Source organism: Solidesulfovibrio magneticus RS-1, from assembly GCF_000010665.1.
GTDB lineage: Bacteria > Desulfobacterota > Desulfovibrionia > Desulfovibrionales > Desulfovibrionaceae > Solidesulfovibrio > Solidesulfovibrio magneticus.
Map to the genome: position 1 here is coordinate 1 of NC_012797.1, position 55,312 is coordinate 55,312.

Genomic DNA, 55,312 nt, shown 5'->3' on the forward strand with positions numbered 1-55,312 from the left:
CCACGGCACGGAGCAGACTCACACAGGGAGGCAAAAGCCCATGGGAATCATACTTGCCGTGTCCAATAACAAAGGGGGAGTCGGGAAATCCACCACCACGGCGAACCTGGCCCATGCCCTTTCCGCCCGCAAAAAACGTGTCCTGATCGTGGACGCCGACAGCCAATGCAACCTCACCAGCACCTTTCTGGGCAGCCCCTGGGGCGGCAACAGCCTGCTGGAGCTGCTCGACGGCGACGGTGTCCCGGCGGAAGCCTGCATCATCCCCGCCCCTGACTACGAACGCCTCCACGTGCTGCCCAACAAGACCGACAGCGCCGCCCTGGAGCCGGCCCTGGCCCGCCGCGAGGACTACGGCTGGTACATGCTGCGCGACCGACTGCGCCTCCACGCCGCCAAAACTTTCGATTTTACCCTCATCGACTGCCCGCCCAACCTCGGCCTGTTCTCCATCCAGGCCATGATCGCGTCCGATTTCATCCTCGTGCCTGTCGAGGCCGGCAGCCGCTACGCCATGGACGGCCTGGACCGCACCATCGAAACCATCGGCGGCATCGCCCAGGCCGACCCGGACAACCCCTCTGGTCGTTTCTTGCGCCTTCTCATCAACAAGGCCGACCGCCGCACCGCTGTCAGCAAGGTGACCATCGAACAGATCCAGCAGAGCTACCCCGGGAGAGTGTTTTCCACGATCATCCCGGTCAATACCGACATTCAGCAATCCGAAATGCTGAGCAAGACCGTTTTGCGCCACGCCTCGAAAAGCCCCGGCGCCCAGGCCTATAGGTCCCTGGCCACGGAACTGCTCGGCATCCTGTCGCAATAACTTCGGGAGCAGGCCATGGCCACGTCGATGACACAACTCCTGCGCAAGGCGGCGAAGAGCCGCATGGCCGGGCAGCCACCCGCGGCAGCCGCCGCTCCGGAGGGCCGTCGGGAGGTTTTTGCCGACGCCGCTCCCCATATCGAGCAGACAAATCTAGCAGATAAAGCACTTATAAAAACCAATCAGACAAACCCGACTGACGAAATCGACAGTTTGTTTCAACAGTTGAAGCCGACAGTTGAGCTCGTAAGAGTAGTTCAACCGCTGGCCCCAACAGCCGAGCAGACAAAGCAGGCAGACAAAATCAGCGGGCAGACAGACACGCCAAGCACACAAATAAAGCAGTATAAACCAACAAACAAATCCAGCATAGAAAGTCAGCAGCCAAAACAAGCGCTAAAAGTAGACAGCCAAAAAGAACAGACAAAGCAGACAGAAAAACCAAGCGGACTCGCCGCCCCGGCCATGCGGCTGCCGCCGCGCCTGCCCATCGCCACCATGGCCCAGAAAACCCTGGCCACCCATTTCCTGGAGACCGGCCCCGTGGTCACGACCTACGCCGTCATTGCTGCTGAAACCGGCGTTCCCCTGGGCACGGCGCGCACCATCATCGACAAGTTCGTCGCCGCCGGTTGGCTGCGCAAGGAGCAGTGGGGCGCCGGCCGCAATCGGGCCCTTTCCCTGGCCCCCACCGAGGCCTTGGCCGCTGTCACGCGTGATAGTCAAGCAGACAAAGTTTACATACAAAGCCAGCAGACAAAGCAACCATACAAACCAAGAGGACGAGATCAGCAGTCAAGTTCAGCTGTGGAATTCAACAGCGAAAACGCCCCTCTTAAGATAGAAAGAAAGAATCTTTCTATCTCCTCGGAGACGGTGCGCACATCCTGGCCCTGCCTGGCCCGGGCCGGTTTCGGATTGGCCCAGCTTGAACAGATCCACGACGCCCTGGCGCAGCTTGGCAAATCCGCCGACCGGATCATCCAGGGCCTGGACCACGCCGAATGGGAACTGGCCGAGGGGAAAATGCTGGACAAGGCAGGGCAGCCCGTGGCCGATCCCTGCGCCTGGGTTTTCCGCTCCCTGGCCAGCAAAGGCTATTATCGCCGCCCGGCCGGCTACGTCAGCGCCGAGGAGCAGGCCGAACTCGACGCGGCCAACGAAGCCAAGGCCCTGGCCCAAAGCCGCGAACAAGCCCGGCTAGCCCGATTCCGAGCCTGGGAGCAGGGGCTGAGCCGGGAAGCGCGGGAAAAAGCCCTGGAAGACCGGCGTGGACCGGAAGAGAGCTGGTTGAAAAATTTTTGGATCAAACTTGGAGAACCGACGTAGCATGAGACGGTCTGTTGCAGCAGGTTGAGACCACTGCACAATGTATTTGAGGTATCGGCATTTTGTCTTGTTGGTCTTTTTCGAGCGTTAAATAGGTCGTTGCTTGAGGTAAACCTCCGGTGTGACCTTGGCCCCCTTGACTTGGCTCATTGTGTAATGCCAAGAAACGCGATTATTCAAGTAAAGTAGATTGATATGAAGAAAATTGTCTTGTCCTCAGCTGTCGCAATTGTAGCGTTTATTTATTTCTTCCTGATTACTCAAACACTATTGTGGTATATGTTTGATGTCGATATAAATGACAACATTCCTACGGCAATAGATTATTTGCAATATTGGAAAGAAGTTTATAATTTTCGCGAGTGCGCTGACAAAACCGGATATTTTGGACACGAAGAGTTGCTCGCAACCATCATTAAATGGGGGATAGATTGCCAGGGTGCTTCACATGGCATACTTAATCCTATTTTTTATTCTTTTTTTTCATGGGGAAATTGGCAATATGATACGCCTATTTATAGCAATCTTGTCTTTACCGCCCTCGGGATCGGACTCTATAACCTGTTGGCAAGTCCGTCGTTGCGGCAGTTTGGTCGTGCTTTTTTAGTGTTTTTATCGCTCTATCCTATCTATTTGCTAAATTCTTATAATTCATTTCAATCAGTCCATATTCTGATCGCCTGCATCGTCTCCGGACTTGTTGCCAGACTCGTTGAAACTGACACGCCGAAGGTCAGGCGACGCTTATGGCTCGGACTGCTTGCGGCTGTGGGAGTGGGCGCGTTCTTGCGCAACAACTGGGCTTTGTTTCTACCCGCTCTGGTGGTGTTGCCCGATGTTTCGTCTAGGCGGCGTTGGGCGATCATCATTTGCTCACTGGCGGGCGCGGCGCTTCTTGGCTTTGCCTTCGACGCGACGCGCTCGCCATATCCTTATCCTGAATTTTCCGAGGATTTGCGGCCCTATGTCATGCCGGCTCTGGCCAAGGGCGATTTCTCGATCTTATGGAAACAAATCGGAATTAACCTTCAGACATTGATCGCTTTTGTAGGCAAGGGGGATTTCGATACGATCTATGGTTTGTTTCTGCTTGCAGCCGCCACGGCCTTGTGTCTCGGACTGCCCCCTTCCGGTAGGGGGCAGCGGCTTTCCCTGTTCGGGCTGAGCATCTTGGGCGTTTCCGTCGTCAGTGCCGCCGCCTTGTATTACGTGTTCCAGGTCATGCTGCTCAAGATTGTCCTTCAGGGGTTCCTCATCGTTGTACTGGCTTCGGTACGCTATATCGATAGCCGCCGCCTCGCATTCTTTCTGATTGTTAATATCCTGTTTTTGCCGTCTTTCCTGGAACGGTTCCGCAAGGTCGGAGAGGAATACCTGTACGCTCCGGAAAAGCGCTTGGCCATTGAGACGTTTCGCGCGCAAACCGCCTCTTATTTTCAGAATATTTCCTCGGATCGCTGGAAAAATACCGTACTCATATTTAGTTACACGCCGCAATTGCTTGGCTTGCCACCTTGCGTCAACGTCATGGACACGTGGGAAAGTTTTTTGCGGGAGCGCGACTATCGGGTGCGGACCGGATTTGCGTTGGTCATGGATCCAGCAATCGAGAAACGTCTGTTGGAGCAAAATAACTTGCGCCTGCTGACGACGACGGAGGTGGGGAGGCTTTATGCCGTGGATTGATTCGAGTCGTCTTGCCTGGAAACGATTGTGCGTTGGCGGGATGGCCTGCTTACTGCTCGGCATAGCTTTGGCGGCGTATGGTTGGCGTCCGTCCCGCATCTGGCGAACGGCTGATTGCCTCATGACCCGTCACGCGGCGCTTTGGCCGCACCATCGTTTTGAAGGGTTCTTCAAAACCACCACGGTGGAGCAGGCCGTCGCGATCCAGGCCATGGAAAATTGCGAACTGCGCCTTGGGGACGACCAAATCCCCTATGTCACGCCGCGCGATCCCGGTAAGCTTGCCTTGCTGCACGTAAGGATTCGCAAGGATTTCGACGAATACGTTTTCTTTCCACGCGTTTCCAAAAATTCGGAAGTGCTTGTTTGTGAGGACAATATCCTCAACGTCTTGTTCCGACTCAAGGGTGAGGAAGATTGGACCCCGATAGGGCGTCGCTATCTGCTGGATCTGTCGTGCTGCGAACATGGTGAGGAGCCCCGGCAATTTTCAGTCAATCTGGTCATTGTATTGCGCGGCCCGTGGGCACAGGTCTGGCTTCCCGGAGAGAAGGCGTTTTTCCGTTAATCTTAGAGCCTGTCTCACGAAGATTTTCAGCGCTAATCGGGCAAAGTGCCATCCTTCACTGGGTTGAAACGATTTTCAACCGACATACCCTCTTATCCGGCGTCTGCGCTCATATTGCTGGTAGCAGACGATTGTTTCCGATATAATCTCTTCTTTTGCCCTAGGTGGCCACCAAGATATGTCTATAGAGCTTGAGGATATTGTGCGTTAAGCACCATAGATCAAATTCACCACCTACTTTTTCAAGACCACGAAGCAGAAATTTTGCCAGATTACGACAGTCCTTTATTTGACCATAAGGAGCTTCTGCGATTTGACCTCGAAGTCGGTACAATGCTTTCCCGACCTTGGTCCTAAGCTTTCGTTCCATTCGCTCCTTCAGGCTCATGTCTTTGGGGATGCGCCCTCGGGGAGCCGCGACATTCTCACAGCGCTGCTTATGATCCTTCTTCACGGCAATATAAGGGTCGGCAGAACCAGGCTGATCCATGTATTCCAGGTTGGCTTGGCTGCAATAACCAGCATCGGCCAGAATCTTATCCGGCTCTTCCCCGATCTCGTAAAGATTTGCCTCGGCCAACTCAACCATTGGTTTCAACTGTCCAAAATCATTGCATTCACTAACCACGTCGCAGGCAATGATGACTTGGTCCTGGCTCACCACGGTCTGGGCGTTGTACCCCTGGATGAACCCCTTGCGCGTCTTCATTATCCGGCTTTCAGGGTCGGTCAGATTGGCCTTGGCCTCGCTGTCGACTTCCTGATTGATGGTCTTGGGTTTAGGTCCCCGCTTCTTTTTACCCGTCTTCTGCTCCTCACGTTCGCGAGCCTTCTGAGCGGCTTCCTGCTCCTTGGTCCGTTCCTGGGCCTGGGCCTCAAGTTCGGCTTTGGCCTTGCGAATCAGCGCCAAGCGCTCCTTCGCTGTTGCTACCTTGGGGAGGCCAACCCCTCAGCCTCGCGGATCAGGTGCGCCAGACAGGCCTGTCGCAGCCCCACCCATTGGCGATACACGGCGTAACCGTCGGCGACCAGAATGCCGGACCATCCCTGGACAAGCTCCTCGAACGCGGCTTTAGAGCGCCTGGGATGGATCATGAACAATGCGGCGCGGGAACTGGCCAGAACCCAAAGCCAGACCAGTTTGGCCTTGCGACGCCAAGAGGTCTCGTCAACATGTCCAACCGGCGCGCTCCTCGCGACCTTGGCGATGCTATCGTAATGTGGCTTGATGGCTTGAGAGACCCGATCAATGACTTTCTGAATCCCGCCTTGGCTGATGGGCAGGCCGAAGACGGACAAGAGGTAGTCCTGCACAGCGCGACGGCTGTCCCCATGGATGCCGCAAAGCTCGGCGATGTTGGCCGAAAGCCGGGGTCCAAAGCCCGTGCGTTTCTCTGGCGGGACCAGAGCTTTGATCATTCGGCCGCACCGAGAGCAACGTAACCGTCAAAAGAAGTCCTTCTTACGTCTCCTGAGTTTTCTGGCATGGAATGTCCCCAGGAGGGACGCCCATGGCAGCATCAGCAACGGAGCATAGATCAGAGAAGGCGGCGTATTGGGCTGGACATTTTGAGTCTTGGCGAGGCAGTGGTCTGAGCCAGGGGGCTTACTGCCGGCGGCATGACCTTTCCCCAAGTTCATGGGGCTATTGGCGGAAGCGTTTGGCGAGATCGGCCGACGAAGAGCCAGCGCCTTGCTTCGCAATCGTCCCTGTGTCGCTGTCCGCGTCGCCCCAGGCGGACATGGCAACCGCGCCTGAGCCGATGCTGGTGCACGTGGGCAACGCCTTTCGCATTGAGATCAGAGGCGACTTCGCCGCGCCGGTGCTGGAAAAGCTTGTCCGCACGCTGGCTCGGTTATGATGCTGCCGGCAAACGACGTTCGGGTTTACTTGGCCCTGGGGGCCACGGACATGCGCAAGGCCATCGACGGCCTGTCCATCCTGGTGTCACAGCAGCTTACGCTCGATCCGTTCGCCGGCCACTTGTTCGGATTTTGTAACCGCAGTCGGACTATCGTCAAGCTGCTCTACTGGGATCGCAATGGCTTTTGTCTCTGGCAAAAGCGCCTGGAGCGCCATGTGTTTCGCTGGCCAACTCACGAGGCCGAGGTGCTGTCCATCGACTCCAGGCAGCTCGCTTGGCTGCTCGACGGACTTGATCCTCTGGCCGTGAAAGGGCATTCCCGGCTAGAGTATTCGACGCTCTTTTGACCAGTATTATCTTGATTAAATTGAATAATACTGACATATTGCTCAGGCCGTGGACATCAATTCCCTTCCTGACGACCCCGCCGTTCTCAAGAGTGTCATTGCCGATCATCGGACGCAAATTGCCCAATTGGAGCAGCGCCTTCGGCTCCTGAACTTGATCATTTACGGTCCCAAATCCGAGAAAACCCCCCGTACCGGCCAGGAGCAGCAGCTTTCCCTCTTCGACGAAGCCGAACAGACTGTGGAGGAGCACAAGCCGCAGACTTTCGAGGAGGCCTGCGCTCCGGCGGGCACCCGCCGCAAACGCGGCCGTCGCCCCATCCCTGCGGATCTGCCCCGGGTGGAGATCATCCACGACCTGCCGGAATCGGAGAAGGCCTGCCCCTGCGGCGCTGAGCTGGTCCGCATCGGTGAGGAAGTCAGCGAAAAGCTCGACATCGTACCGGCCAAAATCCAGGTCATCCGCCACATCCGGCCAAAATACGCCTGCCGGACCTGCGAAGGTGTGGAGGACGATGGGCCGACGGTGAAAACCGCGCCCATGCCGCCCCAAATCATCCCCCAGGGCATCGTGACCACGGGCCTTTTGGCCCATGTCGCCGTGGCCAAGTATGCCGACGCGCTGCCCCTGTACCGCCAGGAGGATCAGTTCGCTCGCCTGGGGCTGTACATCTCTCGGGGAACCCTGGCCGGCTGGATGATCCGCGTGGCCAAGGCCTGCGAGCCGCTCATCGACATGATCATCGCTGAAATTCGTTCCGGGCCCATCGTCAACATGGACGAAACCACGGTCCAGGTGCTGCGCGAGCTGGACCGGGCCAACACCAGCAAGTCGTACATGTGGGTCGCCCAGGGCGGAACACCGGGAAAGCCGGTCGTCCTGTTTCGCTATCATCCGACCCGCGCCGGCAGCGTGGCTGCGGAAATTCTTGGCGACTTCAAAGGCTATCTCCAAACTGACGGCTACACAGGCCGTTGCAAAAAGCTGTTTCCGGCTATTCTCCCCCGCAGATGACGGCGATGGGCATGATTCCACAGCATCGTCCTTCGACCACCATGACGATGGCCAAATAGGCCATTGAGGGATGCTGATTGGGCCAAATGAGCGCAAGCCAGGCACTGGCCCAGCCCCTGGGGGTGCCATGGCCGGTCTTGACCCGCATCAGCAGGCCGAGATTGAAACCGGCCACATGGAGCAGATACCGTTTCTGGATGTTCTCCCGTCCCCGGAGCCAGACCCGGCGCATACCGCCAGACCGGTCCAGCGTATGCTCGAAGCTTCTTTCGACCAGTTCCGTCCGCTGTTTTCCCATGGCCTTCCCGACCATCGACGATATCCGGATTCGGTTGTTGTACACGGCGCGCCGCGCCTCATGATCGCCACGCCAGGAGTTCAGGCCGTTGCGCTTGGGTTCGGCGATTCTCGTCCGCCATGGCCCTCCGTCCAGGTCTTTGAGGACATCCCGGGAGAAATAGCCCTTGTCCGCGACCAGTTCCGCAGGATCGTCCGGGCATGGCGGTGTGGAAGTGACCCGTCGCAAACTTTCTTGAGCGGCTTTCAGCGTCTTTTGCAGAGTCGAAGTGTCCCCCTTGTCCGCTTCATGCACCTCGACCGCCACGACCGCGCCGGTGTCCAGGTCCACCGCGTGCTCCGGCTTGTACGCCAGATGCGTTCGGCCATCCTTCATCTTGGCGATCTTCGCCTCGGGATCGACCTGCGACTGCCAGTCCTTGTTCGAAAGCGTCTTGCCGACGCGCTTGCGGTCCATGCGAGCCAGATCCTCATCCGTCGGAGAGTCGATGCCGCTCTCCTTAGCCATGCGCAGGAGCATCTTGCGGTAGCTCTCACCCGTGTCCCGGCGCACGATGGTTTTGAGCGCCGCGTTGGCCTCCATGGTCGAAGCGTCCACGCCAATGCGGCCTCCAAGGACCAAGCCATCCTTGCTGAGCACCTTGAGAACCCAGGTGAAAACCTCTTGGTGGGTCGCCAGCGGCAGACGGGACCGTGTCCGACTGAGCGAGGAATGATCCGGCACAGACTCCTTGGGCGAAAGCTGGAGAAAATCCCGGAGGGAAAGCGAATCGGCGCAGCGCCACTCAATGCCGCGCTCGCTGTCGATGCCCTCGAAATACCCCACGAGGTGCATCCGAAAATACCGGCCAGGCGGAATGGAGGGACGCCCCTTGTCGGAATAGAAGGGCTTGCACAGCTTCTCGGCGAAACCATCGAAGGCGGCTTTCCGGAGAGTCTGCTGGAGACGATCGTAAAAAGCGTGCCCACGAGACCGAGGAATCTCATCCCAGGCCAGATACATCGTCCCCTGCTGATCACCCTGACGGCCAAGCCCCATCAGATCACCTCCGGAACCGCGATGGCTGGATTCTCGGTCACTTGGCGGAGTTTTTCAACACGCTGTACAGCGGCTACGAGGCTCTGGGCGAACGGGAAGGTCTGCGCCACCTCGGCTGCATGGCCCATGTCCGGCGCAAATTCGTCGAAGTCGAGAAGACTGCCGGCAAGAAGGCCAAAGGTGGCACGGCCCATGCCGTCTTCGATCTGATCGGTAAGCTCTACGGCGTGGAGCACCAAGCCGAAAAGCAGAAGCTCAATCCCGAGCAGATCAAGGCCTTGCGAGCCGAAAAGTCCAGGCCGATACTGGACAAGCTCAAGGCGCTGCTCGATGCTCGCGTTGCCAGCACGCCGCCCAAGAGTCTGCTTGGCAAGGCCATCGGCTATGCCATCAAACAGTGGGAGCGGTTGGTCGTCTATCTGGAAGACGGCCGACTGCGTCCGGACAACAACCTGGCCGAAAACGCTATCCGTCCCTTTGCCGTGGGCCGCAAAAACTGGCTGTTCTCAGGCCATCCGCGCGGAGCCGACGCCTCGGCCACCATCTACTCCCTCATCGAAACGGCCAAGGCCAACGGGCTGGAGACATACCGTTATCTGCGCCACCTCTTCGAGCACTTGCCGGCGGCAACCACTGACGCCCAACGCAAGGCCCTCCTGCCCCAGTACATCGATCCTCAAAGCCTTATCATGCCTGCCTGAGCTTATCCTGCTTCCTGCTCGCCCTGACAAGACGCGCCTTATTGAGCGCTTACAGAGCAACGGCCTTGGTAAAGGATGATGTGTTCCACATCGAGCCTGGGCTCGGGAATCTCGATGTGTTGATGGATGTAGTAGGGCTCGGGATCAATCAGGTCGGGGCAGCCGCATGCACACGGACCGGGATGAAGTTCCGTGATTTCCGTGGGCCGAAGACACTGCTGGCGGACACCGATGCGTTTTTTGCGGGGTTCGGTCTTGTTGGTCTTCTTCGCCCTGGGCTTGAAAGGGCTGTCTGATGACGGCGGCTTGTTGGAATTAGCGGAATTCTGATTGAGCTTGGCCTGAAGTGCTTCAATTTCGAGCCGGAGCTTCCGGTTCTCGACAGTCAGTTCATGGACGAAGCCCAGCATGGGCCACGGTGTGTGCCTGACCACTTCAGGCGTAATGAGCTTGGCAGACGCCATGGCGTGATCCATTTGAAAACAATGGGCATTTCATAGAAAATGTCCAGAGGGTGTGAGCGGGTACCTTCAGTCCAATCGTCAGCCTGTGGATCCCCACGCTCAAAGTCATGCATCCTCATCCAAACCAGCGCTTTTACGCCAAACACCCGAGGTAGGAGCCCAGTGCGGTAGTTACGCTCGCTAGGATCTGTGCGGGGGGCAATCCGAAAGGGTGGTCCCTACCGCGACCGGCGCAGGTGCACATGAATAGTTGTTGTCAGTGCCCTAGGAGTAATTTACACTCAACATAGTGACACGCCATGGTCTCGGCCGCCCTGCGCCAAGCCTTTTTACAGCCGGACGCAGTCCGCGCCAGCCAGACCTGGCGGCATGTCGCTGACCAGCTTCGCGGCAAATGGCCGAAACTTACCAGCTTCATGGACGAAACCGAGCACGACGGGCTGGCACATGACCTTCCCGGCCAGCACCAATCCGCTGGAAAGGCTGAACAAAGAGGTGAAGCGGCGAGCGGACGTGGTCGGCATCTTCCCCAACGAGGAGTCCATCATCCGGCTCATCGGGGCCATCTTGCTGGAGCAAAACGACGAGTGGCAGCTGCAAAGCCGCTACATGCAGGTCGAAGCCATGGCCGAACTCAACACCCAACCCAACGAGGCGCAGCCAGCCCAAATTCCACGTGAGGCACACTAACGTGCCGGGGCTTGAAATCCAGCTTGCGCAGCATGCGTACAGAGCACATGGGCATGGCGTCATGGACGTCGTGATCAAGGCTCATGGCCTCGAAACACTGTCGCAAAGTGGCCTCCGACGGAACACGACCAAGGCCCAGGGCTGTGGCGAAGAAATCGCTGTTCTTGAATTGCCGCACATGGTCGAAACCTACCTTTGCGGCGCACCTCGCGGGTGAAAGACGTCTGCTTAGACCTGCGAGGTCAATATGCTAAAATATTCATCTTTTTTAACAACAGACTGCACCGGAAAAATAAATTGAACTGAACTGCTTACGGATTTAGAATCAATATGACGGAGAATCTTAAGCTTAAACCGGGGCATGGACCGCTTCCCCAGTTGGGTGAAGACAGTGGCGCCATAGCGCGTGGATAGTTAAAATATATTTTGGCCAACTAGGTAAGAGTTATTGTTTCGATAGCGACGAAATCGATCCTGTTAAGTAATACAGGTGGTCATAGACTAGCACTTTGCCTAAGGGAGTAGATATGGATGCGGTATTTGTTGACCTTGAGCAGGACATTTATGACCGCCATGGTATTTATGCATTGTCAGCTGTATTAAAAAAACATGGGCTGAGTGTTGGATACCTTCCAGTAAATAAAGAAAACGCTGCATTGCGCCGACTGCAGGAAATGAGGCCCAAGTATATTTTATATTCAACATATTCGTCATATTTTCGAAAGTATGCTCGTTTTGATGCTAAAATAAAAAAAAATATGGATTGTTTTTCCGTTATAGGTGGTCCGTGTATTACGTTTAATCCTAATTTATTAAAAGATACAACCATTGATGCGGGTTGTATGGGTGAGGGCGAAACCGCTTTGCCGTTACTCTTGACAGGTAATAATAAAGAATCACGAAATATCTTTCTTCGCAAGGATCCATCGCCTGTTGAATTTGATCATTTCGTAGATCTAGATGCGATGCCTTTTCCGGACCGTGATATCATCTATAGCCATGACTATGTCCGACGAATGAACCCAAGTAAGACTTTTATTTCAGGACGCGGATGCCCTTTTTCTTGCACCTATTGCTTCAATCACCGGTATAATAAGCTATTTAAAAACAGTGGACATGTGCTTAGAAAAAAGAGTGTAGACTACATTTTGGAAGAAATTCGTCTTGTTAGGGGGAAATATCCTTTGAAGTTGGTCATTTTTATTGATGACACGTTTATTTTAAATAAAAAATGGTTGTTTGAATTCTGCGAACGGTTCCCTAGAGAATTAGGAGTCCCATATTCATGTAATATCCGTGCAAATTTAATGAATGAAGACGTCGCTAAAGCACTAAGTGAAAGCGGGTGTGTGATGGTGAATTGGAGCATAGAGTCTGGCAACGATTTCTTTCGCAATACCGTAATGAAACGCAATATGACGCGCGAACAAATTTTAAACACCGCGCATTTGCTTAATAAATATAAAATAAATCATAGGATTGGAAATGTGATAGGTCTGCCTGGTGAGAAATTAGAGCAAATATTCGAGACATTGGAGCTTAATATTGCTGCGAATCCAACTCTAGCCTTGGCTAATATTTTCGTACCGTTTCCGGGGTTGGAAATGACAAGATACGCTCAAGAAAATGGTTATTTTTCTGAAATTCCAGAAGAAAAATTGCCGTTGAACTACTTTTCAAAGTCTGTCATGAATATTCCTCCTGATGCAAATGAAACCATCCAAAAAATAATGTGTCTTTTCCCTGTTTTTTCGTCAGTTCCGGCTATATATAAAAGTCCAAATTTAAAAAAGATTGCTCTTGGACTGCCTAAGCCTGTCCTGCGTTTAATTTATGAAATTTTTTATGTAGCCATTTTTCGATCAATATACCGCATGCATGGGGGTATTTGCTATACAACAGTTACAGGATTTAGATACTTAAAAAGTCTTATACGATCTCTGCTAGTGGAATGACAGGGACACAAGCATGGCATTAGAAAGTCATGTCAAAGGCATCGCTTGGTTGTTTTATCAATCTTGCTGGAGGATAAGTTCATGGTGTTGGCGGATAAAAAAAGTTGTCAAAGATATGCCTCTCAAAGGTTATTGTTGATCTTGATTATCGTAAGTACAGTTTTTTTTTGTTTTTGGAGTGGCAAAGAAAACATATACAGACGAGACGATTTTGCTCTTGAAAAAGAAAGGACTGTTTTCGTAGGCGACTCGTTTGATTTTTTTTTGCACTTCATTTCGATTTCTCGAACAAGGATTCATGCGTCAGGGGATACTTTTTTGTTTAGACCTGGAACACACTTATCTATATACGTTCAGCATTTTTTAGTCAAAAACAAGCTTGTTGTTGGGTTGTCGAGTATATTCATTGCTTCAGTAATTTCCATTTTAATTTTTATAATACTACAGAGTGTTCTAGGCTTGCCTGCCTTTATATCGGCCTATGCCACTCTCTTATTTATCCTAGATCCACTTTCGATGGATATTATTTTGTGGCGGCAAATATCGCCGTACATGTGTGCCGTATTGTTTTTTTGTTTAGGAGTAGTGTATTGTGAATTTAGCAAAAAAAAATCAATATGGGTATTTTCTTTTATGCTTTTTTTGTCAACACTTTTCCATGAGTACGTTGCAATAACTGTGCTTTTTATGGTGGTATACTTAGTTGCTCTTAGATTTTTTCTAAATTTTAAAAACGATCATTCTTCCTCGTTTAAAAATTTTTTCCCAACAAAATTAATTTTTAGTATTCTTTTAGGTGTATTTTTTATCTGGGCTGGGCTTAATATTTTCGAATATTTTCATTATGGACACACTATAAAAAGCTTTGTAAGTGACAACGGATCTGATAAGTGGGGACTTTTAAATAGTAGGCTTGATTTTATTATAAATTCTGTTAAAAACATTTTTGTTTATGCTGGAGCTACTCTTGAAGCCGCATTTGCACCGCTAGCAGTGACAGTCTCTCCTTCTAATTCTCTTTCGTTTTCTTGGAAGTTTTCAAATCAACCATTCATGCTAAAAATTTTATTTTCAACGCTATCAATGCTTTTTTTTGTTATCAATTTAATTGCAGTTACCATTGACATCTTGCGAGAAAGACAACTGTCATTAAAAAATTTCATGCTGTTATATTGCATGCTTAGCCTTTTGGTTTGTATTATATTTCTCGTGCTAGGGCGTGGAATGCTTCGTGGCATAGATTATATCGAAGATGCCACGTATTATTATTTTTTTACATCTTTTTCTTGGTATATACTTGCAGCCTACTCTCTACAAGAGTTTTCGCGTTATATTAAAAAAAATTTCAATCAACTACGAGGGTTCGAAATTTTAAGTATTTTTAACCCTAGATATGGCCTATGTGTATATTTGGGTATTTATATTCAAACTTTGAGACTCATGGTGAATTCAATGTATAAATAATATGCCACGTATTCAAATTGTCAAGTTCAAGCAAGGTCAAGCTTTTAACCTAAAACGGAATCTACCATTTGCTTTATGATACAACAGATAAATTTGAATGGTAAAGAGCCATTCTGCCGGCTACTTAGACGTCACGACTTATTGGAAAGTTTGCTGTTCATAGTGACGTTTTTTTACGCCGTAGCTTTTAATTTGTGGCTTACCTTTTCTGGGAGGATATGTATTGGACATGACACTTGGCAGTATTTTTCTTTGCAATATTACTTCTTAGGAAATGCGGCATATTTCGGAGAAATACCTCAATGGCTTCCTCACCTTGGTCTCGGCACAGAAGGTTCGATGTGGTACGCAACCCAGGGTGGGTTTGTAACTAATATACTATTATTCATTGCACCTCTGTTAAAGAATATTGATTTTAGAGTCATTTTTAATACGGGCATTCTTTTTCAAGAGATCATCCTTATCGTTGGCAGTTGGCTACTTTGTAGACGTTTCCTCAAATCGCCAATCACTATTTTCATCGTTACAATATCTCTGCTCAATTCATCTGTTTGGGCCACACAATACTGGTTTAACTTCTCCTTCTTGCTGGCGCTGCCCTTGTCTTTGTATGTCGGGCATTGTTTTCTTGAAACAGCAAAATACCGATATCTGTTTCTTTTGTTTAGTCTAATAGCGTTGCAGACGCAAGGAAACCTTCCTTATTTTATTGTAGTATTCACGCTTATTATTACAGTTTACTTCATTCTCTATGCTTTCTTATACAAGAATGAGTTTTTTTGTTTTTTTAGTCTCGTTAAGGTGAACTGGCGGCTATTTGCTGCAACTGTTGGGGTCGTTTTGTTGCTGATTTTGGTTTACAAAACATCAAAATTAGGCATGCACTGGACGGCTGTCCCCTCCCGTGATGGCTCTGATGCGAGTGTCAGTCTTCATGAATATTTAACTTGGGGTAATGCCTTTCATCTTAGTGATTATCTTGCAGCCTTTGTGAGGACATCATTTAGTCTTGACTGGACATTCTATTTTGGATATCTCCCAATTATTGGTTTCTTTTTTGCTTTTAAGTCAAAACCGTCTCGAAGTGCTTTGCTGTTCTCTTCCGTGACCATATTTATTTTTTTGACAAGTCTTGGAGCATGTGTATCTACTGTTTTGTACTATTTGTGGCCATTCATGAGTATGTATAGACACCTGTCGCTAATTAATATCCTAAACAAAGTTTTTATATTGATTCTTGCAGGAATTGGTATTGACGGATTGCTTTTTAATCGTTTGTCAATCAACAAAACCGCTTGTCGTATAAAGCTTATTTGTGTTGGCATTGTTTCGCTGGTTATAAATATTTGTATTATTATAAATTTAACCCCAGAGTTGCTTGATAATTGGTCATGTCAAAATATTTTTGGTCTCGCCAAAGAATTCGCTAGCATATGGACGTCTGAACACTATATTTGTCACAACTTACTAAACGTATTGAAGGTATCGCCATTAATAATTGAGGGTGTTGTATTTTGTATGTGTACTCTTTTTTTGGTTTATATGGTTTTAACAAGCCAGCCAAAAAACAAACAATTATATATACTATTGACACTTTTTGTTTTTTGCCTTGACTCTTGTGGCTATAGAGTGAATCAATACAAAAAGTTCACTTTCATACCTGAGAAACATTTAAATAGTGCTTTTAGGCTTGAGAGTCCTTTTTTTGTTCGCCAATGGTGGATGGGGGAGGGAGGGGCTCCTTTGCTACCTCTCGGTGACAAAGAAAAATTAAGAAAAGAAATTTTTGAGACTATTCCGTTAAACTCTAGCAAAAAACAATGGATAAGTGAATTATTCTTGCAAAGCGAACTAATTAATAAGGATCTAAAAATAGTACACTATTCTAAATCATTGTATGATTTTTATAAACTTTATTTTTCTAAAAAAGAAAAAGACAGTGGCAAAACATTGTACGCATTATTGGCGGAAACCCCCCCCTTGTTGCGAGTAATAGGGGCTTCAATTGTTGACAGAATTCAATTCTATCAGAACCCGTTATTTCTTTATTCACTTGAAGATGTCTCTAAAAAACTTCAAGAAAAAAGATTTAGCGGCGAGGGCTTGTTTCTTTTTTCAAAAGACAAAAGTGAAACTTTGGCAGATGACCACATGAGAAGAATTGATATCGACTACGAGATCCTTAAATTTTCTGCAAATAATATTGTCATCCAATGTTCTTCGTCTGTGCCCAAAAATACCTATCTTTACTATGCGGATGGTTGGCATCCATGGTGGAAAGCAGATGTCAACGGCCATCCTGCAAAAATTTATCAGGCAAACATTGCTTTTAAAGCTGTTGCTCTTGATCCAGGAGTTAATGTTGTTTCTTTTAATTTCAATGCCCCAAACATGGACATAATTCATTTTATTTGGTTCGCAATGTCTTTTTTTTGGGTATTATATTTATTTTACTTGTGCAAGGACTTTGTCAGGTTTGGGGTCATTTTGCTTGTTTCAACTAAATACAAATTTAAATTCATTCTGCTTTTTATTGTTTTGTTGCTATGTGTTTCCAGTTTTTGTGTATATTTTGTTGATTGCGACGTGACGAGCGTATTTGAAGAGCTGCTATTTATTTTTCTTTTATTTTTGATTTTGAAAAAATCTGTAGCTTGTAATGAGACGTAGTCATCATAAGCAGTTTTATACAAAGAATTTTGTGCAGCGACGCCAAAAATTTGTAATCTTCAAAAGAACCCCTTCTTAGAGGCTGTCCCACGAAGATTTTCGGTGGCCAACCGAGCAAATTGCCATCCTTGTCCAGGGACGGGAGTTTTTACGAGGTTAGGAGCCTGTCCCACGAAGATTTTCAGCGCTAATCGGGCAAAGTGCCATCCTTCACTGGGTTGAAACGATTTTCAACCGACATACTCTCTTATCCGGCGTCTGCGCTCATATTGCTGGTAGCAGACGATTGTTTCCGATATAATCTCTTCTTTTGCCCTAGGTGACCACCAAGCTATGTCTATAGAGCTTGAGGATATTGTGCGTTAAGCACCATAGATCAAATTCACCACCTACTTTTTCAAGACCACGAAGCAGAAATTTTGCCAGATTACGACAGTCCTTTATTTGACCATAAGGAGCTTCTGCGATTTGACCTCGAAGTCGGTACAATGCTTTCCCGACCTTAGTCCTAAGCTTTCGTTCCATTCGCTCCTTCAGGCTCATGTCTTTGGGGATGCGCCCTCGGGGAGCCGCGACATTCTCACAGCGCTGCTTATGATCCTTCTTCACGGCAATATAAGGGTCGGCAGAACCAGGCTGATCCATGTATTCTAGGTTGGCTTGGCTGCAATAACCAGCATCGGCCAGAATCTTATCCGGCTCTTCCCCGATCTCGTAAAGATTTGCCTCGGCCAACTCAACCATTGGTTTCAACTGTCCAAAATCATTGCATTCACTAACCACGTCGCAGGCAATGATGACTTAGTCCTGGCTCACCACGGTCTGGGCGTTGTACCCCTGGATGAACCCCTTGCGCGTCTTCATTATCCGGCTTTCAGGGTCGGTCAGATTGGCCTTGGCCTCGCTGTCGACTTCCTGATTGATGGCCTTGGGTTTAGGTCCCCGCTTGTTTTTACCCGTCTTCTGCTCCTCACGTTCGCGAGCCTTCTGAGCGGCTTCCTGCTCCTTGGTCCGTTCCTGGGCCTGGGCCTCAAGTTCGGCTTTGGCCTTGCGAATCAGCGCCAAGCGCTCCTTCGCTGTTGCTACGTAACCGGTCAATCAGGCCCTTCTTACGCCGCTTGAGCTTTCTGTCATGGTTTATCCCACAGGAGGACGACCATGGCCACATCAGCAGCAGAGGGATGTTCCGAGAAGGCGGCATGTTGGACTGAACATATTGCGGCTTGGCACAAGAGCGGCCTGAGCCAAGGAGCATACTGCCGGCGGCATGGTCTTTCTCAGAGTTCCCTGAGCTATTGGCGGAAGCGTTTAGGGGCAACGGACGACGTGGGCGTCGCGTCTTTCGTGACCATCGTCCCCGTGCCGCTGCTCGCGTCGGCCCAAGCAGACATGGCAACCGCATCTGAGCCGCTGCTGGTACATGTAGGTGACGGCTTTCGCATCGAGATTAGAGGCGACTTCGCCGCGCCGGTGCTGGAAAAGCTTGTCCGCACGCTGACACGGCTATGATGTCGCCGGTAAGCGGCATCCGGGTTTATTTGGCTCTGGGAGCCACAGACATGCGTAAGTCTATCGACGGGCTGTCCATCCTGGTTTCACGGCAGCTGCAACTCGATCCGTTCGCCGGTCACCTTTTCGGCTTTTGCAACCGCAGCCGGACGATCATCAAGCTGCTCTACTGGGATCGCAACGGCTTTTGTCTGTGGCACAAGCGTCTGGAGCGGCATGTATTTCGCTGGCCAACCCGCGAGGCGGAGGTGCTTGCCATTGACTCCCGGCAACTGGCCTGGCTGCTTGATGGTCTCGATCCCCTAGCCGTGACGGGACACTCCCGCCTGGAGTATTCGACGCTCTTTTAGGCAGTATTGCCTTGATTAAATTGAATAATAATGAGAGATTGTTCGGGCCGTGGACATCAATTCCCTTCCTGACGACCCTGCCGTACTGAAAGCTCTCATTGTCGACATGGCCGCCAGCCAAGCTGACCAGCAGCAACATGTTGCCCAGCTTGAGCAGCGCCTTCGGCTCCTGAACCTGATCATCTACGGCCCGAAGTCCGAGAAAAAGCCCCGCACCGGCCAAGAGCAGCAGCTTTCCCTGTTCGATGAGGCCGAGCAGGCCGTGGAGGAGCAGAAACCGCAGACCTTCGAGGAGGCCTGCGCCCCGGCGAGCACCCGCCGCAAACGCGGCCGTCGCCCCATCCCTGCGGATCTGCCCCGGGTGGAGATCAGCCACGACCTGCCGGAATCGGAGAAGGTCTGCCCCTGCGGCGCTGAGCTGGTCTGCATCGGTGAGGAAGTCAGCGAAAAGCTCGACATCGTGCCGGCCAAAATCCAGGTCATCCGCCACATCCGGCCAAAATACGCCTGCCGGGCCTGCGAGGGCGTGGAAGCCGACGGACCGACGGTGAAAACCGTGTCCATGCCGCCCCAGATTATCATCCAAGGTATCGTCACCCCGGGCCTTTTGGCCCATGTCGCCGTGGCCAAGTATGCCGACGCGCTGCCCCTGTACCGCCAGGAGGATCAGTTCGCTCGCCTGGGGCTGGACATCTCTCGGGGAACCCTGGCTGGCTGGATGATCCGCGTGGCCAAGGCCTGCGAGCCGCTCATCGACATGATCATCGCTGAAATTCGTTCCGGGCCCATCGTCAACATGGACGAGACCACGGTCCAGGTGCTTGCCGAACCAGGCCGGGCCAACACCACGAAATCATTTATGTGGGTCGCCCGGGGCGGAACACCGGGAAAACTGGTCGTGCTCTTTCGCTATCATCCGAGCCGGGCCGGCAACGTGGCTGCGGAAATTCTGGGCGACTTCAAAGGCTATCTGCAGACCGACGGCTACAGCGGCTACGAGGCTCTGGGCGAACGGGAAGGTCTGCGCCACCTCGGCTGCATGGCCCATGTCCGGCGTAAATTCGTCGAAGTCGAGAAGACTGCCGGCAAGAAGGGCAAGGGCGGTACGGCCCATGCAGCCCTGGACCTGATCGGCAAGCTCTACGACGTGGAGCGCCAAGCCGAAAAGCAAAGGCTCAAGCCGGAGCAGATCACCGCCCTGCGGGCGGAAAAGTCCAGGCCGATCCTGGACAAGCTCAAGGCGCTGCTCGATGCCCGCGTCGCCAGCACGCCGCCTAAGAGTCTGCTTGGCAAGGCCATTGGCTATGCCATCAAACAGTGGGAGCGGTTGGTCGTCTACCTGGAAGACGGCCGGCTGCGGCCGGATAACAATCTGGCCGAGAACGCCATCCGTCCCTTTGCCGTGGGCCGCAAAAACTGGCTGTTCTCAGGTCACCCACGCGGAGCCGACGCCTCGGCCGCCATCTACTCCCTCATCGAAACGGCCAAGGCCAACGGGCTGGAGCCATACCGTTATCTGCGCCACCTCTTCGAGCACTTGCCGGCGGCAACAACTCATGCCCAACGCAAGGCCCTCCTGCCCCAACATCTCGATCCCTGCTCCCTGATCATCCCTGCCTGAGCTTCTGCCGCTTCCTGCTCGCCCTGACAAGACGCGCCTTATTGAGCGCTTACGTTGCTACCTTGGGGAGGCCATCGCCCGAGTCATCACCGAAACGCTTGTCTTCTTCTGCATCGGTGGCTTGCCACTCCGAGTCGCTTGCGGCGCTGAAACGAGGCGTCCAGGAAGCGTTATTCCGATTGGGCCATGCGCCAAAGTTCCATCAAACGGACAACTCCACGGCGGCCACCCATGACCTGACCAGCGGGAAGCGGGACTTCAATGCAGAATATTTGGATATAATGAATCATTTTGGAATGATACCCAGAACGATCGCCGTCGGTGAGAAGGAGCAGAACGGTGACGTTGAAACGACAGCCATGGCCGAAAACCAGGGTTGGAGTCACCAACGTTTTTTGCAGTATCTGGCTGAATTTGAACTGGAGGAAAGACGGCAAAGTCGCATCGAGCGTCTTCGCAAGGCGTCTGGACTCCCAAGCGATAAAACTTTGGCGAGCTTGGATAAGACTCAGACTCAAGTTGAAGCATTGCAGGAGCTTGAGAGCGAAGCATTTGCCACAGGCATCGCTTATCGTGTCAAAGAGCAGCTGCGATGGATTCGACGAGCCGAAACAAGCCAAGCGGCAAAATGGAGATCTACAAACTTTCTGAACTATGCCAGTGAGTTGATCGCTGGCGAGCCTCTGCTCAAACCAGTCGCCAAGGCCTTGAAGACATACAAGAAGCACCGTGACCGCATCCTCTTCCGTTGGTGCTCCTGGCACACCAACGCTCGCCTCGAAGGCCTAAACGGTCTCTTCCAGGCCGTTCGCGCCAGGGCCAGAGGCTACCGAAACGTCACGAACTTCATAACCATGATCTACCTGATCGCAGCCCCAATCGCCGACTTCCTTGCTCAATGAATTCCATTTGAAACGTCGAAGAACCAATCTTCGGCGATATCCACCTGGAATCGTTCGCCCACGTGCAGGCGCAGGGGAACACGGCCAGGACGAACGTCGAGCAAGGCGGAGGCCAGTTGCTGCGGGGCGACGGCCACGACGACCGGCACGGCATCCCGGTTGCCCTGCTCACGGGCAAGTCGACGCACCCAATGTCCCAAGGAGCTTGCCGAAACGCCCGCGCGACGGCAATACGCCGTCCGACTCAACCCGCTTTCACGCCACGCGGCCACCTGCTCCCGCCAGTACGTCAGCTTCGCCGTTGGCGTTCGACGCTTCCTGTAGCTCTCCGCCATCCTCGCCCCTCCTTGCTTGGGGCAATAATGCCAGATACAATGGGAACTCGGTAGAAGGGGCGGAATTTGCGCTTACCAATATTCCATGCTGGTAGACACCTACAACGGCAATAAATCTTCCGGGCCTCCGTGATTTCGCTGGACTTTTAGCCCTATAAACTCTACCCTTTTAATTTAGACGGGCTGGCTTGGTCATTTATAAAGATGTACGCTGTCATGTGGCTACGAATAATTGTAATTCTCGGCGTAATTTTTCTAGCCATTGGCATCCTTTGCTATTTACGCTAACAGTACCTTCTGGGAATCCAACTGCTGCAACAATGGTCTACCCCGCCCCCAATCGTCTCTATACTCGAATTTTTCTGGTGCTTTATGCTGGTTTGGTTTTAGCGATGGTGCCGACGCTCACGCTTAACTTAGCCGGAGGTTTCCACTGGGGGGGGGGCGGCCTGCTCTCGGCGTTCGGTGCATCGCTAGGCAGTTTTATCGCCTTTTTTGTCACCAGGTACGCATTTGGCGACATCCTGGAAAAATATTTCGCCAATGCCCTCGTAGATCGTACCCAACGGGATTTAGCTAAGAACAGTTGGCAGTGCGTCGCATTTTTGCGAGTCAATCCTGCCATTCCCACCGGCCCGTTGAATTATTTTCTTGGCCTTACCGCCGTCGATCCATGCGCATACCTTTTTTTCACAGCAGTATTCTCCACCCCGCCCAGTACCATCGTTGTCTGGATCGGGCTAGAAACCTATCCTCTTCTTTGCAAGGCTCATCAGCCGCACTTTGGCGCAGTATCCTTTTGATTTCGGCTGCGGTAACATTTTTTTTGTTGTACGCTGGATGACAAAAACACTTTTCAGCGTGAGGGCGGAGAAATATCGTGACGGTAACAATTTTAGCCTTGACTTTGAATGAAATCGTCGGTGTAAAAGCAATTTTGCCGCAGATTGACCCTGCGTGGTACAATCAACTCATTGTCGTTGACGGCGGATCAACTGACGGAACCATCGAATGGTGCCGTGAGAATGGCTACGAGGTCTATGTCCAAAAACGAAAGGGTATCCGCTTCGCCTATCTGGAAGTCATGTCACACATTACTGGTGATGTTATCCTTACACTCAGTCCCGACGGTAATTGCGAACCTACGGTTATCCCACTGATTCTCGAAAAAATGACTCATGGGTATGATCTAGTCATCGGCAGTCGCTATTTGGACGACGCCACCAGTAGCGACGACGATCTAGTTACAGGCTTTGGAAATTGGTTGTTCACGCGGACGGTCAACCTTCTGCACCACGCCAGCTACACCGATTGCATGGTTATTTACCGGGCCTTCACGAAACAGCTCGTATATGACTTGCAACTAGAACAGGAAGACTGCTATCTCCTCCCCGAAAAATTGTTTAAAACAGTAATCAGTTGGGAACCGTTGATGGCAGTGCGGGCAGCAAAAGCCAAAATGAAAATCTGTGAGGTGGCCGCCGGAGAACCGGAACGCCTTGGCGGCGAGCGCAAATTGCAGATTTTTCGCTGGGGAGCAGCGTATTATTTTCAGTTTTGGCGTGAACTTTGGTTCTGGAAACCTCGCTCTTCCAAGTGAACGATATTGGCCTCCCCATGCGGGTGGAGTCGTGTTCGACAACCGGTTGCGACACGACGTAGGGGTAATTATAAAATATCATGATCACTAAACGACCTACTTTGCCTTACGTTTCCGTCGTGCTGTCATTTTACAATGAAGAATGCGTATTGCCTGAATTGCTCCGGCGTCTCCGAGCGGTGTTTCGTGAGGAGATCGCGCGTGAATCGGTGCGCGGATATGAACTGATTTTCGTAGATGATGCCTCCACGGATAATTCAGCCGCTGTACTTAACGAAGAATACCGAATCCACGATGATGTCGTCATCGTGACCATGTCCCGAAACTTCGGTGTATCCGAATGTGTGTTGGCCGGTATGGAGCAGGCGAAGGGCGAACTGGTGGTCTATATGGATGCTGATCTCCAAGACCCTCCCGAGGTCATTCCGCGTCTGCTTGATGCCTGGCATGCTGATCCCGAGGTGGAGGTTGTCTATACCACCCGAAGAAGCCGAGCCGGGGAACATCCGCTCAAACTGTTGATCACCAAATGGGGTTACCGACTTATCAACAGCATTTCGAGCATTGCACTTCCCGTGGATTCCGGAGACTTTAAGTTGCTGTCACGGCGTGTGGTGGACGAGTTGTTGCACCTTGGCGAGGTCAAGCCCTATCTTCGCGCCTTGGTGAGTTGGGTGGGGTTCAAGCAGATTCCCGTTTACTATGACAGGGAGCCTCGCCTCGACGGCGCCGCCAAAACAAAATGCCCCGTCTTGAGCCGAAAGGTTATTTGGGGCTATTTCGACCGTGCGCTCATCTCTTTTTCTGACGCGCCCCTTAAACTTTGCCTTTTTCTAGGTTTTTCCGTCTCGTTTATGGCCCTACTCTATATTCTTGTCGTGCTTGTCCAGAAGGTCTTGGGCTGGTACGTCCCTGGTTGGCCGGCACTTATGGCAGCGATACTCCTGATTGGCGGCGTTCAACTGCTCATGATCGGCTTCATAGGCCTCTATATTAACATCATCTATCTTGAATCTCGACGACGGCCGCGCTACATTATTAACCGCGTTGACGCTAAAGATAATCGCGCGAAGCCTACTGATCATGGGCGTCGCAGACGGGACATTGCATGACACGAATCGATATCGTGCTTCTCAAGCCAGGAAGTCAGAAGCTGCTTTACGGCGACCTGTCCGATTTCGAACTGACGGCCATTGAGCCGCCTTTTTGGGCGGCGCTCCTAGCTGCGTATCTGCGGGGGAAAGGGTTCTCCGTGGCTCTGTTTGACGCCGAGGCCGAAGGCTGGACCCACGAGCAGGCTGCCGCCGCCCTGGCCGAGGCCGAGCCCCGTTTGGCGGTGCTTGTGGCCTCGGGCACCAATCCCTCGGCTTCCACCATGAACATGCAAGGTGCCGGCGCGCTGCTTGCTCGGGTCAAGGAACTTTCCCCGGACACGGCCACCATGCTCTCGGGATTGCATCCCAGCGCCCTACCTGAAAAGACACTCCTTGAGGAGAAACCGGATTTCGTCTGTCAAGGCGAGGGGTTTTATACCTTGCCACCCTTGCTCGAAGCCTTGGCCGGCTCCAGCGAAATCCCGGCCATCGACGGACTGTGGCGGTTGGCCTCGGACGGCAGCGTTGTGCCCGGTGTACGCCCCGCAGTGTTTGCTGATTTGGACGCCCTGCCCATGCCGGCCTGGGACCTCTTGCCTATGGACCGTTACCGGGCGCACAATTGGCATTGTTTTAACGACATTACCCGGCGTCAGCCTTACGCTGTCCTCTCCACCAGCCTAGGCTGCCCGTATCATTGCACATTCTGCTGCATCAACGCGTTGTTTGGCCGGCCCGGCTTACGGACGCGTTCCACGGCCTCCGTGCTGCAGGAAATTGACTGGTTGGTCTCCACGCATGGCGTGCGCAACATCAAGATCCTCGACGAGATGTTTGCTATCAACGAGAAGCGGGTGGTCGAGCTGTGCGACGCCATCGCCGAGCGAGGCTACGATCTTAACATCTGGGCCTATGCCCGGGTCAACACCGTCACCCCGCCGATGATCGAGTCCATGAAACGGGCCGGCGTCAACTGGCTCGCCTATGGTTTCGAGACGGCCAGCCGCCGTGTGCTCGCGGCCAACGCCAAGGGCTACGATCCCGCCAAGGTGGACGCCGTGGTGGACTTGACCCGCCGGGCTGGCATTTACATTTGCGCGAACTTCATTTTCGGCCTCCCCGAGGACGACTACGACAGCATGCAGGAAACTCTCGCCCGTATGCAGGAAATCAACGCCGAGTGGGCCAACATTTATTCCGCCATGGCCTTTCCCGGCTCGAAATTGTACGAGCAGGCCCTGGCCAAAGACTGGCCGCTGCCTGAGACTTGGCGAGGCTATTCCCAGTACGCGCCGGAATGTCGGCCGCTGCCCACCAACTATCTTACGGGCGGCCAGGTCCTTGCCTTCCGGGATTATGCCTTTGACGCCTACTATCGCAACCCGCGCTATCTCGACATGATCCGGCGCACCTTCGGCCTACCCACGGTGCGGCACGTCATGAAAATGTCGGCCAAGTCCCTGCGGCGCGATTTCGCCGAGCCCTACGGCGGCTTCAGAACCGACGAGGCCGCGTCGTGAGGGCGCTTGCGCCCCCGACGATGTATGCTCCGCGCCGCCCCACCGAGCAAACCACGGTGCGTCTTGGCGTAGGCGTTATTATCCTTGACGAGGCTGGCCGGCTTCTGCTGGAACGCCGGAGCGACTGCGGCTGGTGGGGCCTGCCAGGAGGGGCCGTGGATCCAGGGGAGAGCGTGGCCGAGGCAGCCATGCGCGAGGCCTTCGAGGAAACAGGACTCCGCCTTGAACTCACCGGCCTGCTCGGCGTCTATTCCGAGCCAGCGGGCCGCATAGTGATCTATCCCGACAATGGCGACGAGCGCCACCTCGTGGACGTTTTGGTTACAGCCCGCATCGCCTCCGGCGAGTTACGCTCCAGCCAGGAAAGCCTTGAACTGTGCTTTTTCGATCCAGTGGATTTGCCTGACGACATCGTGCCGCCGGCCAGACGGCCCCTGACGGACTTCCTTCTGGGATGCAACAACGTGCTCCGCTAAAGAGGAACCCTCATGATAATCAGCAGAACGCCTTATCGCATCTCCTTTTTTGGCGGCGGTACGGATTATCCTGGCTGGTACAAGGTCCATGGCGGCCAAGTCCTTTCTACGACCATCGACAAATATTGCTACATCACCCTGCGCTATCTTCCGCCTTTTTTTGAGCACAAGATTCGCGTTGTGTATTCAAAGATCGAATCGGTTTCCAATATTGACGATATCCGCCATCCCGCCGTGCGCGAGGTCCTCCGGCACTTGAATTTCGACCGGGGCCTGGAAATTCACCACGACGGCGACCTGCCGGCCCGCAGCGGCATGGGGTCGAGCTCCACCTTCACCGTGGGTCTGCTCAACGCCCTCTACGCTCTCAAGGGCGTCATGCGCAGCAAGCGCCAACTCGTCGAGGAGAGCATTTATATTGAGCAGGAAATGATCAAAGAGACCGTCGGGTCCCAGGATCAGACCGCCGCCGCCTGCGGCGGCCTCAACCACATCGTCTTTCATCCCAGCGGGGATATCGAGGTCCGGCCCGTGACCCTCACCCGGGATCGCCGCCAGGAACTCTCCGACCACCTCATGCTCTTTTACACCGGCATCATGCGCACGGCCTCCGACGTCGCCAAAAGCTACGTCGAAGACATCTGCCAGAAGGAAGCCCTGCTGCACCGCATGAGCGCCATGGTCGACGAAGGGGTGGACATCCTGCAAAGCACCCGATGCATCTGCCGTTTCGGCGAGCTCCTCGACGCCGCCTGGCAGGCCAAGCGTCGCCTGAGCTGCAAGGTCAGTAACGACGTGGTAGACAACCTTATGGCCCGGGCCAAGGATAACGGGGCCATCGGAGGCAAGATCGCCGGGGCCGGCGGCGGCGGCTTCATGCTGCTCTTTGTGCCACCCTCAGCACAAAAGCGCGTACGAAACGCCCTGGGCGAACTGCTGCACGTGCCGTTTCACATTGCTGCCGACGGCAGCCAGATCATTTTTTACGATCCCGCCGTGGACGATTTCCGCCATATCGAGGACGAACGCTCCAGGCGCGAAATCCAGTGTCTGCGGGAACTTGGAACCCTGAAGTCGGGGGGAGGCTTGTCGTGAAAAGCGAGACGATGCTCGCCCTGTACCGTTCCATGCTGCGCATCCGGCGCGTTCAGGAACGGATCGAGTCCTTGTATCTGCAAGACGCCATGAAGACTCCGGTGCATCTGTGCATCGGTCAGGAAGCCATCGCCGCCGGTATCTGCCTGGCTCTTGAACCCGACGACTCCATTCAGAGCAACCACCGCGGCCACGGCCACTATCTGGCCAAGGGCGGTGACCTCAAGGCCATGATCGCCGAGTTGCACTGCAAGGCCACGGGCTGCTCTGGCGGCTTCGGCGGCTCCATGCATCTGGTCGACGTCGCGGCAGGACACCTCGGCAGCTCCTCCATCGTAGGCGGCGGCATCCCCATTGGCACGGGCATAGGTCTGGCTATGCGGATGCGTCGCACCAGCCAGGTCAGCGTGGTCTTTTTCGGCGACGGCGCGGCCGACGAGGGCGTGCTGTACGAAAGCCTCAACTTCGCCATGCTCAAGCGTCTGTCCGTGATTTTCGTCCTGGAGGACAACCGCTGGGCCGTATGCTCCCCACGCGACTCGCGCCAGACCGGTGACAACGTCTTCCTGCGCGGGGCCGATCCAGACCGGCTCTTTACCGCCCGTCTGGACGGCAACGACGCCGAGATCGTCCACGAGACCGCCCGGGCGGCCGTGGCCCGGGGCCGATCGGGTGCCGGCCCGTCGCTTTTGGTGTGCGACACCTACCGCATCATGGGACACGCCGGCTGCAAGGCCCAGGAGCCTTCCGGCTATCGCGACGCCTGCGAAATCGACGCATGGTCCGATAAATGCCCGGTGGCCCTGTACCGGGCCAAGCTTGCCTCCCGAGGCATCCTGGACGAGCCCACCGAAGCGGCCATGGAAGCGACGATCGCGGCGGAAATCACCGAGGCCTTCGACTTTGCGGCCCAAAGCCCGCTGCCCCACGACGGCGACCTCCACAAGCATCTTTTCAGCGAGTAACGCACATGCCCTGGTCACAGATCAAACCGGATATGGACGAGCCCGATTACGGCCGTGACAACGGCCTGGACGGGCGCCGCGTCACCTACGCCGCCGCCACCCGTGAAGCCTTGGCACAGGCGCTCAGTCTCGACGAACGCGTCTTCGTCATGGGCCAAGGCGTCGACGACCCCAGCGGCATGTTCGGCGCTTCCCGCGGCCTGCACCTGGAATTCGGAAACGAACGCGTCTTTGACACGCCCCTGGCCGAAACGGCCCTGACCGGCGTGGCCGTGGGCGCGGCCCTGGCCGGCATGCGGCCCGTCTACATGCACAACCGCCCCGATTTCCTGTTCCTGGCCCTGGACCAACTGGCCAACCACGCCGCCAAATGGCGTTTCATGTTCGGTGGCGCGGCTCCGAGCGTCCCCCTGGTCATCTGGGCCTGCATCGGCCGGGGCTGGGGGTCGGCGGCCCAGCATTCCCAGGCCTTACAAGGCATCTTCCAGCATATCCCCGGCCTCAAGCTCGTCATGCCCTCCACCTGTCACGACGCCAAGGGCCTCATGTTGGCCGCCATCAAGGACGACAATCCCGTAGTTATCATCGACCACCGCTTCAATTTCAAAAACAAGGGCATCGTGCCCGAAGATCCCTATCTCGTGCCCCTCGGCAAGGGCATCGTCCGACGCCCGGGCCGTGACGTCACCGTAGCCGCCTTTTCCCATCTGGTCGCCGACGCCTACATGGCGGCCGAGGAACTGGCTCGCGAGGACGGCATCGAGGTCGAGGTCATCGACCCGCGCAGCATCCGCCCCCTGGACGAGGAGCTCATCCTCGGCTCTCTGGCCCGCACCGGCCGTCTGGTGGTGGCCGACACCGGCTGGAAAACCGGCGGCGTCACGGCCGAAGTGGCCGCCCTGGCCGCGGAAAAGGGCTTCGCCTCGCTGAAGGCCCCGGTGGCCCGGGTGGCCAGCCCCGATCTGCCCACCCCGGCCGGCTACACCCTGGAGGCCGCCTATTACGTGGGCAAGGACCAGATCAAGGACGCTGTGCGGCGCGTGGCCCGGGCCTAGCCGTCCAGCCCCGGAAAGGATGGAGCCATGCACAACGACGCCCGCGTGTTCATCGCCGGCGGCGGCAAGGCCGTTTGCCGGGCCATCCGGCGCGCCCTGGCCGCATCCGGCGTCAGCCAGGTGGCCGGAGCCGGCGACAACGAACCCGATTACGCCGATCAGGCCGCCGTGGAGCGGTTTTTCGCCGACTTCCACCCCGAATATGTCTTCATCGCCGGCGGCAAGGCCGGGGGCATCGGCTACAACCGCGCCCATCCGGCCACCCTGGGGCTGGACAACCTGCTTCTGGCCACCCACGTTATGGACGCGGCCCGCCGCCACGGAGTGAAAAAGCTGGTTAATCTGGCCAGCTCCTGCTGCTATCCCAAGGTCTGCCCACAGCCCATGGCCGAGGAGCACCTCATGACCGGCCCGCTGGAGCCCACCAACGAGGCCTACGCCCAGGCCAAGCTGGCCGGCATGGCCCTGGCCAAGGCCTACCGCCAGGAATACGGCCTGGACTACGTCACGGCCATTCCCACCAATTACTTCGGCCCCGGCGACGACTTCAGCCCCGAAAACTCCCACGTGGTCGGGGCGCTGCTCAGCCGTTTCCACGCCGCCAAGCACAACGGCGATCCCGAGGTCGTGGTCTGGGGCACGGGACGTCCTCGGCGCGAATTCCTGTACGTCGACGACGTGGCCTCGGCCTGTCTGGCCGTCATGGACGGCTACAGCGACGAGGCGCCCATCAACATCGCCGGCGGCGAGGATCTCTCCATCGCCGAACTGGCGGCCATGGCCGGGGAAGTCGTCGGCTACCAGGGCGCGCTGCGCTTTGCTGTCGACAAGCCCGACGGCATGATGCAAAAGCGCCTGGACGCCTCGAAACTGCTGGCCCTGGGCTGGTCGCCGGCCCATGACTTCAAAACGGCCCTGCGCCATACCTACCAATGGTTTTGCGGTCAGTCCGCCTGACCGCCCACGCCCAGAGGAACGCCATGTCCAAAATGAAAGTGCCCTTCGGCACCATTTCCATCCCCCCCCGGGCCAAGGAACTCATCAACGAGGCCCTCGAGATCAAGCGGGTGTCCTGCGGCCGTATGGTCCGCCAGTTCGAAGAAGGCTTTGCCAAGCTGCTCGGCATGCCCCACGCCGTAGCCGTGGCCACGGGCACCGACGCTGACGCCCTGGCCCTGGCCTTGCTGCACGACTTTGGGGCCACCCCGGAAAGCGAAGTCATCATTCCGGCCCTGTCGTTTGTGGCCACCGGCAACGCCGTGCTCCACGCCCGGCTGACCCCGAAGTTCGTGGACATCGACCGCAAGACCCTTAACATCGACGTCTCCAAGATCGAAGCGGCCATCACCGAACGCACCAAGGCCATCATGCCTGTGCACCTCATGGGCAAGCCGGCGGACATGGACCCCATCATGGACATCGCCGCCCGCTACAATCTCACCGTGGTGGAAGACGCCGCCGAAGCCCACGGCATGCTTTACAAAGGCAAGCCGGCAGGGGCCATCGGCCATCTCGGGGCCTTTAGTCTGTACGTCGCCCACATCATTTCCACCATCGAGGGCGGCATCATCACGTGCCGCAGCGAAGAGCACGCCGAGATCCTCATTTCCCTGCGCTCCCACGGACGGGGCTGCTCCTGCCCGTCCTGCGTGCTCTCCACCACTCAGAGCTACTGCGCCAAACGTTTCCGCGACGGCCAGGACATCCGCTTCACTTTCCCCCGGGTGGGCTATTCCTGCAAAATGAACGAACTGGAAGCCGCCGTGGGCCTAGCCAACATCGACGTCTACGAAGACATCGTGGCCACCCGGCACGCCAACCTCAAATACGTCCTGGACCGGTTCGAGCGCTTCGCCCCCTTCCTCTCCACCATCACCGAGGAGTCCTGGGAGAAGATCGGCCCCCACGCCATTCCCGTGGTGGTCAACGAAGCCGCCTCCTTTACCCGCGACGAGCTGGCTTCGTACCTGGAACAAAACGGCGTCGAGACCCGCACCCTTTTCGCCTCCATGCCCACCCAGTGCCCCGGCTTCGCCTACCTCGGCCACCAACTCGGCGAATTTCCGGTGGCCGAATACATGGGGCACAACGGTTTCCACATCGGCTGCCACCATGATCTCGGCATCGCCGAAATGGAGTATTTCCTCCACGTCCTGGACAAGTTCCTCACCGAGCGCCAGTCCTAAAGGCCGGCGCGGCAAACACGAACACACGGAAACACCATGGAAAAGCAAAGCATTCTCGTCACCGGCGGGGCCGGCTACCTCGGTTCCGTCATGGTCCCGGCCCTGCTGGCCCAGGGCTACAAGGTCACCGTCCTTGACTCGCTGCTGTTCGGCCAGGATTCCCTGCTCGACTGCTGCCACTACGACGGCTTCGACTTCATCAAGGGCAACATCGCCGATACCGCCCTCATGGAGTCCCTGGTTCCCAAGTTCGACGTCGTCATTCCCCTGGCCGCCATCGTGGGCGCGCCGGCCTGCAAGCTCAATCCGTCCCTGACCACCATGGTCAACCACGATGCTTACCTGCATCTGATCAAGATCCTGAGCCCCTCCCAGCGCGTGGTCTTCCCCACCACCAACAGCGGCTACGGCATCGGCGAAAAAGACGCCTACTGCACCGAAGAATCCCCGTTGCGCCCCATCTCCGAATACGGCCTGTGCAAAGTGGAGATCGAAAAGGCCTTCCTGGACAAGGGCAACGCCGTCAGCTTCCGCCTGGCCACCGTGTTCGGCATGAGCCCGCGCATGCGCATGGACCTGCTCGTCAACGACTTCACCTACCGGGCCTTCAAGGACCGCTTCATCATCCTTTTTGAAGAGCATTTCCGCCGCAACTACATCCACGTGCGCGACGTGGCCAAGGCCTTCCTCATGGCCCTGGAAAAGTACGACATCATGAAGGGCCAAGCTTACAACGTGGGGCTGAGCACCGCCAACCTGACCAAGCGCCAGCTGTGCGAGAAGATCAAGGAACACATTCCGGACTTCTACATCCACTCCGCCGCCGTCGGCGAAGACCCGGACAAGCGCGATTACATCGTGAGCAACGACAAGATCGAGGCTCTGGGCTGGCGTCCCGATTTCGACCTCGACCGGGGCATCCGCGAACTGCTCATCGGCTACCGTATCCTCAAGCCCAATCGGTATGCCAACGTCTAACAGCGGCCTTGCTGGCGGGCCGGTCCGCGAAGCCATTGTCCTGTGCGGCGGGCAGGGAACGCGTTTACGCGCGGCCCTGCCCGCTTTGCCCAAGGTATTGGCTCCTATCGCCGGCCGGCCTTTCATCGCCTACCAGTTGCGGGCCCTGGCCCGGCTCGGCATCCGCCGGGTGGTCCTGGCCACGGGCTATCTGGCCGACGCCGTTTGGGAAGCGCTGGGCGACGCCCAGGAAGGCATGGATCTGGTCCACTCCCGGGAACAGACGCCCCTGGACACCGGCGGCGCGCTGCGCCTGGCCCTGCCCAGCCTCGACGGCGAGGCGGCGCTGGTCCTTAACGGCGATTCCTACCTTGATGCGGATCTTTCCCCCCTGGTCGCCCCCCTGGCCGATGCGCCCCCTTGCCTCATGGCCGCCGCCGCCTTGGCCGACACCACCCGTTTCGGCAGGCTGCTGTTCCAGGAAGACGGCGCGGTGACCGCTTTTACCGAAAAAGGGCTGTCCGGCCCGGGCCACATCAACGCCGGCGTCTACCGGTTCACCCGCCAGACCCTTGAAGCCCTTCCGGCCGACCGGCCCGTCTCCCTGGAGCGCGAAGTTTTTCCGGGACTCATCGGACGCGGCCTGCGGGCCATCCCCCTGTCCGGCGCGTTCCTGGACATCGGCACCCCGGAATCCTATGCTGCGGCCGAGGCGTTTTTCGCCGCAGTCGGGCCGTAGGCCGACAAAGCGCGCTGAAGGTCGCCCAACATGGCGCTTCCCGCGAAATACGTCGCCCTGGGGCTGGCGGCCGTCGTCATCCTCGCCTGGCTGTGGCTGCCACAGACCAACGCCTACTGCCGGCCGGTCGATTATTTTGCCGAGCAACAGTGCTTTTTTATCTCGGACGGCATCACGTCGCCGGAGCAGGACGCCCATGGCAGGTATTGCTGGGCGCTGGGACCGACGGCAGCGACAAAATGCTTTTGGGGCAAATCCGGAAAAGTCCGTCTCCATATCGGCCTGCGTTCTCCTTTTGCCGGCCAGATCATCGCCCTGTTCGTCAATGGGGTCGCCGTGTATTGCCTTACCAAAGCCGAAGCCCAAGACGGACCGGACCAAACCACTCTGGCCCTAGATGTTGATTTCAAAAGGGGCGTCAACATTATAGAATTTCAGTCAAATTTCTACAACAATCATCCGACGCGCGTGTTGGCCGACGACAGAAGCCTCTCGTTTACGCTGACGCAATTGCGCCTTGAGCCACTATGATGTCTTGCTGTTTGACGCACCGAGGGCGCGTGACGGCCTTGTTGTTGCTCCTGGCCTACGGGCTCTTTGCCTGGCATCTGGCCAGCCGCTGCCCGGTCGGCATATGGCAGACGAGAACCGCCCAGGCCACGATGCTCGGCGGCAATGAGGACCCGGACGGGGTCTATTTGCCTTCGGCCGTACACCTGTTCGACGCCCGCTACCCCCAGTTCTACCTTGGCACGCCGGGCCTGACGCTCCAGTACGCTCTGTATGGCGTCGTCAAGGCCTATTACTTCCTGGGCAAGGACTTTCCCACCCAGGATTTCGTGGATTTCGCGGCCTACCACTGGGAGACGGTCAACGCACTGGCCCGTCTCTTCATGGCCCTGACCCATGCCTTGACCGGCTACCTCGTTTATCGCCTGACCCTTGTCCTGGGCCTTGGCCCACGGGTCGGTCTGGCGGCGGCCGGACTCTACATGACCTCGTATGCCGTCTTGTGGTATTTCATCAAGATCTCGCCGGAATCCCTGATGACGGTGTTTTTTGTGCTGACGCTGCTGTTGTGCCGCCAGGCGGCCGATAATCCGGCCCGGACCAAGCAGGCGGCCTGGGGAGGCTTTTTCTGCGGACTTACCTGGCTGACCAAGGTGCACTACCTCTACGCCTTGCCGGCGATCATGGTGGTCCAGCTCGCCATGGCCCCAAAAATCGCCAGGAAACGGCTCATCGTCGCATTTCTCGCTGCCTTTCTCGGCACCATCGCCCTGGGCTCGCAGCATATCGAGTTCGGTAAATGGGCCGAGGGCTGGCGCGGGGCCATCAAGGAGCATTCCTGGTCCAACAGCGACGTCAAGACTTACGCGGCCTTCGATATGGCCAAGCCCGCGACCTACTTCCAGACCCTTGTTGAAAAAACTGCGCACCAACTGGCGTTCGTGACGGCGCTGGCCACCCTGTCCGTCCAGGACAACGGCGAGACGTTTCCGCTTCTAGCCACAGAGATTGCCTTGTTCGCCGTAGCCGCCCTCGGATACGGCCTGAGACTGCGCAATGGAAAGTACGACCTTGTGCTGCTGCTTATCCTTTGCAGCTCCGTTCCGGTCCTGATTTTTCGCATAAGCGCCCACTACTGGTTCACAAATTTCGTAATATTGTCGATTTTTGCTGCCAACGCCATTTGTAACTATCTTTGCCGGCCCAATGCGCTAGCGGCCGCCGTTGTCTGCGTCGCCATCATTCATGCGCCGGGCCTGTTTGATTTCATCCATTCCAAATCCCTCGACATCGACCATTACACCAAGGAATACGCCCCCTATTACCAGGCCTTGCAGGCCGCCGGGCCGACCAGGAATTGCGGCGTCATCCTGCACGGCGTGCCCTTTAATCCCCTGCGCCTGGGCGGCTTTTACCTGGTGTCCGGCCTGTCGCCCGAAACGGGCGTCGTGAAAGCCTTTGCCTCAAGATTCAAAGTGATTGAAGACGCTTCCGAACGCACCCGGTACGAGGCCTTCCTTGGCTCGGTCGTCTCGGTTCACTCCACAGGGTATGACATTCTTCCGACTTGCCCATAGCGGCGGCCAAGGCCGCCAGGGCCGTGGTTCCGACCTGCCGAGCCTGGGCCGCCTGTCCAGGCCGGGACTTTCGGGAGCGACGCCGTGACCGTCTCGAAAGCAAGCTCCCTCGACGCCCCCTGTCCCTTCTGGACGCCCGTGGTCATGGCCGCCCTGATCGGGGCCGCCTGCGGCCTGGCCGCCGCCACGTGGCCCGTGAGCCTGGAAAACGGCCAGGCCTTGGCCGGCCGCATCCCCTTTGTCGCCGAAAGCGCCTGGAACGTGTATCTTTTCCGGTTATGGGCCCTGATCAACCAATTGACCGCCGGCCTGCTGGCCCTGGGCTTCGACGGCCCAAGCGTGGCCATGATTATCGGGGGGCTGACCGGCGCGCTGTCCTTCGCCGCCTTGAGCGCCCTGGTCTTGGCCTTGGGCGGCGCAGGCCCTGCCGCCGTTGTGGCGCCAGTGTTCATCTATCTCTATGAACTCAAGGGCATCGGCTTCAGCTACCCCATTGACCTGATGCGCACACCCCACATCTTCGGCATTATCGGCTTTTCCTACGTGCTGCTCGTCCTTGGAGTGTTCGGCGTCGGACGACGGCGCGCGGCCTGGGGGCTGGCCGGCCTGGCCCCGGCCGTGCATCCGACCTGGGGCGCGTTCTGTCTGGGCATGCTCGGCCTGGGGAGCCTGCTTGACGCCGAAGCCAGATCGCATCTGCGCCGGGATCTGCCGCCCCTGGCCCTGGGGTTGATCCTGAGCGCCGCCAGCTACGCCCTGCAACGCCGCCTTGGCGGCGCGGCCTTCGCCCCGGCCGGCCCCATCGACATGGGCGACTACCAATTGTTCTTGCGCGCTCACGACGTCCACCGTCTGCGCTTTGAACCCTTGGCCCTGGACGTCATCTTCTTCGTGTTCACCGTGGCCGGGCTGTGCCTGGCCCTGGTCCGGAAGCTGTTGCCGCCAAGCGGCGCGGTTCTCGGCAAATGTTTGCTGGCCGGCCTTGGAACGGCGGCGGCCCTGACGGCGGCGGCTCCCCTGTTCCCGGAGTTCCTACCCTTGCAGATGCTGATGGCCCCGCGCTTTTTTAACTTGGCCATCATCCTGGCCATGCCGCTCTTTTTCGCGCTGACCACCCGGCCGGCCGCCGGTCTCCGGGAAAACGCCCTGGCCGGCCTTTGCCTCGTCGCTGTGTGGGCGGCCGGCTCCAGCGACCTCCTGCGCGGCATGGCGGCAACGGCGGCCCTTTGCCTTTCCTTGATTTTCATTTTCCGGCCTGACCGGCTGTCGTCCCAGGTAAATCCGGTGCAGCGCCTCCTCGACGGCCTTGGCCGTTGTTGCAGTCCGGCCGCAGCCCTGGCCCTGGCCCTGTTCCTGGCCGTGGAGGGCTATTACGAGGCCTACGCCATAAAGGCCCGCTTCCACGACGCCTCCAACGATTCCTTCTACGCCCTGTGCCAGAACAGGCCCGGCCCCTTGTTGCCCGCCGCCGGCCTACTCTATCCCCAATGGAACATTGCTCGGCCCGTGATCTTTTATCCCGGCGGCCTGGATCTGGCCTCCTACTTCCCGGACCTGCTGCCCGGCATGCGCCGCCTAGCCCTTAGCGTCTACGGCCAGGACATCCTCGCCACGTCGCCAGGACCTCGCCGCAGCTCCCTGGCCGACCACCGCGCTTTATGGGAAGCCAGGAGTACCGAGGACTGGCGGGAGCTCGGCCGGCGCTTCGGCTTTACCGATATCCTTGTCCCGGCCGACTGGCGGCTGTCCCTGCCACTTGTCGGCTCCAACTGCGCCCAGGCCCTCTATGCCGTCCAATAACCCCACCCAACGCGGCCCGCGCCTGCTCCTTGCCGGCGGCCTACTGGTCCTGCTTGTCCTGTTCGCTCTATGGCGTCGCGACCAGGCCCTTCGCGCCGTGCCCCTGCCCATCGAACTGACGGCCAACGTCGCCCTGGCCCCCGGCGTCACCTTGTGCGGCTTCGGCGATCTGGAAGGCCTGGGCGATCCCCGGCCTTACCGTTGGGGCATGGGACCCATGTCCCAGATCGGCTTCATCGCGCCCTTCGCCGGCCAGGGCGTCGTGGTCCTGGCGGTGTCAAGCCCCTGCGTCCCCGACCAGGCACTAGCCGTTTTGGCAAACGGCAAAACCGTTGGGACGCTTTCCGGCCCGCAGGCCCTGCCGCCGGGCGAGACGCCGGGACAAGAAATGCGCCTGCGGTTTCCGATCCGTCGCGGCTATAACACCGTGGCCCTGCGCTACACCGATTGGAACCACGGCCACCAAGTCTGCTCCGCCGGGGACTCCCGGCGCTTTGCCGTGCGTTTTTCCCGGTTGGCCATACTCGGCGCGCCCTAAAGCGGACGCCGACATGAACGCCGCCCTGCAGCGGCCGAGGAATTGTTTATGTCCCAATACGACTTCATCATTGCCGGGGCCGGCATCGTCGGCCTGACCACCGCTTGCGAGATCTTAAACCGCGCCCCATCGGCCAAGGTGGCGGTAGTCGAAAAGGAAGCCACCCCCGGACGCCATGCCAGCGGCCGTAATAGCGGCGTGCTCCACTGCGGCCTATATTACGGCAGCGACACGCTCAAGGCCAAGGTCTGCGCCACAGGCGGTCGGGCCATGAAGGCCTTTGCCTACGCCCACGGCATCCCCTGGTCCAACAACGGCAAAGTGCTCGTGGCCACCGATCCGAGCCAGTTGCCGGCCGTGGACCGGCTGATGCAAAACGCCGCCGACAACGCCATTCGGGCCGAGCGCATCGACAACAAGACCCTGCTTGAACTGGAGCCGGCCGCGCCTCCCGACGCCGTGGCCGCCATTCACTGCCCGGACACCGCCGTCATCGACATCAAGGCCGTCCTGGAAACCCTGCGGACGCAACTGGCCGAACGGGGGGCGCGGTTTTACTTTCAGCGGCGCATCATCGGACCGGCTCCGGACGGGGCGCTCCAAACTTCCGACGGCCCCATCCGAGGCGGCTTCCTTTTCAACTGCTGCGGCGCTTACGCCGACGTCCTGGCCAAGGCACACGGCTTTGCCCGGCAATACATCCTGGTCCCGTTCAAGGGGATCTATTGGAAGCTCTCCCCGCAGAAAAATCCCCTGGTCCGGGGCAACATCTATCCCGTGCCCGACATCTCCATGCCGTTTCTCGGGGTGCACTTCACGCGGGGCATCAGCGGCGACGTCTACGCCGGACCAACGGCCATTCCGGCCCTGGGCCGGGAGAACTACGGCATCCTGGCCGGCGCGAAATGGGGCGAAGCCGCGACCATTCTCGGCCGCCTGGGCCTACTCTACCTAGGCAACCAAAATAATTTTCGCCTGCTGGCCCATACGGAAGTGCGCAAGTATTCCAAAACGTTTTTCCATCAGTGCGCCAGGCGGCTGTTTCCGGGACTGGCCATCGAGGACCTCGTGCCCACAAACAAGTCCGGCATCCGGCCTCAGCTCGTCAATGTCGCCACCAAGCGCCTAGAGATGGACTACGTCTTCGAGGGCGACAAGCGCTCGCTGCACGTGCTCAACGCCATTTCCCCGGCCTTTACCAGCAGCTTCGCCTTCGCCCAAATGATTGTTGACCGAAGCGGCGCGCTGTAGCACCGTGCGCCCTACCCTGAACAAAACGCCCCGCGAGATCACTATGCGTCACCTCTTGGATCGTTATCCGGCCCTCGCGCCGTTGACCCGTGAACTGGCGTCCGCCGGCGCGTTGTTGGAACGAACGGTCCGGGCCGGAGGCAAGATGCTGGTCTGCGGCAACGGCGGCAGCGCGGCTGATGCCGAGCATATCGTAGGCGAACTCATGAAGGGATTTTGCCTGCCGCGCCCCCTGACCGCGAAGCAACGCCAAACCCTGACCGAGGCCTTTCCCGGGGAAGGCCCGGCTCTGGCCGATTCCTTGCAACAGGCCATTCCTGCCGTGTCGCTGGTTGCCGGCGTCAGCCTGCCCACGGCCTTTGCCAATGACGTTGGGGCTGTCAACGTCTTCGCCCAGCAAACCCTGGGACTTGGACGGCCAGGAGATTTGCTCTGGGCCATCAGCACCTCGGGTAATTCCCCCAACGTCCTCGCGGCGCTCCGAGTGGCCCGGGCCTTCGGCCTGTCCACTTTGGGCATGACCGGCCCGGGAGGCGGCCGGATGGCCGACCTGTGCGATGTGCTGCTAGCCGTGCCCGGGGAAAGCACGGCGGCGATCCAGGAATTGCATCTGCCCGTCTATCACGCCCTGTGTGAAACCCTCGAACAGAGCCTGTTCGGACAATGAAACGCGGCCGCAATGTCGCTAGGCCGTGACCCCAAGACGGAGAACGGGAATCCATGACAATGCTGCCGCGTCCGGCCGTGTTCTTTGATCGCGACGGCGTCCTGAACCAAGACACGTGCTATGCGCACACCGCCAGGACGACGGGCCGACGGTCAAAACCGCCCCCATGCCCCCGCAGCTTATCCCCAAGGGCTGCGGGACTAGTGGCTTAGTGCTGGCCTCGAAGACCGTCGATGGGCTGTCGTTCTACCGCCAGGAACGCATATTCGAGCGTCTGGGCCTGGACCAGCCCCAGACGCTCAACGGACAAGTGTTCAGTTTGCCATTCGCGGGACAGGCTCAGAGGTGTGCCCGAAAAACGTTGGTTTCAGGGAGACCAGCAGGTGTTCAGCCCGTCATGGCCAGGGAGGGCCAAGAGATCTCCCAAAACAATCTCTTGATTCGCCCTCCTAAAACAGCCAATATCAACTCGGGTTCTGGGAGATTATAAGGGCGGGGCAACAACTTCTATGAGACGGACTGTCCTATGTTGATCGGTTAGGGGTCTGCTCACGAAACGGAAAAAATCGTACGCTAAGCCTCAGCAAGCATCCGGAGCGGCCGAAATTTACCTTGCTCGATCAGCTTGTGCTGCCGCCAGATGTAGTCGCCGGTCAGGTTGATGTGCTCCCAGCCCAGGGGGGACAGATGTGGCAGCAGCTTCTCATCGATGGCCTGGCTAGTGTCGCGTAGCAAATGGATAGCGCGTTCCAGATAGACCGTGTTCCACAGGATTATCGGTTCTCCCCTGTACGAAAACGCTACCCGGGAGGGGGTCCGCCGCCATGCTTCTTTTTTTTCAGCACACCCTGGCCCGGGGCCTTGGCGTCGAGGACACTTCCGTCCTGCCGTGCAATTCCCCCTGACCTGGATTTTGGCCGGTACGATGTCGAGCTTTTCGCTGACTTCCTCACCGATGCGGACCAGCTCAGCGCCGCAGGGGCAGGCCTTCTCCGATTCCGGCAGGTCGTGGATGATCTCCACCCGGGGCAGATCCGCAGGGATGGGGCGACGGCCGCGTTTGCGGCGGGTGCCCGCCGGAGCGCAGGCCTCCTCGAAAGTCTGCGGCTTGTGCTCCTCCACAGTCTGTTCGGCTTCGTCGAAGAGGGAAAGCTGCTGCTCCTGGCCGGTACGGGGGGTTTTCTCGGATTTGGGACCGTAAATGATCAAGTTCAGGAGCCGAAGGCGCTGCTCCAATTGGGCAATTTGCGTCCGATGATCGGCAATGACACTCTTGAGAACGGCGGGGTCGTCAGGAAGGGAATTGATGTCCACGGCCTGAGCAATATGTCAGTATTATTCAATTTAATCAAGATAATACTGGTCAAAAGAGCGTCGAATACTCTAGCCGGGAATGCCCTTTCACGGCCAGAGGATCAAGTCCGTCGAGCAGCCAAGCGAGCTGCCTGGAGTCGATGGACAGCACCTCGGCCTCGTGAGTTGGCCAGCGAAACACATGGCGCTCCAGGCGCTTTTGCCAGAGACAAAAGCCATTGCGATCCCAGTAGAGCAGCTTGACGATAGTCCGACTGCGGTTACAAAATCCGAACAAGTGGCCGGCGAACGGATCGAGCGTAAGCTGCTGTGACACCAGGATGGACAGGCCGTCGATGGCCTTGCGCATGTCCGTGGCCCCCAGGGCCAAGTAAACCCGAACGTCGTTTGCCGGCAGCATCATAACCGAGCCAGCGTGCGGACAAGCTTTTCCAGCACCGGCGCGGCGAAGTCGCCTCTGATCTCAATGCGAAAGGCGTTGCCCACGTGCACCAGCATCGGCTCAGGCGCGGTTGCCATGTCCGCCTGGGGCGACGCGGACAGCGACACAGGGACGATTGCGAAGCAAGGCGCTGGCTCTTCGTCGGCCGATCTCGCCAAACGCTTCCGCCAATAGCCCCATGAACTTGGGGAAAGGTCATGCCGCCGGCAGTAAGCCCCCTGGCTCAGACCACTGCCTCGCCAAGACTCAAAATGTCCAGCCCAATACGCCGCCTTCTCTGATCTATGCTCCGTTGCTGATGCTGCCATGGGCGTCCCTCCTGGGGACATTCCATGCCAGAAAACTCAGGAGACGTAAGAAGGACTTCTTTTGACGGTTACGGAAATACTCGGCCACATGGTCGCCACCGGACCCGTCCTCGACGTACGCATCGGCCAGCAAGCGCAGCGTGGACAGGGTTTTGTCCAGATCATCCAGCCGGGCCAAAGCGTCGTGGAGAATGGCGCTAGACATTGCTGGCCACCTCCTGGCCCTGTCCCTTGCCGTGAATGGCGTCCATGACCAGCAGCGCGGACTTGAACAACCGGGAAGCGAACGCGGTTCCCAGGGCCTTCAGGTTCTCGTCGGTCAGCCGGTGGGGCGCGAGAATAGCCTCGGCCAACTCGGCCATCTGGTTGGCATCGGTCTCGGCGAACTTCAAGGCCTGGATGAGATCGTCCCGAATTTGGGGCAACTTGCCGGCAAGGGCATCGACATGTACTTGTTCAGCAGCCATAGCGCACCTCCGTTGTGTGCATGGTTAGGCCGGGCCTTGGGAACGCGACCTCCCTTGGCTCGGCTGTTTTTATTTTACGCCCCGGATCTACTCCTGGGCATCGTCCTCGAATAGTCGGCCGCCGCCCTTGGCCTCATAGTAGGCGGCAAGGTCCGCTTTGGAGATGATGAACATCCGGCCCAGCTTGGCGGCCTTGAGGTGCCCACGCTGGACTTCACGCCTGATGGTTTCCTCATGAACGCCAAGGATTTCGGCCACCTCCCTGGTGCTATAGGCGGTGCGAGTGGGGTCGACGATCATCGCAGTAATATCCTCCTCGGCCCAGGACGCCCTGGCCGGGTCAATCAGTTCGGGGTGCTCCTTGGCGAGGCGGTCAAGGTTTGCCCGCGCCACCCGGATAGCTTCGAGATCCAGAACGGCCTTGCTCATGCAGCCAGCAACCGCTTTACCTGTTCGGCCAGGAACGCCTTGCCACTACGGCTGGCAAATCCCCTGGCTTCCAATTCCTTGGCGATACCTCGGAGGCTCAGGCCAGCACCATGAAGCCGGCGGGCCTCGGCGATAACCTCCTGTTCCGCAGAGACGGGAATCAGCTTCACGCCATCGGTGGCCAGGGAGTAGCCATAGGGAATCTGGCCCACTCGCTCGCCCCGGCGCTTCATCGCGCCCATGGCCGACTTGGTGCGGGCACCGATCAAAAGCCGCTCATATTCCGCGAACGCATCGACCATCCGGCGCATCAAGATCGACGCCGGGTCGTCGCCGTCAGTACCTTCACCGGCAGCGGAAACGATCCTGGCACCCTTCCGGCTGACGGCCCGTTCAATCAGGGCAACCTGAATCGGGTCACGACCTAATCTGTCCCTCTTCGCCACCAACAAAACGTCGCCCTTGCCCATCGTCGCCACGGCGTCCAGCAAACCCGGCCGGGCTTCCAGGCCCTTGGAACCGGAGATGCCCCGGTCCTCGAACACGGCCGTCAACTCGGCTTCCTGGGACTTGGCGAAGCGCCGGCAAGCGTCCAGCTGGGCGGCAAGGCCAGCACCGCTTTCGGCCTGATCCAGGGTGGAGACTCGGAGATATGCGAAAATGGCCATGACGTTTACCTCCATGGACATGGTGGGAATATAGGCCAATAGTCGTCTATTGTCAACTTTAAACAACAGGCTTGTCACGATGGGTCCGCTTCGTGACAGAGGCTCCACCCGTTCCTCGCCACCAGCACCGACACGAGCGCCACCTCGATGGCCGGCACCACCTTGACCGCTTGTGACTTAAAAACTACACATACAGACATGAACGTCGTCCGCCGCTACCGAACCGAGGATGGCCGGGAGGTCGTCACCGAATGGCTGGCGGGCTTACGGGACATCCGAGCACGCGCTCGAATCGCAGCCAGGATAGACAGGCTCAAGGCCGGCAACCTGGGCGACACCAAGCCGCTACGAGACGGCGTGTCGGAGCTGCGAGTGGACTACGGGCCAGGGTATCGCGTCTACTTCGGCGTCGTGGGCTTCCAGGTGATCCTGCTCCTGTGCGGCGGCGACAAGCGGACCCAGAGCGCCGACATCGACAAGGCCGTGGACTATCTGGCCGACTTCAAACGGAGGGTGTAAACGTGAAAAACCTGAACAGGGCCAGCGTCAGCCATGATGACGCCCTTGTCCGTGAGCTGCGAACTGACCCAGCCTTCGCCGCTGAATATCTCCAGGCCGCCATGGAAGACACCGAGGAGCCGGCCGTGCTGCTCATCGCCTTGCGCCACGTGTCGGAAGCCTACGGCATGGCCGACGTCGCCAAGGCCGCCGGCATCAAGCGGGAAAGCCTGTATCGCGCACTGTCACCCAAGGGGAACCCGACGCTCAAGACCCTGACAGCAGTGCTCAAGGCCGTGGGGCTGCGGCTAGCCGTTGCTCCTGGCTCATCGGGACAGCAGCCAGCTTGCGCCTAAACTGCTCGAACACGGGGAGATGACCATGCCGCCAGATTGCAGGACGATAAAGCCCATCGGCGTCAAGTGCAGCAATTGCGGACATAGCTACACCACCAAGCCAGAACCGCATGACGATCAAGGGCAATGGCGTCTTCCAGGCTGTCCGAATTGTGGCACAGGAGAATCGTTTTACACCCCGAGCGCCCCAGACGATTTGCCGCCATGTTCCAACGACTGACGCGCCGGGCATTCGCCTACATCTGCCAGGGAATCGCCATCATGATCGGCTTGGCCGTCATGGCCCGCAAGCGATGGTCCCGACCATGACCAAGCCCACCTTCACCGTTGGCATCGGCCAGTACGCGGACATGTACGACCTGCACCTGGCTGCCGTCGGGGCCCTGCGGAAAGCCGGCCTTGAGGATCACGCCCGGGAACTGCGGCAGCGCGGCATGGACGCGCCGTCCTGGTACGACATGCTGGTGCTGATCGGCGAATATCTGGACGTGGATCTGGAACCCTGTAGCCGGGGACGCGGATAGGTACCAACACCGCCCCGGCTTATTCCAGCGAATCGGACGGCATCGACGGAGTGGTCAACGGCTCCCACCCGGCCGAGATCCTGCGCAGGGTTCGTCGTCGGGAGGTGAAGGCGCTGTCCTCATCTTCGCCCAGGTTTGTTTTCCGAAACCGGGCGGCCTGGTACTCGGCCTCTGCCCGGCCTTCCTCTACGGCCCTGGCCTCTTCGGCTTTTCGCTGGGCTTCCTCGTCAGGAGCTTCTCCCTGGCCGTTCAGGGCTTGCCGCGCCAGGGCGGCGACGTTGGCGTTGGGGTCGTACATGGGCATGGCGTCTATTCCTCCACACAGGGCAAAGCCGGCTTGGGCGTGACATCGAGGACAGCAGGCATGGCCGGGGCCAAGGGCGTGGCGGGCGAGATGGTGATCTGCACGGCATTCATGCCGACTCCACCCTGATGTTCAACCTCCAGGCGGTCGCCGTACCGCTTGGGACGCAACTTTGAAGCAGCCCACTTTCTGGCGTCAATCCGGTTTCTGGCAATCTGAGGATCTGGTTCATTGTCAGCAATGCTGACCACCTCATCGAAATACACGTCGGCCTGCACTTCTCGGGCGAGCGCGTACTGCTCCTGGAAACTTGCGTACTTCGTCAACCAGCTATAGACCGTCGCCGGCCCTGGCATACCTGGATCGGCGCAAATGCTTCGCAGTCCCCGACCTTCCATAATGCCCTGGCAAACAGCGTCGGCCACTTCCTGGGAAAAACTACAGGGCCGCCCCGCCACCTTCTTAGCCACATCACCACTCTTTTTACCGCTCATCAGCTGCACCTCAAACCGAAGGGGACGCTGGCGAAGTATCGTCTGAACCCTTGGCGGAATTGGCCTGTCCTGTTTCCCAAAATCTGGACTGCACAGCCCTGGCACGACGCTGTTCACGCACCTTTTCGCTAGTATATGGCGAGCGGCCAGTTCGATAGGGCCACAACGGGCAGGGAGGCAGCGCCAGGAACACCCGGCCAGCAGTACATCCGGAGACATCTCCTTCAGCAGCGCACGTGTCGCAGAAGGAGCGGATGACCTTCAGCAGCCGCCGGGACGCGCCGGTCTCAATTTCACCCGTGCGGTAGGAATGAAGGGCGCACCCTTTGGTCTGGCACTCACGGATAAGCGCCAGGTTATCGCCCATGCACTGGCGGCAGTGACTCCGAATTGATTCAAGAGCTGTTTTACGAGGACCATCATAACCAGAAAGCGCCGGTTTGTTCTTCTTAGCCATTGCGTTCCCTTGCGTCACTGGACGCGGGCGATGTCGTCAGCATCATGCACGATGTCTTGAGGAGGAAGCAGGGCGTTTGCCCGCTCGTGCATCTCGTCAACCGTACATCCGAATATCTTCGCCGCCAGTTCCATGGAGTAAAGCCTTTCACCATTGGGACCGCGATAGTCAGCTTGCACAGGAAACACCTTGTCGAACGCCTTGCGCAGTATGTTGCGAACACCTTCTGGGGCGTTGGTAAAAATGTAGCTCATTGCTGCGGCGTGAAGAATGTTGTCATCGTCCACGGTCTCGCACACCACATCCATGGCATGGTCGATGTTAATGAACTCACATTGCAGGGAATCAATAAGGCGGCCCTGTTCTTCCAACGACAGGGCACCACACCGACACTTGACGGCATCACCTTTACAGGCGGGGCAGGGGAACGAGCGCATAAGCTACGCCGCCGCCTGACGCTGGGCGAGACAAGCCCGGGCCTCGGCCAGGTTGGCTTTGACGAAGGTGGCAAAGTTTCTGGATTGGCCGTGGACTTTATGACCAGCAGCCACGATGTCGCGGTGGAGATGGGGTCTGCTCACGAAACGGAAAAAATCGTACGCTAAGCCTGTCGGTCGCAGCGGCCTGGATTTGTCCGCCCGGGAGTGTATTCTACGCATCCAAGCCTTTACTCCTCCTTCGAGGGGGAGGGGGGGCTGGGTCTAGCCGACGTACACTCACAATGACTAGATCAATTCAGTGCTGCGGGGTACTTCAAATATTTTCTTCTGATCGACTGATTGTATTTCTATTTGTTTTGAATCTTTTGCCTGCAACATCTTGCGAAGATGGGCATTAAACGTTGAGTATGCCAATGTCAACATCCCCTGTGCTGCCAATTTATCGTAGATGTGCTTATTGGCGTACCCTTTTTTGTGCATATCGAGAATCTCGATCTGACAAGATCTAAATTCTACACGGCCCATGCATCGGGCAATGCGACCTGATTTAGTCATGGTTCTCTCCTGGTTATTTTTTATCATATTTTATGATCTGTTAGTAGTCAATGTCAACTGATAATAGTTTCTTCGATTAGAAGCGAGCGCAACCGCTCTCATTCAAGCCCATACTAGCCGATAGTGTTGCTGACAAAAAAGGTCGAAACAATGACAGCGTGCGCGAAGGCAGGACAGGTAAGGTACAAGTACCTTCCGTCCTGCCCTGTGGGCCCCTGCTTATTCGCCTGTGGCTCAACGCGCGTGGGGTCGATCAGCACGCAAGTGACCTCAACGAACTTTTTTGTTTAATATGTCCATTTGGACTAGACCCTAACCAGATGCCAAGGGGCGTCACCGGAAAGCGTCAGAATAGATCTGCATTTGCAATTTCTTGACGGATTCCGCACAAAGCTATAGATTTCTACCTGACACTTTCGGCTCAGGAGGCATCTTGCAGGGGCACCGCATCGGCTACGTCCGCGTCAGCAGTTTCGACCAGAACCCGGAACGGCAGCTCGAACACGTTCAGGTGGACAAGGTGTTCACCGACAAGGCGTCAGGTAAGGACACGCGACGGCCACAGCTCGACGCGCTGCTCGCCTTCGTGCGCGAGGGTGATACGGTGGTGGTGCACAGCATGGACCGCCTGGCGCGAAATCTGGACGACCTGCGTCGCCTGGTGCACAGCCTTACCCAGCGTGGCGTGCGTATCGAATTCGTGAAGGAAAGCCTGAGCTTCACCGGCGAGGATTCACCAATGGCTAACCTAATGCTGTCGGTGATGGGGGCGTTCGCCGAGTTTGAACGCGCCCTGATCCGAGAGCGGCAACGCGAGGGCATCTCGCTCGCCAAACAGCGAGGTGCCTACCGGGGGCGCAAAAAGGCGCTCGCTCAAGATCGGGTGCTCGAACTGCGGCGTCGTGTCGCTGCCGGCGAAAAGAAGGCACCGCTCGCCCGCGAGTTCGGCATCAGCCGCGAAACCCTCTACCAGTACCTCAAAACGAACGACTGACCATGCCGCGCCGCAGTCTGTTGACGCCCGCCGAGCGGGCCACCTTGCTGGCATTCCCCACGACAGACGATGAACTGATCCGGCACTACACCTTATCCGAGGCAGACCTGTCGGTGATACGTCAGCGGCGCGGCAATCACAACCGTCTCGGCTTCGCAGTGCAGTTGTGCTACCTGCGCTATCCTGGCTTTGCTCTGCCCAGTGAAGCGGAACCTCCCGCATCCCTTCTGAATATCATCGGCAGCCAGTTGTACATTGAGCCGGACATCTGGCCGCAGTACGCGCAACGCCCGGAGACTAGGCGCGAGCACCTGCTGGAATTGCAGGCATGGCTGAACCTTGCACCATTCGCGGCCGCTGATTACCGGCACCTCGTGCAACAACTCGCCGAACTGGCCAAGCAAACCGACCGGGGCATCGTGCTCGCCGAAGCGTTGGTCGATCTGCTGCGGCAGCAATGCATCATCCTGCCGGCGCTCGACGTGATCGACCGGGTATGCAGCGAAGCGCTGACGCGTGGCACGCGACAAGTCTATGAGGCGCTGACAACACCCCTGACCGATCACCACCGTCGAGCGCTCGACGCACTGCTGGCGATTCGTGAGGGCTCCAAGAGCAGCGGATTGATCTGGCTGCGTCAGCCGCCGGGGGCACCCAAGCCCAAGCATGTGCTGGCCCACCTGGAACGGCTGAAGACCCTGCGCGAACTGGGGCTGCCAGATGGGCTGGAACACGCGGTCCATCAGAACCGGCTGCTGAAGCTCGCCCGTGAGGGCGGGCAGATGACCGCTCAACACCTGCGCGACCTAGAGCCAGCCCGCCGCTACGCGACGTTGGTGGCGGTCCTTCTCGACACCCGCGCCACCCTGATCGACGAAATCATCGACCTTCACGATCGATTTATCGGTTCGCTGTTCGGCAAGGCCAAGCGCAAGCATGCCGACCGCTTCCAGGAATCCGCTAAGGCGATCAACGACAAGATGCGCCTCTACTCCCGCATTGGCCGTGCTCTGCTCGATGCCAAGCTGTCGGGCGACGATCCATTCGCCGCCATTGAGGCGATCATGCCGTGGGAGGCGTTCACCGAGAGCATCACCGAGGCCGAACGGCTGGCCCAGCCGGAAGAATTCGACTATCTCGCCCTCGTTGGCGACGGCTTCAACCAGTTCCGGCGCTACACGCCGACCTTGCTGGACGCGCTGAACCTGAAGGCCGCTCCGGCAGCGCGCGATCTGCTGGAAGCGGTCGAAGTGCTGAAGGATATGAACTCACGGCAGGCACGCAAGGTGCCGGACGACGCGCCCACCTCGTTCGTGCGCAAGCGCTGGGAGAATCTGGTGCATACGTCAGACGGGCTGGACCGGCGTTACTACGAGTTGTGCGTGCTGTCCGAGCTGAAGAACTCTCTGCGCTCGGGCGACATCTGGGTGCAGGGCTCGCGTCAGTTCAAGGACTTCGAGGACTATTTGTTGCCGCCGGCACGCTTCTCGGCGCAGCGCGACCAGCTCGAGCTGGGGCTGGCGGTCGAAACCGATTGCAATCGCTACCTGGAATCACGGCTGATAGTGCTGCAAGAGCAATTAGATACTGTAGAAAGACTGGCCGCCGCCCATGAACTGCCCGACGCGGCCATTACCAGCTCCGGCCGTCTCAAGATCAGCCCCTTGAACAATGCGGTTCCAGACCACGCGGAAGCGCTGATGCAGCAGGCGTACAGCCTGCTGCCGCACCTGAAAATCACTGAGCTGCTGCTGGAAGTCGATGGCTGGACCGGCTTTACCCGCCACTTCAAGCACCTCAAGAGCGGTGCCACGGCCGACGATAAGCACTTGCTGTTGACCGCCGTTCTGGCGGATGCCATCAACCTGGGCCTGTCCAAGATGGCCGAGTCCTGCCCCGGCACGACCTACGCCAAGTTGACCTGGTTGCAGGCGTGGCACATCCGCGACGAAACCTACTCGGCGGGGCTTGCCGAACTGGTCAACGCGCAGTTCCGGCAGCCGTTCGCCGCTTACTGGGGCGACGGCACCACCTCGTCGTCGGACGGGCAAAACTACAAGGCTGGCGGCCGTGGGCAGTTCGCCGGACAGGTGAACCTGAAGTACGGCCAGGAGCCGGGCGTGCAATTCTACACCCACATCTCCGATCAGTACGCGCCGTTCCACACCAAGATCATCAACGCCACCGTGCGCGACGCGACCCACGTCCTCGACGGGCTGCTTTACCACGAGTCCGACCTGCGCATCGAGGAGCACTACACCGACACCGCCGGTTTCACCGACCATGTTTTCGCGTTGATGCAGCTTTTGGGGTTCCGCTTCGCGCCACGCATCCGTGACCTCGCCGATAAGCGTCTGTATATCCACGGCGACGCCAAGCAGTATCCGACGCTCGCCGGCCTTATTGGCGGAAGTGTCAACATCAAACACGTTCGCGCTCATTGGGACGAAATCCTGCGACTCGCCGCCTCCATCAAACAGGGCACGGTTACGGCCTCACTGATGCTTCGCAAGCTCGGCAGTTACCCACGTCAAAATGGCCTAGCGGTAGCCCTGCGTGAGTTTGGACGCATCGAGCGCACGCTGTTCGCGCTCAACTGGATGCAGAACATCGAGTTGCGCCGAAGGGTGCAGATCGGGCTGAACAAGGGGGAAGCGAAGAACGCCCTAGCGCGGGCGGTGTTCATGAACCGGCTCGGCGAAATCCGCGACCGCAGCTTCCAGAACCAGCGCTACCGCGCCAGCGGCCTCAACCTGGTGGTGACAGCGATAATCCTGTGGAACACGGTCTATCTGGAACGCGCTATCCATTTGCTACGCGACACTAGCCAGGCCATCGATGAGAAGCTGCTGCCACATCTGTCCCCCCTGGGCTGGGAGCACATCAACCTGACCGGCGACTACATCTGGCGGCAGCACAAGCTGATCGAGCAAGGTAAATTTCGGCCGCTCCGGATGCTTGCTGAGGCTTAGCGTACGATTTTTTCCGTTTCGTGAGCAGACCCCTACTTGTACAGGACGCTGGGAAAATGCTCCATTAAAAGCGCCATCTTGAACCCGACGACCACGATGATCTCGCTCAGGCCGTTTTCCCGCAAAATGCGGATCTGCCGGCCCATGATGGTTTCTCCGCTGGGCAGCTGGGACAAGGCCTTGGGAAACGGCTTGCCCAGCCGGGAACCGACGCCGGCCGCCAGAATGATCGCTTTCATGGGAACCTCTCGTTGTTGGGGTTCACGTCAGGGGATCGGCCCAGGGCCGTCGAAACCTCCGTCAGGGCCCCAAGCAGGCGCTGCCCCGCCCGGGCATCGGGCTCGGCAAAAGACAGTTCCTTAAGCTTCTGCCGGGCCTGGATAAAGTCGTCTTTGCCGTCAAGCAGATCGGCCATGGCGGCAAGCAAGCTCTTGGTGTCATGCGCCTTGGGGCCTGGAGTGAAGGCGTCGTAGTCAAAGAGCAGTTCGCGGTTGCGCGTGACGTACGCCTCAAAGTCGTAGGGAAAAAAGAGCATGGGCTTGTCGGTCAACAGGAAATCGAAATAGATGGAGGAATAATCCGTCATCAGCAGGTCGGCCAGGCGCAGCAGCGGGTAGGCGTCGCTTTCCGGGGGACAAAAGCGCAAATGCTCGATCTGTCCCGTAAAATCGAGCCTGATGTAGGGATGGAACTTGCAGACGAGCAACACGCCGCGTGCTCGGGCAAAGTCCGCGAACAACGGGTAATCAAACGCGCCGTCGCCCCAGGGATCGCCGCCGAGATCCCGGAAGGTCGGCATGTAAAACACGATTTTCAGGCCTTGCTTTTTCGCCCTGACCAGCTCGACGTACAGGGTCTGGTCGACGTTGATCATGTCGAGCTTGTCCGGGGCGCGCTGCAAGGCGTCGTTGCGCGGATAGCCCAGGTCCCAGAAGGCCTTGGCGCGAAAGGCCCGGGCAAAGGCTTTTTCCCGGAAAAAGGGGGAAGTGGACAGCACGGCGTCGTAGCCGGAATAGCCAACGGTCAGATCCCGGGCCTTTTCCGGGTTCATGTTTACGGCGGACTGAATTTCGGGAAAGCCGATGGCCTTGAGCGGAATGCCGTGCCACAGCTGCACCAGAAAGGCCCCCTGGGTGAACAGCGGGGCCAGGGTCCTGGTTTTCCAGCTCATGTCGTCGGAGACCACTATGGCCGCCCGGGCCAGCCGCGACGGCCCGTCGGGGTCGTCAAAGCAAAAGGCGTCCAGGCCCTTGGCCCGCAACAGCTTGGCCTGGCCGGCGTCGAAGGTCATGAAGGCGCAGCGCAGATGAGGGGCGTGTCGGACGGCGTGCAAAAAGGCGTATTTGCCGTTGTCGATAAAAAGGCCTCCGGCTCGGCCCACGAACACGACGTGGTCAGGCGCCTTGGGCGTCTTGGCTAAAACGGCCGCCAGCCTGACGGCCGCGGATGGCGCTTGGTCCATGGCACTCCCCTGTCAAAAGCCTGTCGCCCACGGACCGCAGCCAGACGCAGCGCCGGGCCCAAGTCCGCATTTCCCGGACAATAGCCAACCTGATCGGGAAAAGCCAGTTTTGGCCAGTTGAGCCGGGCATGTTCTTGGCTCTTGGCCCGGGCCGCAGCATCGAAATGCCCGCAGGCGACCGCCAGGACAGCGGCCAGGCTGGCCCCGCGCGGGCCGAAAATACGGTAATTTGCCGAAAAGGACAGACTCTGGCTGGCGGTTGTCCAGCTTTTTCCCCTACCATGGTCAGCTGTCCGTCCGGAAGCCTGGAATTTTCTTGACATCCGTTGACAAGGTTTTCGCACGGTGGAAATATGCCCCAACAGGGAAATTTAGGGGGGATAAAATGGCCAAACCCATTATCATCACAGTGGGCAACAACAAGGGGGGCGTTGGAAAGTCCACGACTTGCGTCAATCTTTCCGCAGGGTTGGCTCAGGAAGGGGCTACGGTGTTGGTGGTGGACGGCGATCCGCAGTCCAATACCACATCCACGCTTTTGCCCGATTTTGGGTTGCGCGAAAATTCCAGTCTGGTCAAGGCGCTCGAAGATCCCGAAGGCGCGTTTAGCCCAAACGCCTGCGCCACCAAAACAGAACACATGGAAATTGTCCCCAATTCCATCCGTTGCATGGAATGGGAAGTGCGCTCCTATGCCGGCATAGATTCGGTGCTGGGCTTTTCCAGGCTGCTGCAAAACGACAAGGACATTAGCCGCTACGATTACATGATCATCGACACGCCGCCCAACATCGGCCCCATGCTGCGCAATTCCCTGCTCATCTCGGACTTTGTCCTGGTGCCGTGTCCGGTCGGAGACCAGTACGCCCTGGACGGGTTTTCCACGTTTATCCAGGTGCTTTCCCAGGCCAAGCAGCAAAACAAGAAGCTGCTTTTACTCGGCGTGGTGCTGACCAAATTCGACGGCCGGGCCGTGACCCACAAGAAGAACAAGGACCGCATCCGGGCCTTTTTCGACGCCAAGGGCATTCCGGTTTTCGACACGGAGATCCGGGTCAACATCGACATCGACCGGGCGCACTCCCACCGCAAATCCATTTTCGAGTTTGACGCCACCAAGTCCGGCGCCTTGGACTACCACGCCCTGGCCCGCGAGGTGATCGCTCGTGTCGAAAAGCAAGCCTAGCCCGTCCGAGGACCCCTTTGCCACGATTCCGCCGCGCGAGTCCTTCGACGCCTTTCCTTCCCTGGCGGCCTTTCCCGAGAACGCCATTGCGTTTTTGACGGGCAAGGCTCCGGCGGAGGCCTGCCCAGAAGGCGAGCTAGTCAAGCCAGTCTCTCAGCCAGCCGCACAGTCGACCAGTCAGCCAGCCAAACAACCAGAAACACCGCCGGTCAGCCAGCCGCAAAACCAGCCAGCCAGTCTGTCAGCCACACACAAGGCCCGTCAAAAAGCCAGCCAGTCAGCCAGTCTTTCACCCAGCCAGACAACAAGCCCGGCACAAAGCCTTTCAAAAAGCCATTCTATAAACCGAACTTCAAGCCCCACAGAAAACCCTTCACAAGACCGGTCTTCAAGCCTGACACTGGGCCGGGCCAAAGTGGGCGATAGACTCAACGACAACCAGCGCCGAGTCTTGGACCTGCTTTTGGCCACCAAGCCCTACATCGTCAAATTCCGCGACATAGCCCAGGCGCTGGCCATGCGCGAAGCCTCGGTGCGCACGGTCATGCGGCGGCTGGACGCCCTGGGCTTCCTGAGCTTTCGCAAGGCCCGGGACGGCAACCTCCAGGGCGTCGGCGTGACCTTCAACCAGCCGGTCGTCGAGCAATACCAGCAAGACCGAACACTAAGCCCATCGACAAGCCTTACAACAGGCCTATCATCAAGCCACAAAACAAACCAGACACAAAGCCCCTCAATAAGCCGAGAAAAAGACCAATCACCAAGCCAGCCGATCTCTGAGCCGCACAGCCAGTCAGCCAGCCACACACCGCCTCTTAAGATAGAGAAGAAAGAATATCTTTCTATCGAGGCCATGGAAGGCTGGGACGAGGCGTTTCTCGAACTCATGTGGCCCCGGGTCTTCGCCGCCGGATTGCGCCAGGAGCAGCTCGACCAGGCCGCGGCCGCCCGGCAAAAGCTCGGCAAGGCCCTGGACCGGGACTTGCTGGCCCTGAGCCTGGACCGAGCCGAGTGGGAGTTGGAAACCCAGGGCAAGCTTGTGGACCTGCAATCCGGCGAGCCGGTGCGCAACGCCGCAGCCTATATTTACACCGCCCTGGCCCGCTGGGGCGTGCTGCGGGCCCACCCGCAATATGTCTCCCGGGAACAGGCCGAAGCCGAAGCCGCCGTGGACGCCCTGCGCCGCCGCCAGGAAGCCCTGGACACCCTGGAAAATCTCCGGTTCGAACAGTACCGGGCCGAACTGACGCCCCAGGAATTGGAATCGATCCTGCAAGGATTCCCCGGCGGGTCCAAGGACGCCTGGATCAAAGCCTATTGGCGCAAAAACGTGCGCGAGGCCGAGACGGGGCAGGGCGGCCAAACGCCGACGACCCGCAAAGGAACGGCATGATGGGCAATATTGCGGCCGGTTTTTTCCGCCTGGCCGAACATTTTCTCGACCGCGACGCCTTGGACGTCCAGGGCCAGCGCGTCAGCTACGGCGCGCTGCGTGACGACGCCCTGGCCATTGCCGGAGCCGTGGCCGCCCATGCCGGCAGCCGGCCCCATGTGGCCGTGTTCGACCAGCGCTCCCGCTCCGCCTACGCCGCCGTCCTGGGCATCCTGGCCGCCGGCCGGGCCTACGTGCCCCTCAATCCCGGTTTTCCCGCCCAGCGCACCCGGCACATGCTCATCCGGTCGGGTTGCGCGGCCGTGGTGACCAGCGCCGAGCACCTGCCGGCCCTGGCCGCCCTTTTGGACCACCCCGAGGCCGAGGCGGCCCTGGACGAGCTCACC

60 protein-coding genes and 4 pseudogenes (1 of these 64 cut by a window edge) are annotated in these 55,312 nt (G+C 57.5%); 43 read left to right on the forward strand and 21 right to left on the reverse strand.

The genetic code is table 11. The features are described from left to right. Window positions 1-40: 40 nt before the first annotated feature. The 4 genes from DMR_RS21875 (at window position 41) to DMR_RS24820 (ending at window position 4,409) form a co-directional block, all read left to right on the forward strand. Window positions 41-826 (forward strand): ParA family protein, encoded by a 786-nt coding sequence (locus DMR_RS21875; protein WP_012750603.1) that lies wholly within the window; start codon window positions 41-43, stop codon window positions 824-826. A gap of 15 nt (window positions 827-841) precedes the next feature. Then, a complete protein-coding gene (locus DMR_RS21880) occupies window positions 842-2,155 on the forward strand; it encodes a hypothetical protein (RefSeq protein WP_012750604.1) in 1,314 nt (437 codons plus the stop codon). A gap of 195 nt (window positions 2,156-2,350) precedes the next feature. Then, the gene (locus DMR_RS21885; RefSeq protein WP_012750605.1) at window positions 2,351-3,841 is read left to right on the forward strand and encodes a hypothetical protein; all 1,491 of its coding nucleotides are present in this window, start codon (window positions 2,351-2,353) and stop codon (window positions 3,839-3,841) included. Beyond that, window positions 3,828-4,409 carry a hypothetical protein gene (locus tag DMR_RS24820; protein ID WP_043602375.1) on the forward strand — a complete coding sequence of 194 codons (582 nt, stop codon included), beginning with the start codon at window positions 3,828-3,830 and terminating at the stop codon, window positions 4,407-4,409. Before DMR_RS21885 ends, DMR_RS24820 begins: the two co-directional genes overlap by 14 nt. Before the next feature lie 160 nt (window positions 4,410-4,569). On the opposite strand, the gene DMR_RS21895 is transcribed toward DMR_RS24820, so the two are convergent. Beyond that, the gene (locus DMR_RS21895) at window positions 4,570-5,319 is read right to left on the reverse strand and encodes a transposase (protein ID WP_012750607.1); all 750 of its coding nucleotides are present in this window, start codon (window positions 5,317-5,319) and stop codon (window positions 4,570-4,572) included. Between the two features lie 17 nt (window positions 5,320-5,336). Continuing rightward, window positions 5,337-5,828 carry an IS66 family transposase gene (locus DMR_RS21900; protein WP_012750608.1) on the reverse strand — a complete coding sequence of 164 codons (492 nt, stop codon included), beginning with the start codon at window positions 5,826-5,828 and terminating at the stop codon, window positions 5,337-5,339. Window positions 5,829-5,920: 92 nt separating this feature from the next. Here DMR_RS21900 and tnpA (DMR_RS25855) point away from each other — a divergent pair, with 92 nt between their 5' ends. Genes tnpA (DMR_RS25855) through tnpC (DMR_RS21915) form a run of 3 tightly spaced genes read left to right on the forward strand, consistent with a single transcriptional unit; the run spans window position 5,921 to window position 7,636 of the window. Further along, complete coding sequence (tnpA, locus tag DMR_RS25855) at window positions 5,921-6,271, forward strand: IS66 family insertion sequence element accessory protein TnpA (RefSeq protein WP_012750609.1); 351 nt, start codon at window positions 5,921-5,923, stop codon at window positions 6,269-6,271. Continuing rightward, window positions 6,268-6,621, forward strand: a complete 354-nt coding sequence (tnpB, locus tag DMR_RS21910; RefSeq protein ID WP_012750610.1) for an IS66 family insertion sequence element accessory protein TnpB — start codon at window positions 6,268-6,270, stop codon at window positions 6,619-6,621. Before tnpA (DMR_RS25855) ends, tnpB (DMR_RS21910) begins: the two co-directional genes overlap by 4 nt. A 49-nt stretch (window positions 6,622-6,670) precedes the next feature. Continuing rightward, window positions 6,671-7,636: an IS66 family transposase gene (gene tnpC, locus DMR_RS21915; protein ID WP_012750611.1), complete on the forward strand. Its 966-nt coding sequence runs from the start codon at window positions 6,671-6,673 to the stop codon at window positions 7,634-7,636. On the opposite strand, the gene DMR_RS21920 is transcribed toward tnpC (DMR_RS21915), so the two are convergent. Next, a complete protein-coding gene (locus DMR_RS21920) occupies window positions 7,617-8,972 on the reverse strand; it encodes a transposase (RefSeq protein WP_012749714.1) in 1,356 nt (451 codons plus the stop codon). The two genes, tnpC (DMR_RS21915) and DMR_RS21920, sit on opposite strands and share 20 nt — an antisense overlap. Window positions 8,973-9,037: 65 nt before the next feature. Here DMR_RS21920 and tnpC (DMR_RS21925) point away from each other — a divergent pair. Beyond that, window positions 9,038-9,673: pseudogene (gene tnpC / locus DMR_RS21925) on the forward strand (IS66 family transposase); the annotation flags it as partial. Between the two features lie 38 nt (window positions 9,674-9,711). Here the strand turns inward: tnpC (DMR_RS21925) and DMR_RS21930 are convergent. Further along, window positions 9,712-10,137 carry a DUF6444 domain-containing protein gene (locus DMR_RS21930; RefSeq protein ID WP_043602377.1) on the reverse strand — a complete coding sequence of 142 codons (426 nt, stop codon included), beginning with the start codon at window positions 10,135-10,137 and terminating at the stop codon, window positions 9,712-9,714. A 296-nt stretch (window positions 10,138-10,433) separates the two neighbouring features. Between DMR_RS21930 and DMR_RS24040 the strand changes: the two are divergent. The 4 genes and pseudogenes from DMR_RS24040 to DMR_RS24060 all read left to right on the forward strand — a co-directional run. Then, window positions 10,434-10,827 (forward strand): annotated as a pseudogene (locus DMR_RS24040) (transposase); the annotation flags it as partial. A gap of 527 nt (window positions 10,828-11,354) precedes the next feature. Then, window positions 11,355-12,782, forward strand: a complete 1,428-nt coding sequence (locus DMR_RS24050) for a B12-binding domain-containing radical SAM protein (RefSeq protein ID WP_148208554.1) — start codon at window positions 11,355-11,357, stop codon at window positions 12,780-12,782. An 81-nt stretch (window positions 12,783-12,863) separates the two neighbouring features. Then, on the forward strand, window positions 12,864-14,246 hold the full coding sequence (locus DMR_RS24055) for a hypothetical protein (protein ID WP_148208555.1): 1,383 nt from the start codon (window positions 12,864-12,866) through the stop codon (window positions 14,244-14,246). Window positions 14,247-14,408: 162 nt separating this feature from the next. After that, complete coding sequence (locus DMR_RS24060; protein ID WP_148208556.1) at window positions 14,409-16,916, forward strand: hypothetical protein; 2,508 nt, start codon at window positions 14,409-14,411, stop codon at window positions 16,914-16,916. Between the two features lie 315 nt (window positions 16,917-17,231). Here DMR_RS24060 and DMR_RS22710 read toward each other — a convergent pair whose 3' ends face one another. Together DMR_RS22710 and DMR_RS22715 are read right to left on the reverse strand one after the other, a co-directional pair. Beyond that, window positions 17,232-17,699 (reverse strand): transposase, encoded by a 468-nt coding sequence (locus DMR_RS22710; RefSeq protein ID WP_012750619.1) that lies wholly within the window; start codon window positions 17,697-17,699, stop codon window positions 17,232-17,234. An 18-nt stretch (window positions 17,700-17,717) separates the two neighbouring features. Further along, window positions 17,718-17,981: a hypothetical protein gene (locus DMR_RS22715; protein ID WP_052279082.1), complete on the reverse strand. Its 264-nt coding sequence runs from the start codon at window positions 17,979-17,981 to the stop codon at window positions 17,718-17,720. A gap of 93 nt (window positions 17,982-18,074) precedes the next feature. On the opposite strand from DMR_RS22715, the gene tnpA (DMR_RS21945) reads away from it, so the two are divergent. The 4 genes from tnpA (DMR_RS21945) to DMR_RS25860 all read left to right on the forward strand — a co-directional run bounded on the left by tnpA (DMR_RS21945) (window position 18,075) and on the right by DMR_RS25860 (window position 21,298). After that, the gene (gene tnpA / locus DMR_RS21945) at window positions 18,075-18,425 is read left to right on the forward strand and encodes an IS66 family insertion sequence element accessory protein TnpA (RefSeq protein WP_012750621.1); all 351 of its coding nucleotides are present in this window, start codon (window positions 18,075-18,077) and stop codon (window positions 18,423-18,425) included. Continuing rightward, on the forward strand, window positions 18,425-18,775 hold the full coding sequence (gene tnpB / locus DMR_RS21950; RefSeq protein WP_268741137.1) for an IS66 family insertion sequence element accessory protein TnpB: 351 nt from the start codon (window positions 18,425-18,427) through the stop codon (window positions 18,773-18,775). The genes tnpA (DMR_RS21945) and tnpB (DMR_RS21950) overlap by 1 nt, the downstream gene beginning before the upstream one ends. Window positions 18,776-18,881: 106 nt before the next feature. Then, window positions 18,882-20,396 carry an IS66 family transposase gene (tnpC, locus tag DMR_RS21955; RefSeq protein ID WP_232502949.1) on the forward strand — a complete coding sequence of 505 codons (1,515 nt, stop codon included), beginning with the start codon at window positions 18,882-18,884 and terminating at the stop codon, window positions 20,394-20,396. A 41-nt stretch (window positions 20,397-20,437) separates the two neighbouring features. After that, window positions 20,438-21,298, forward strand: a complete 861-nt coding sequence (locus tag DMR_RS25860; protein WP_407636348.1) for a transposase — start codon at window positions 20,438-20,440, stop codon at window positions 21,296-21,298. Here the strand turns inward: DMR_RS25860 and tnpA (DMR_RS21965) are convergent. Continuing rightward, window positions 21,292-21,633 carry an IS66 family insertion sequence element accessory protein TnpA gene (gene tnpA, locus DMR_RS21965; RefSeq protein ID WP_043602382.1) on the reverse strand — a complete coding sequence of 114 codons (342 nt, stop codon included), beginning with the start codon at window positions 21,631-21,633 and terminating at the stop codon, window positions 21,292-21,294. The two genes, DMR_RS25860 and tnpA (DMR_RS21965), sit on opposite strands and share 7 nt — an antisense overlap. A gap of 320 nt (window positions 21,634-21,953) precedes the next feature. Between tnpA (DMR_RS21965) and DMR_RS24070 the strand changes: the two genes are divergently transcribed. The 18 genes from DMR_RS24070 (at window position 21,954) to DMR_RS22050 (ending at window position 39,663) form a co-directional block, all read left to right on the forward strand. Next, window positions 21,954-22,436, forward strand: coding sequence for a TVP38/TMEM64 family protein (locus DMR_RS24070; RefSeq protein ID WP_148208557.1), 483 nt, complete (start codon window positions 21,954-21,956; stop codon window positions 22,434-22,436). A gap of 77 nt (window positions 22,437-22,513) precedes the next feature. Continuing rightward, window positions 22,514-23,233 (forward strand): glycosyltransferase family 2 protein, encoded by a 720-nt coding sequence (locus tag DMR_RS21970; RefSeq protein WP_012750626.1) that lies wholly within the window; start codon window positions 22,514-22,516, stop codon window positions 23,231-23,233. An 80-nt stretch (window positions 23,234-23,313) separates the two neighbouring features. Next, window positions 23,314-24,345, forward strand: coding sequence for a glycosyltransferase family 2 protein (locus DMR_RS21975; RefSeq protein ID WP_012750627.1), 1,032 nt, complete (start codon window positions 23,314-23,316; stop codon window positions 24,343-24,345). Then, complete coding sequence (locus DMR_RS21980) at window positions 24,342-25,847, forward strand: B12-binding domain-containing radical SAM protein (protein WP_012750628.1); 1,506 nt, start codon at window positions 24,342-24,344, stop codon at window positions 25,845-25,847. The genes DMR_RS21975 and DMR_RS21980 overlap by 4 nt, the downstream gene beginning before the upstream one ends. Beyond that, window positions 25,844-26,323, forward strand: a complete 480-nt coding sequence (locus DMR_RS21985) for an NUDIX domain-containing protein (protein WP_012750629.1) — start codon at window positions 25,844-25,846, stop codon at window positions 26,321-26,323. Before DMR_RS21980 ends, DMR_RS21985 begins: the two co-directional genes overlap by 4 nt. A gap of 12 nt (window positions 26,324-26,335) precedes the next feature. After that, entirely contained in the window at window positions 26,336-27,418 is a 1,083-nt protein-coding gene (locus tag DMR_RS21990; protein ID WP_012750630.1) for a kinase, read from the forward strand. Next, window positions 27,415-28,383, forward strand: a complete 969-nt coding sequence (locus DMR_RS21995) for a thiamine pyrophosphate-dependent dehydrogenase E1 component subunit alpha (RefSeq protein WP_043602384.1) — start codon at window positions 27,415-27,417, stop codon at window positions 28,381-28,383. The genes DMR_RS21990 and DMR_RS21995 overlap by 4 nt, the downstream gene beginning before the upstream one ends. A gap of 5 nt (window positions 28,384-28,388) precedes the next feature. Continuing rightward, a complete protein-coding gene (locus DMR_RS22000; protein WP_012750632.1) occupies window positions 28,389-29,438 on the forward strand; it encodes an alpha-ketoacid dehydrogenase subunit beta in 1,050 nt (349 codons plus the stop codon). A 27-nt stretch (window positions 29,439-29,465) separates the two neighbouring features. Continuing rightward, on the forward strand, window positions 29,466-30,395 hold the full coding sequence (locus DMR_RS22005) for a GDP-L-fucose synthase family protein (protein WP_012750633.1): 930 nt from the start codon (window positions 29,466-29,468) through the stop codon (window positions 30,393-30,395). Window positions 30,396-30,418: 23 nt separating this feature from the next. After that, a complete protein-coding gene (locus DMR_RS22010) occupies window positions 30,419-31,624 on the forward strand; it encodes a DegT/DnrJ/EryC1/StrS family aminotransferase (protein ID WP_148208558.1) in 1,206 nt (401 codons plus the stop codon). A gap of 36 nt (window positions 31,625-31,660) precedes the next feature. After that, entirely contained in the window at window positions 31,661-32,602 is a 942-nt protein-coding gene (locus DMR_RS22015) for an NAD-dependent epimerase/dehydratase family protein (RefSeq protein WP_012750635.1), read from the forward strand. Next, complete coding sequence (locus DMR_RS22020) at window positions 32,589-33,320, forward strand: nucleotidyltransferase family protein (RefSeq protein ID WP_012750636.1); 732 nt, start codon at window positions 32,589-32,591, stop codon at window positions 33,318-33,320. Before DMR_RS22015 ends, DMR_RS22020 begins: the two co-directional genes overlap by 14 nt. 30 nt (window positions 33,321-33,350) lie before the next feature. Further along, window positions 33,351-33,851: a hypothetical protein gene (locus DMR_RS22025; RefSeq protein WP_012750637.1), complete on the forward strand. Its 501-nt coding sequence runs from the start codon at window positions 33,351-33,353 to the stop codon at window positions 33,849-33,851. A gap of 29 nt (window positions 33,852-33,880) precedes the next feature. Beyond that, the gene (locus DMR_RS22030; protein ID WP_043602388.1) at window positions 33,881-35,407 is read left to right on the forward strand and encodes an ArnT family glycosyltransferase; all 1,527 of its coding nucleotides are present in this window, start codon (window positions 33,881-33,883) and stop codon (window positions 35,405-35,407) included. A gap of 84 nt (window positions 35,408-35,491) precedes the next feature. Further along, on the forward strand, window positions 35,492-37,207 hold the full coding sequence (locus DMR_RS22035) for a hypothetical protein (RefSeq protein ID WP_012750639.1): 1,716 nt from the start codon (window positions 35,492-35,494) through the stop codon (window positions 37,205-37,207). Continuing rightward, on the forward strand, window positions 37,194-37,745 hold the full coding sequence (locus DMR_RS22040; protein WP_043602391.1) for a hypothetical protein: 552 nt from the start codon (window positions 37,194-37,196) through the stop codon (window positions 37,743-37,745). The genes DMR_RS22035 and DMR_RS22040 overlap by 14 nt, the downstream gene beginning before the upstream one ends. A gap of 48 nt (window positions 37,746-37,793) precedes the next feature. Beyond that, window positions 37,794-38,996, forward strand: a complete 1,203-nt coding sequence (lhgO, locus tag DMR_RS22045; RefSeq protein WP_012750641.1) for an L-2-hydroxyglutarate oxidase — start codon at window positions 37,794-37,796, stop codon at window positions 38,994-38,996. Window positions 38,997-39,039: 43 nt separating this feature from the next. After that, window positions 39,040-39,663, forward strand: coding sequence for a D-sedoheptulose-7-phosphate isomerase (locus DMR_RS22050; protein WP_012750642.1), 624 nt, complete (start codon window positions 39,040-39,042; stop codon window positions 39,661-39,663). Between the two features lie 573 nt (window positions 39,664-40,236). Here DMR_RS22050 and DMR_RS25525 read toward each other — a convergent pair. The 8 genes and pseudogenes from DMR_RS25525 to DMR_RS22090 all read right to left on the reverse strand — a co-directional run. Continuing rightward, window positions 40,237-40,440: pseudogene (locus tag DMR_RS25525) on the reverse strand (Tn3 family transposase); the annotation flags it as partial. A gap of 135 nt (window positions 40,441-40,575) precedes the next feature. After that, window positions 40,576-40,977, reverse strand: a pseudogene (locus DMR_RS25530) (IS66 family transposase zinc-finger binding domain-containing protein); the annotation flags it as partial. A 49-nt stretch (window positions 40,978-41,026) separates the two neighbouring features. Then, on the reverse strand, window positions 41,027-41,380 hold the full coding sequence (gene tnpB, locus DMR_RS22065) for an IS66 family insertion sequence element accessory protein TnpB (RefSeq protein WP_012750610.1): 354 nt from the start codon (window positions 41,378-41,380) through the stop codon (window positions 41,027-41,029). Beyond that, on the reverse strand, window positions 41,377-41,748 hold the full coding sequence (gene tnpA / locus DMR_RS25865) for an IS66 family insertion sequence element accessory protein TnpA (RefSeq protein WP_407636347.1): 372 nt from the start codon (window positions 41,746-41,748) through the stop codon (window positions 41,377-41,379). Before tnpA (DMR_RS25865) ends, tnpB (DMR_RS22065) begins: the two co-directional genes overlap by 4 nt. After that, a complete protein-coding gene (locus tag DMR_RS22075; protein ID WP_012750644.1) occupies window positions 41,702-41,932 on the reverse strand; it encodes a hypothetical protein in 231 nt (76 codons plus the stop codon). Before DMR_RS22075 ends, tnpA (DMR_RS25865) begins: the two co-directional genes overlap by 47 nt. Further along, on the reverse strand, window positions 41,925-42,194 hold the full coding sequence (locus tag DMR_RS22080) for a hypothetical protein (protein ID WP_012750645.1): 270 nt from the start codon (window positions 42,192-42,194) through the stop codon (window positions 41,925-41,927). Before DMR_RS22080 ends, DMR_RS22075 begins: the two co-directional genes overlap by 8 nt. 87 nt (window positions 42,195-42,281) lie before the next feature. After that, entirely contained in the window at window positions 42,282-42,623 is a 342-nt protein-coding gene (locus tag DMR_RS24825; RefSeq protein WP_148208559.1) for a helix-turn-helix domain-containing protein, read from the reverse strand. Then, window positions 42,620-43,291, reverse strand: a complete 672-nt coding sequence (locus DMR_RS22090; protein WP_148208560.1) for a recombinase family protein — start codon at window positions 43,289-43,291, stop codon at window positions 42,620-42,622. The genes DMR_RS24825 and DMR_RS22090 overlap by 4 nt, the downstream gene beginning before the upstream one ends. Before the next feature lie 198 nt (window positions 43,292-43,489). Here DMR_RS22090 and DMR_RS22095 point away from each other — a divergent pair, with 198 nt between their 5' ends. The 3 genes from DMR_RS22095 (at window position 43,490) to DMR_RS24075 (ending at window position 44,669) form a co-directional block, all read left to right on the forward strand. Then, window positions 43,490-43,810, forward strand: a complete 321-nt coding sequence (locus DMR_RS22095) for a type II toxin-antitoxin system RelE/ParE family toxin (RefSeq protein WP_012750648.1) — start codon at window positions 43,490-43,492, stop codon at window positions 43,808-43,810. 2 nt (window positions 43,811-43,812) lie between these two features. Continuing rightward, window positions 43,813-44,145 (forward strand): addiction module antidote protein, encoded by a 333-nt coding sequence (locus DMR_RS22100; protein ID WP_012750649.1) that lies wholly within the window; start codon window positions 43,813-43,815, stop codon window positions 44,143-44,145. A gap of 305 nt (window positions 44,146-44,450) precedes the next feature. Further along, complete coding sequence (locus tag DMR_RS24075) at window positions 44,451-44,669, forward strand: hypothetical protein (RefSeq protein ID WP_232502945.1); 219 nt, start codon at window positions 44,451-44,453, stop codon at window positions 44,667-44,669. Between the two features lie 19 nt (window positions 44,670-44,688). On the opposite strand, the gene DMR_RS22110 is transcribed toward DMR_RS24075, so the two are convergent. The 3 genes from DMR_RS22110 to DMR_RS22120 form a co-directional block, all read right to left on the reverse strand. Continuing rightward, window positions 44,689-44,973, reverse strand: a complete 285-nt coding sequence (locus tag DMR_RS22110; protein WP_012750651.1) for a hypothetical protein — start codon at window positions 44,971-44,973, stop codon at window positions 44,689-44,691. 5 nt (window positions 44,974-44,978) lie between these two features. Beyond that, entirely contained in the window at window positions 44,979-45,467 is a 489-nt protein-coding gene (locus DMR_RS22115) for a hypothetical protein (RefSeq protein ID WP_012750652.1), read from the reverse strand. Window positions 45,468-45,938: 471 nt separating this feature from the next. Then, complete coding sequence (locus DMR_RS22120; RefSeq protein WP_043602397.1) at window positions 45,939-46,232, reverse strand: hypothetical protein; 294 nt, start codon at window positions 46,230-46,232, stop codon at window positions 45,939-45,941. A gap of 3 nt (window positions 46,233-46,235) precedes the next feature. Here DMR_RS22120 and DMR_RS25535 point away from each other — a divergent pair, with 3 nt between their 5' ends. After that, on the forward strand, window positions 46,236-46,529 hold the full coding sequence (locus tag DMR_RS25535; RefSeq protein ID WP_232502946.1) for a hypothetical protein: 294 nt from the start codon (window positions 46,236-46,238) through the stop codon (window positions 46,527-46,529). 120 nt (window positions 46,530-46,649) lie between these two features. Here DMR_RS25535 and DMR_RS22130 read toward each other — a convergent pair whose 3' ends face one another. Beyond that, entirely contained in the window at window positions 46,650-46,919 is a 270-nt protein-coding gene (locus DMR_RS22130; RefSeq protein ID WP_148208561.1) for a TraK family protein, read from the reverse strand. A 433-nt stretch (window positions 46,920-47,352) separates the two neighbouring features. On the opposite strand from DMR_RS22130, the gene DMR_RS22135 reads away from it, so the two are divergent. Further along, on the forward strand, window positions 47,353-47,913 hold the full coding sequence (locus tag DMR_RS22135; protein WP_043602402.1) for a recombinase family protein: 561 nt from the start codon (window positions 47,353-47,355) through the stop codon (window positions 47,911-47,913). A 2-nt stretch (window positions 47,914-47,915) separates the two neighbouring features. Then, window positions 47,916-50,885, forward strand: a complete 2,970-nt coding sequence (locus DMR_RS22140; RefSeq protein ID WP_012750656.1) for a Tn3 family transposase — start codon at window positions 47,916-47,918, stop codon at window positions 50,883-50,885. Between the two features lie 32 nt (window positions 50,886-50,917). Here the strand turns inward: DMR_RS22140 and DMR_RS22145 are convergent, their stop codons facing one another. Together DMR_RS22145 and DMR_RS22150 are read right to left on the reverse strand one after the other, a co-directional pair. Continuing rightward, the gene (locus tag DMR_RS22145) at window positions 50,918-51,124 is read right to left on the reverse strand and encodes an NTP transferase domain-containing protein (protein WP_012750657.1); all 207 of its coding nucleotides are present in this window, start codon (window positions 51,122-51,124) and stop codon (window positions 50,918-50,920) included. Next, window positions 51,121-52,347, reverse strand: a complete 1,227-nt coding sequence (locus tag DMR_RS22150; protein ID WP_012750658.1) for a CDP-glycerol glycerophosphotransferase family protein — start codon at window positions 52,345-52,347, stop codon at window positions 51,121-51,123. Before DMR_RS22150 ends, DMR_RS22145 begins: the two co-directional genes overlap by 4 nt. A gap of 385 nt (window positions 52,348-52,732) precedes the next feature. On the opposite strand from DMR_RS22150, the gene DMR_RS22155 reads away from it, so the two are divergent. From DMR_RS22155 to DMR_RS22165, 3 genes are all read left to right on the forward strand, one after another. Beyond that, window positions 52,733-53,533: a ParA family protein gene (locus tag DMR_RS22155; RefSeq protein WP_012750659.1), complete on the forward strand. Its 801-nt coding sequence runs from the start codon at window positions 52,733-52,735 to the stop codon at window positions 53,531-53,533. 415 nt (window positions 53,534-53,948) lie between these two features. Next, window positions 53,949-54,926 carry a hypothetical protein gene (locus DMR_RS22160; protein WP_232502947.1) on the forward strand — a complete coding sequence of 326 codons (978 nt, stop codon included), beginning with the start codon at window positions 53,949-53,951 and terminating at the stop codon, window positions 54,924-54,926. Beyond that, on the forward strand, window positions 54,923-55,312 hold the beginning of the coding sequence (locus DMR_RS22165) for an amino acid adenylation domain-containing protein (RefSeq protein WP_043602405.1). 1,209 nt of this gene lie beyond the right edge of the window; only the first 390 of its 1,599 coding nucleotides appear in the window; the start codon lies at window positions 54,923-54,925; the stop codon falls past the right edge of the window. The genes DMR_RS22160 and DMR_RS22165 overlap by 4 nt, the downstream gene beginning before the upstream one ends.

Excerpts from the sequence above, each read along its gene's own strand:
- DMR_RS25535 (WP_232502946.1), top strand. The coding sequence starts at position 46,236 with ATGGTCGATGTTAATGAACTCACATTGCAGGGAATCAATAAGGCGGCC.
- DMR_RS22155 (WP_012750659.1), top strand. The coding sequence starts at position 52,733 with ATGGCCAAACCCATTATCATCACAGTGGGCAACAACAAGGGGGGCGTT.
- tnpA (WP_043602382.1), bottom strand. The coding sequence starts at position 21,633 with ATGGCGGAGAGCTACAGGAAGCGTCGAACGCCAACGGCGAAGCTGACG.
- DMR_RS21980 (WP_012750628.1), top strand. The coding sequence starts at position 24,342 with ATGACACGAATCGATATCGTGCTTCTCAAGCCAGGAAGTCAGAAGCTG.
- tnpA (WP_012750609.1), top strand. The coding sequence starts at position 5,921 with ATGGCAGCATCAGCAACGGAGCATAGATCAGAGAAGGCGGCGTATTGG.
- tnpA (WP_012750621.1), top strand. The coding sequence starts at position 18,075 with ATGGCCACATCAGCAGCAGAGGGATGTTCCGAGAAGGCGGCATGTTGG.
- DMR_RS22000 (WP_012750632.1), top strand. The coding sequence starts at position 28,389 with ATGCCCTGGTCACAGATCAAACCGGATATGGACGAGCCCGATTACGGC.
- DMR_RS22050 (WP_012750642.1), top strand. The coding sequence starts at position 39,040 with ATGCGTCACCTCTTGGATCGTTATCCGGCCCTCGCGCCGTTGACCCGT.
- DMR_RS22025 (WP_012750637.1), top strand. The coding sequence starts at position 33,351 with ATGGCGCTTCCCGCGAAATACGTCGCCCTGGGGCTGGCGGCCGTCGTC.
- DMR_RS22140 (WP_012750656.1), top strand. The coding sequence starts at position 47,916 with ATGCCGCGCCGCAGTCTGTTGACGCCCGCCGAGCGGGCCACCTTGCTG.
- DMR_RS22130 (WP_148208561.1), bottom strand. The coding sequence starts at position 46,919 with ATGACTAAATCAGGTCGCATTGCCCGATGCATGGGCCGTGTAGAATTT.
- DMR_RS22010 (WP_148208558.1), top strand. The coding sequence starts at position 30,419 with ATGTCCAAAATGAAAGTGCCCTTCGGCACCATTTCCATCCCCCCCCGG.
- lhgO (WP_012750641.1), top strand. The coding sequence starts at position 37,794 with ATGTCCCAATACGACTTCATCATTGCCGGGGCCGGCATCGTCGGCCTG.
- DMR_RS22145 (WP_012750657.1), bottom strand. The coding sequence starts at position 51,124 with ATGAAAGCGATCATTCTGGCGGCCGGCGTCGGTTCCCGGCTGGGCAAG.
- DMR_RS21990 (WP_012750630.1), top strand. The coding sequence starts at position 26,336 with ATGATAATCAGCAGAACGCCTTATCGCATCTCCTTTTTTGGCGGCGGT.
- DMR_RS21885 (WP_012750605.1), top strand. The coding sequence starts at position 2,351 with ATGAAGAAAATTGTCTTGTCCTCAGCTGTCGCAATTGTAGCGTTTATT.
- DMR_RS24055 (WP_148208555.1), top strand. The coding sequence starts at position 12,864 with ATGGTGTTGGCGGATAAAAAAAGTTGTCAAAGATATGCCTCTCAAAGG.
- DMR_RS22015 (WP_012750635.1), top strand. The coding sequence starts at position 31,661 with ATGGAAAAGCAAAGCATTCTCGTCACCGGCGGGGCCGGCTACCTCGGT.
- DMR_RS21975 (WP_012750627.1), top strand. The coding sequence starts at position 23,314 with ATGATCACTAAACGACCTACTTTGCCTTACGTTTCCGTCGTGCTGTCA.
- tnpB (WP_268741137.1), top strand. The coding sequence starts at position 18,425 with ATGTCGCCGGTAAGCGGCATCCGGGTTTATTTGGCTCTGGGAGCCACA.
- DMR_RS22020 (WP_012750636.1), top strand. The coding sequence starts at position 32,589 with ATGCCAACGTCTAACAGCGGCCTTGCTGGCGGGCCGGTCCGCGAAGCC.
- tnpA (WP_407636347.1), bottom strand. The coding sequence starts at position 41,748 with ATGTCCCCAGGAGGGACGCCCATGGCAGCATCAGCAACGGAGCATAGA.
- DMR_RS22080 (WP_012750645.1), bottom strand. The coding sequence starts at position 42,194 with ATGGCTGCTGAACAAGTACATGTCGATGCCCTTGCCGGCAAGTTGCCC.
- DMR_RS22090 (WP_148208560.1), bottom strand. The coding sequence starts at position 43,291 with ATGGCCATTTTCGCATATCTCCGAGTCTCCACCCTGGATCAGGCCGAA.
- DMR_RS21930 (WP_043602377.1), bottom strand. The coding sequence starts at position 10,137 with ATGGCGTCTGCCAAGCTCATTACGCCTGAAGTGGTCAGGCACACACCG.
- DMR_RS22150 (WP_012750658.1), bottom strand. The coding sequence starts at position 52,347 with ATGGACCAAGCGCCATCCGCGGCCGTCAGGCTGGCGGCCGTTTTAGCC.
- DMR_RS22110 (WP_012750651.1), bottom strand. The coding sequence starts at position 44,973 with ATGCCCATGTACGACCCCAACGCCAACGTCGCCGCCCTGGCGCGGCAA.
- tnpC (WP_232502949.1), top strand. The coding sequence starts at position 18,882 with ATGGCCGCCAGCCAAGCTGACCAGCAGCAACATGTTGCCCAGCTTGAG.
- DMR_RS21880 (WP_012750604.1), top strand. The coding sequence starts at position 842 with ATGGCCACGTCGATGACACAACTCCTGCGCAAGGCGGCGAAGAGCCGC.
- DMR_RS22120 (WP_043602397.1), bottom strand. The coding sequence starts at position 46,232 with ATGGATGTGGTGTGCGAGACCGTGGACGATGACAACATTCTTCACGCC.
- DMR_RS22005 (WP_012750633.1), top strand. The coding sequence starts at position 29,466 with ATGCACAACGACGCCCGCGTGTTCATCGCCGGCGGCGGCAAGGCCGTT.
- DMR_RS21920 (WP_012749714.1), bottom strand. The coding sequence starts at position 8,972 with ATGGGGCTTGGCCGTCAGGGTGATCAGCAGGGGACGATGTATCTGGCC.
- DMR_RS24070 (WP_148208557.1), top strand. The coding sequence starts at position 21,954 with ATGGTCTACCCCGCCCCCAATCGTCTCTATACTCGAATTTTTCTGGTG.
- DMR_RS22115 (WP_012750652.1), bottom strand. The coding sequence starts at position 45,467 with ATGAGCGGTAAAAAGAGTGGTGATGTGGCTAAGAAGGTGGCGGGGCGG.
- tnpB (WP_012750610.1), top strand. The coding sequence starts at position 6,268 with ATGATGCTGCCGGCAAACGACGTTCGGGTTTACTTGGCCCTGGGGGCC.
- DMR_RS21900 (WP_012750608.1), bottom strand. The coding sequence starts at position 5,828 with ATGATCAAAGCTCTGGTCCCGCCAGAGAAACGCACGGGCTTTGGACCC.
- DMR_RS22095 (WP_012750648.1), top strand. The coding sequence starts at position 43,490 with ATGAACGTCGTCCGCCGCTACCGAACCGAGGATGGCCGGGAGGTCGTC.
- DMR_RS24820 (WP_043602375.1), top strand. The coding sequence starts at position 3,828 with ATGCCGTGGATTGATTCGAGTCGTCTTGCCTGGAAACGATTGTGCGTT.
- DMR_RS22075 (WP_012750644.1), bottom strand. The coding sequence starts at position 41,932 with ATGTCTAGCGCCATTCTCCACGACGCTTTGGCCCGGCTGGATGATCTG.
- DMR_RS21875 (WP_012750603.1), top strand. The coding sequence starts at position 41 with ATGGGAATCATACTTGCCGTGTCCAATAACAAAGGGGGAGTCGGGAAA.
- DMR_RS22040 (WP_043602391.1), top strand. The coding sequence starts at position 37,194 with ATGCCGTCCAATAACCCCACCCAACGCGGCCCGCGCCTGCTCCTTGCC.
- DMR_RS24075 (WP_232502945.1), top strand. The coding sequence starts at position 44,451 with ATGACCAAGCCCACCTTCACCGTTGGCATCGGCCAGTACGCGGACATG.
- DMR_RS24825 (WP_148208559.1), bottom strand. The coding sequence starts at position 42,623 with ATGAGCAAGGCCGTTCTGGATCTCGAAGCTATCCGGGTGGCGCGGGCA.
- tnpB (WP_012750610.1), bottom strand. The coding sequence starts at position 41,380 with ATGATGCTGCCGGCAAACGACGTTCGGGTTTACTTGGCCCTGGGGGCC.
- DMR_RS24050 (WP_148208554.1), top strand. The coding sequence starts at position 11,355 with ATGGATGCGGTATTTGTTGACCTTGAGCAGGACATTTATGACCGCCAT.